This is a genomic window from Enterobacter cloacae complex sp. Mu1197 (genome assembly GCF_040059225.1).
GTDB classification, from domain to species: domain Bacteria; phylum Pseudomonadota; class Gammaproteobacteria; order Enterobacterales; family Enterobacteriaceae; genus Enterobacter; species Enterobacter quasiroggenkampii.
Window position 1 is genome coordinate 1,606,801 of the sequence record NZ_CP157375.1, and the last position, 56,532, is coordinate 1,663,332.

The 56,532-nt window shown below is 55.2% G+C and carries 52 protein-coding genes, 1 tRNA gene and 1 pseudogene (2 of these 54 cut by a window edge); 24 read left to right on the top strand and 30 right to left on the bottom strand.

The window, feature by feature from the left end; all coding sequences use genetic code 11:
• From ldtD to ABFV38_RS07535, 3 genes are all read left to right on the top strand, one after another.
• Nucleotides 1–1,195, top strand: the 3' portion of a protein-coding gene (ldtD, locus tag ABFV38_RS07525) for a L,D-transpeptidase (protein WP_348959006.1). 629 nt of this gene lie to the left of the window's left edge; the window shows 1,195 of its 1,824 coding nt (coding positions 630–1,824); its start codon lies off the left edge, out of view; it ends in the stop codon at nt 1,193–1,195.
• Nucleotides 1,196–1,369: 174 nt separating this feature from the next.
• Nucleotides 1,370–1,921 carry a YcbK family protein gene (locus ABFV38_RS07530; RefSeq protein ID WP_014169403.1) on the top strand — a complete coding sequence of 184 codons (552 nt, stop codon included), beginning with the start codon at nt 1,370–1,372 and terminating at the stop codon, nt 1,919–1,921.
• A gap of 20 nt (nt 1,922–1,941) precedes the next feature.
• Complete coding sequence (locus ABFV38_RS07535) at nt 1,942–2,589, top strand: MBL fold metallo-hydrolase (RefSeq protein ID WP_063621313.1); 648 nt, start codon at nt 1,942–1,944, stop codon at nt 2,587–2,589.
• A gap of 48 nt (nt 2,590–2,637) precedes the next feature.
• Here ABFV38_RS07535 and aspC read toward each other — a convergent pair whose 3' ends face one another.
• The 4 genes and pseudogenes from aspC to pncB all read right to left on the bottom strand — a co-directional run bounded on the left by aspC (nt 2,638) and on the right by pncB (nt 8,520).
• Nucleotides 2,638–3,828: an aspartate transaminase gene (gene aspC, locus ABFV38_RS07540; protein WP_008499949.1), complete on the bottom strand. Its 1,191-nt coding sequence runs from the start codon at nt 3,826–3,828 to the stop codon at nt 2,638–2,640.
• 184 nt (nt 3,829–4,012) lie between these two features.
• Nucleotides 4,013–5,145: pseudogene (locus ABFV38_RS07545) on the bottom strand (porin).
• A gap of 605 nt (nt 5,146–5,750) precedes the next feature.
• Nucleotides 5,751–7,151: an asparagine--tRNA ligase gene (gene asnS, locus ABFV38_RS07550; RefSeq protein ID WP_023615887.1), complete on the bottom strand. Its 1,401-nt coding sequence runs from the start codon at nt 7,149–7,151 to the stop codon at nt 5,751–5,753.
• Between the two features lie 166 nt (nt 7,152–7,317).
• Entirely contained in the window at nt 7,318–8,520 is a 1,203-nt protein-coding gene (gene pncB / locus ABFV38_RS07555) for a nicotinate phosphoribosyltransferase (protein WP_048027215.1), read from the bottom strand.
• A gap of 254 nt (nt 8,521–8,774) precedes the next feature.
• Between pncB and pepN the strand changes: the two genes are divergently transcribed.
• Nucleotides 8,775–11,387, top strand: coding sequence for an aminopeptidase N (gene pepN / locus ABFV38_RS07560; RefSeq protein WP_047651293.1), 2,613 nt, complete (start codon nt 8,775–8,777; stop codon nt 11,385–11,387).
• A gap of 104 nt (nt 11,388–11,491) precedes the next feature.
• Here the strand turns inward: pepN and ssuB are convergent, their stop codons facing one another.
• Genes ssuB through ssuE form a run of 5 tightly spaced genes read right to left on the bottom strand, consistent with a single transcriptional unit; the run spans nt 11,492 to nt 15,732 of the window.
• A complete protein-coding gene (ssuB, locus tag ABFV38_RS07565; RefSeq protein WP_048027219.1) occupies nt 11,492–12,262 on the bottom strand; it encodes an aliphatic sulfonates ABC transporter ATP-binding protein in 771 nt (256 codons plus the stop codon).
• Nucleotides 12,259–13,050: an aliphatic sulfonate ABC transporter permease SsuC gene (gene ssuC, locus ABFV38_RS07570; protein WP_348959010.1), complete on the bottom strand. Its 792-nt coding sequence runs from the start codon at nt 13,048–13,050 to the stop codon at nt 12,259–12,261. Before ssuC ends, ssuB begins: the two co-directional genes overlap by 4 nt.
• Before the next feature lie 9 nt (nt 13,051–13,059).
• The gene (ssuD, locus tag ABFV38_RS07575; protein ID WP_045908372.1) at nt 13,060–14,205 is read right to left on the bottom strand and encodes an FMNH2-dependent alkanesulfonate monooxygenase; all 1,146 of its coding nucleotides are present in this window, start codon (nt 14,203–14,205) and stop codon (nt 13,060–13,062) included.
• On the bottom strand, nt 14,202–15,164 hold the full coding sequence (locus tag ABFV38_RS07580) for a sulfonate ABC transporter substrate-binding protein (protein WP_196346081.1): 963 nt from the start codon (nt 15,162–15,164) through the stop codon (nt 14,202–14,204). The genes ssuD and ABFV38_RS07580 overlap by 4 nt, the downstream gene beginning before the upstream one ends.
• Nucleotides 15,157–15,732 (bottom strand): NADPH-dependent FMN reductase, encoded by a 576-nt coding sequence (gene ssuE, locus ABFV38_RS07585; protein WP_008499940.1) that lies wholly within the window; start codon nt 15,730–15,732, stop codon nt 15,157–15,159. The genes ABFV38_RS07580 and ssuE overlap by 8 nt, the downstream gene beginning before the upstream one ends.
• 248 nt (nt 15,733–15,980) lie before the next feature.
• Here ssuE and pyrD point away from each other — a divergent pair, with 248 nt between their 5' ends.
• Both pyrD and zapC read left to right on the top strand, forming a co-directional pair.
• Nucleotides 15,981–16,991, top strand: a complete 1,011-nt coding sequence (pyrD, locus tag ABFV38_RS07590) for a quinone-dependent dihydroorotate dehydrogenase (RefSeq protein WP_023618346.1) — start codon at nt 15,981–15,983, stop codon at nt 16,989–16,991.
• A 166-nt stretch (nt 16,992–17,157) separates the two neighbouring features.
• Entirely contained in the window at nt 17,158–17,700 is a 543-nt protein-coding gene (zapC, locus tag ABFV38_RS07595) for a cell division protein ZapC (protein ID WP_136194630.1), read from the top strand.
• Here the strand turns inward: zapC and ABFV38_RS07600 are convergent.
• A complete protein-coding gene (locus ABFV38_RS07600; protein WP_045908369.1) occupies nt 17,697–18,806 on the bottom strand; it encodes a YcbX family protein in 1,110 nt (369 codons plus the stop codon). The genes zapC and ABFV38_RS07600 overlap by 4 nt on opposite strands.
• Nucleotides 18,807–18,904: 98 nt before the next feature.
• On the opposite strand from ABFV38_RS07600, the gene rlmKL reads away from it, so the two are divergent.
• The 6 genes from rlmKL (at nt 18,905) to rmf (ending at nt 26,831) form a co-directional block, all read left to right on the top strand.
• Entirely contained in the window at nt 18,905–21,013 is a 2,109-nt protein-coding gene (gene rlmKL / locus ABFV38_RS07605; protein ID WP_021240859.1) for a bifunctional 23S rRNA (guanine(2069)-N(7))-methyltransferase RlmK/23S rRNA (guanine(2445)-N(2))-methyltransferase RlmL, read from the top strand.
• A 12-nt stretch (nt 21,014–21,025) separates the two neighbouring features.
• Nucleotides 21,026–22,933: an ABC transporter ATP-binding protein gene (locus ABFV38_RS07610; RefSeq protein WP_032639317.1), complete on the top strand. Its 1,908-nt coding sequence runs from the start codon at nt 21,026–21,028 to the stop codon at nt 22,931–22,933.
• Nucleotides 22,934–22,946: 13 nt separating this feature from the next.
• Complete coding sequence (pqiA, locus tag ABFV38_RS07615) at nt 22,947–24,200, top strand: membrane integrity-associated transporter subunit PqiA (protein WP_248221091.1); 1,254 nt, start codon at nt 22,947–22,949, stop codon at nt 24,198–24,200.
• A 4-nt stretch (nt 24,201–24,204) separates the two neighbouring features.
• Nucleotides 24,205–25,845 (top strand): intermembrane transport protein PqiB, encoded by a 1,641-nt coding sequence (gene pqiB / locus ABFV38_RS07620; protein ID WP_024907768.1) that lies wholly within the window; start codon nt 24,205–24,207, stop codon nt 25,843–25,845.
• Nucleotides 25,842–26,408 carry a membrane integrity-associated transporter subunit PqiC gene (gene pqiC, locus ABFV38_RS07625; RefSeq protein WP_045908366.1) on the top strand — a complete coding sequence of 189 codons (567 nt, stop codon included), beginning with the start codon at nt 25,842–25,844 and terminating at the stop codon, nt 26,406–26,408. The genes pqiB and pqiC overlap by 4 nt, the downstream gene beginning before the upstream one ends.
• A gap of 255 nt (nt 26,409–26,663) precedes the next feature.
• Nucleotides 26,664–26,831: a ribosome modulation factor gene (gene rmf / locus ABFV38_RS07630; protein WP_013097261.1), complete on the top strand. Its 168-nt coding sequence runs from the start codon at nt 26,664–26,666 to the stop codon at nt 26,829–26,831.
• Between the two features lie 71 nt (nt 26,832–26,902).
• Here the strand turns inward: rmf and fabA are convergent, their stop codons facing one another.
• A complete protein-coding gene (gene fabA / locus ABFV38_RS07635; RefSeq protein ID WP_008499931.1) occupies nt 26,903–27,421 on the bottom strand; it encodes a 3-hydroxyacyl-[acyl-carrier-protein] dehydratase FabA in 519 nt (172 codons plus the stop codon).
• Nucleotides 27,422–27,489: 68 nt separating this feature from the next.
• A complete protein-coding gene (locus tag ABFV38_RS07640) occupies nt 27,490–29,250 on the bottom strand; it encodes a Lon protease family protein (RefSeq protein ID WP_196352640.1) in 1,761 nt (586 codons plus the stop codon).
• A gap of 186 nt (nt 29,251–29,436) precedes the next feature.
• Here ABFV38_RS07640 and matP point away from each other — a divergent pair, with 186 nt between their 5' ends.
• A complete protein-coding gene (matP, locus tag ABFV38_RS07645) occupies nt 29,437–29,889 on the top strand; it encodes a macrodomain Ter protein MatP (RefSeq protein ID WP_008499929.1) in 453 nt (150 codons plus the stop codon).
• 66 nt (nt 29,890–29,955) lie between these two features.
• Here the strand turns inward: matP and ompA are convergent, their stop codons facing one another.
• Complete coding sequence (gene ompA / locus ABFV38_RS07650) at nt 29,956–31,011, bottom strand: porin OmpA (protein WP_008499928.1); 1,056 nt, start codon at nt 31,009–31,011, stop codon at nt 29,956–29,958.
• A 354-nt stretch (nt 31,012–31,365) separates the two neighbouring features.
• The gene (gene sulA, locus ABFV38_RS07655) at nt 31,366–31,875 is read right to left on the bottom strand and encodes an SOS-induced cell division inhibitor SulA (protein WP_032637628.1); all 510 of its coding nucleotides are present in this window, start codon (nt 31,873–31,875) and stop codon (nt 31,366–31,368) included.
• Between the two features lie 217 nt (nt 31,876–32,092).
• Here sulA and ABFV38_RS07660 point away from each other — a divergent pair, with 217 nt between their 5' ends.
• Nucleotides 32,093–32,719, top strand: a complete 627-nt coding sequence (locus ABFV38_RS07660) for a TfoX/Sxy family DNA transformation protein (protein ID WP_023618860.1) — start codon at nt 32,093–32,095, stop codon at nt 32,717–32,719.
• Here ABFV38_RS07660 and yccS read toward each other — a convergent pair.
• Together yccS and ABFV38_RS07670 are read right to left on the bottom strand one after the other, a co-directional pair.
• Nucleotides 32,676–34,838 (bottom strand): YccS family putative transporter, encoded by a 2,163-nt coding sequence (gene yccS / locus ABFV38_RS07665; RefSeq protein ID WP_111966972.1) that lies wholly within the window; start codon nt 34,836–34,838, stop codon nt 32,676–32,678. The genes ABFV38_RS07660 and yccS overlap by 44 nt on opposite strands.
• A 19-nt stretch (nt 34,839–34,857) precedes the next feature.
• Nucleotides 34,858–35,304: a YccF domain-containing protein gene (locus tag ABFV38_RS07670; RefSeq protein WP_196364792.1), complete on the bottom strand. Its 447-nt coding sequence runs from the start codon at nt 35,302–35,304 to the stop codon at nt 34,858–34,860.
• A gap of 123 nt (nt 35,305–35,427) precedes the next feature.
• On the opposite strand from ABFV38_RS07670, the gene helD reads away from it, so the two are divergent.
• Entirely contained in the window at nt 35,428–37,482 is a 2,055-nt protein-coding gene (gene helD / locus ABFV38_RS07675) for a DNA helicase IV (protein ID WP_262790435.1), read from the top strand.
• A gap of 58 nt (nt 37,483–37,540) precedes the next feature.
• On the opposite strand, the gene mgsA is transcribed toward helD, so the two are convergent.
• Together mgsA and ABFV38_RS07685 are read right to left on the bottom strand one after the other, a co-directional pair.
• Nucleotides 37,541–37,999 carry a methylglyoxal synthase gene (gene mgsA, locus ABFV38_RS07680; protein WP_008499922.1) on the bottom strand — a complete coding sequence of 153 codons (459 nt, stop codon included), beginning with the start codon at nt 37,997–37,999 and terminating at the stop codon, nt 37,541–37,543.
• Nucleotides 38,000–38,079: 80 nt separating this feature from the next.
• Nucleotides 38,080–38,742 carry a DUF2057 family protein gene (locus ABFV38_RS07685; protein ID WP_045908361.1) on the bottom strand — a complete coding sequence of 221 codons (663 nt, stop codon included), beginning with the start codon at nt 38,740–38,742 and terminating at the stop codon, nt 38,080–38,082.
• A 173-nt stretch (nt 38,743–38,915) separates the two neighbouring features.
• On the opposite strand from ABFV38_RS07685, the gene ABFV38_RS07690 reads away from it, so the two are divergent.
• Nucleotides 38,916–39,329: a CoA-binding protein gene (locus tag ABFV38_RS07690; RefSeq protein WP_008499920.1), complete on the top strand. Its 414-nt coding sequence runs from the start codon at nt 38,916–38,918 to the stop codon at nt 39,327–39,329.
• A gap of 37 nt (nt 39,330–39,366) precedes the next feature.
• Here ABFV38_RS07690 and hspQ read toward each other — a convergent pair whose 3' ends face one another.
• Together hspQ and rlmI are read right to left on the bottom strand one after the other, a co-directional pair.
• Nucleotides 39,367–39,684 carry a heat shock protein HspQ gene (gene hspQ / locus ABFV38_RS07695; protein ID WP_008499919.1) on the bottom strand — a complete coding sequence of 106 codons (318 nt, stop codon included), beginning with the start codon at nt 39,682–39,684 and terminating at the stop codon, nt 39,367–39,369.
• Nucleotides 39,685–39,744: 60 nt separating this feature from the next.
• Complete coding sequence (gene rlmI, locus ABFV38_RS07700; protein ID WP_045261702.1) at nt 39,745–40,935, bottom strand: 23S rRNA (cytosine(1962)-C(5))-methyltransferase RlmI; 1,191 nt, start codon at nt 40,933–40,935, stop codon at nt 39,745–39,747.
• A gap of 174 nt (nt 40,936–41,109) precedes the next feature.
• Here rlmI and ABFV38_RS07705 point away from each other — a divergent pair, with 174 nt between their 5' ends.
• Genes ABFV38_RS07705 through yccX form a run of 3 tightly spaced genes read left to right on the top strand, consistent with a single transcriptional unit; the run spans nt 41,110 to nt 42,759 of the window.
• On the top strand, nt 41,110–41,667 hold the full coding sequence (locus ABFV38_RS07705) for a kinase inhibitor (protein WP_348959018.1): 558 nt from the start codon (nt 41,110–41,112) through the stop codon (nt 41,665–41,667).
• A gap of 10 nt (nt 41,668–41,677) precedes the next feature.
• Nucleotides 41,678–42,466 carry an AraC family transcriptional regulator gene (locus ABFV38_RS07710; protein ID WP_048222373.1) on the top strand — a complete coding sequence of 263 codons (789 nt, stop codon included), beginning with the start codon at nt 41,678–41,680 and terminating at the stop codon, nt 42,464–42,466.
• Nucleotides 42,467–42,477: 11 nt separating this feature from the next.
• Nucleotides 42,478–42,759 (top strand): acylphosphatase, encoded by a 282-nt coding sequence (gene yccX / locus ABFV38_RS07715; RefSeq protein WP_348959020.1) that lies wholly within the window; start codon nt 42,478–42,480, stop codon nt 42,757–42,759.
• Here yccX and tusE read toward each other — a convergent pair.
• The 6 genes from tusE to ABFV38_RS07745 all read right to left on the bottom strand — a co-directional run bounded on the left by tusE (nt 42,756) and on the right by ABFV38_RS07745 (nt 48,990).
• Entirely contained in the window at nt 42,756–43,085 is a 330-nt protein-coding gene (gene tusE, locus ABFV38_RS07720) for a sulfurtransferase TusE (protein ID WP_008499913.1), read from the bottom strand. The two genes, yccX and tusE, sit on opposite strands and share 4 nt — an antisense overlap.
• Nucleotides 43,086–43,153: 68 nt before the next feature.
• Entirely contained in the window at nt 43,154–43,705 is a 552-nt protein-coding gene (locus ABFV38_RS07725) for a LuxR C-terminal-related transcriptional regulator (RefSeq protein WP_348959021.1), read from the bottom strand.
• Nucleotides 43,706–43,715: 10 nt separating this feature from the next.
• The gene (locus ABFV38_RS07730) at nt 43,716–44,873 is read right to left on the bottom strand and encodes a CfaE/CblD family pilus tip adhesin (protein ID WP_348959023.1); all 1,158 of its coding nucleotides are present in this window, start codon (nt 44,871–44,873) and stop codon (nt 43,716–43,718) included.
• A 1-nt stretch (nt 44,874) separates the two neighbouring features.
• Nucleotides 44,875–47,592, bottom strand: coding sequence for a TcfC E-set like domain-containing protein (locus ABFV38_RS07735; protein ID WP_348959024.1), 2,718 nt, complete (start codon nt 47,590–47,592; stop codon nt 44,875–44,877).
• A 72-nt stretch (nt 47,593–47,664) separates the two neighbouring features.
• Nucleotides 47,665–48,171 carry a CS1 type fimbrial major subunit gene (locus ABFV38_RS07740; protein WP_045908356.1) on the bottom strand — a complete coding sequence of 169 codons (507 nt, stop codon included), beginning with the start codon at nt 48,169–48,171 and terminating at the stop codon, nt 47,665–47,667.
• 75 nt (nt 48,172–48,246) lie between these two features.
• The gene (locus ABFV38_RS07745; protein WP_048027623.1) at nt 48,247–48,990 is read right to left on the bottom strand and encodes a fimbrial protein; all 744 of its coding nucleotides are present in this window, start codon (nt 48,988–48,990) and stop codon (nt 48,247–48,249) included.
• 309 nt (nt 48,991–49,299) lie between these two features.
• On the opposite strand from ABFV38_RS07745, the gene ABFV38_RS07750 reads away from it, so the two are divergent.
• Nucleotides 49,300–50,055 carry a winged helix-turn-helix domain-containing protein gene (locus ABFV38_RS07750; RefSeq protein WP_048222379.1) on the top strand — a complete coding sequence of 252 codons (756 nt, stop codon included), beginning with the start codon at nt 49,300–49,302 and terminating at the stop codon, nt 50,053–50,055.
• Nucleotides 50,052–50,528, top strand: coding sequence for a hypothetical protein (locus tag ABFV38_RS07755; RefSeq protein ID WP_069719488.1), 477 nt, complete (start codon nt 50,052–50,054; stop codon nt 50,526–50,528). Before ABFV38_RS07750 ends, ABFV38_RS07755 begins: the two co-directional genes overlap by 4 nt.
• 54 nt (nt 50,529–50,582) lie before the next feature.
• Here the strand turns inward: ABFV38_RS07755 and yccA are convergent, their stop codons facing one another.
• Nucleotides 50,583–51,242 carry an FtsH protease modulator YccA gene (gene yccA, locus ABFV38_RS07760; RefSeq protein WP_023335168.1) on the bottom strand — a complete coding sequence of 220 codons (660 nt, stop codon included), beginning with the start codon at nt 51,240–51,242 and terminating at the stop codon, nt 50,583–50,585.
• A 270-nt stretch (nt 51,243–51,512) separates the two neighbouring features.
• Between yccA and ABFV38_RS07765 the strand changes: the two genes are divergently transcribed.
• The 3 genes from ABFV38_RS07765 (at nt 51,513) to ABFV38_RS07775 (ending at nt 53,907) form a co-directional block, all read left to right on the top strand.
• Nucleotides 51,513–53,141 carry an ABC transporter substrate-binding protein gene (locus tag ABFV38_RS07765; protein WP_348959027.1) on the top strand — a complete coding sequence of 543 codons (1,629 nt, stop codon included), beginning with the start codon at nt 51,513–51,515 and terminating at the stop codon, nt 53,139–53,141.
• A 130-nt stretch (nt 53,142–53,271) separates the two neighbouring features.
• Nucleotides 53,272–53,359, top strand: a tRNA-Ser gene (locus ABFV38_RS07770).
• Between the two features lie 290 nt (nt 53,360–53,649).
• Nucleotides 53,650–53,907: a YjhX family toxin gene (locus tag ABFV38_RS07775; protein ID WP_008499869.1), complete on the top strand. Its 258-nt coding sequence runs from the start codon at nt 53,650–53,652 to the stop codon at nt 53,905–53,907.
• Nucleotides 53,908–54,013: 106 nt separating this feature from the next.
• Here ABFV38_RS07775 and ABFV38_RS07780 read toward each other — a convergent pair whose 3' ends face one another.
• From ABFV38_RS07780 to ABFV38_RS07790, 3 genes are all read right to left on the bottom strand, one after another.
• A complete protein-coding gene (locus tag ABFV38_RS07780) occupies nt 54,014–54,850 on the bottom strand; it encodes an alpha/beta hydrolase (RefSeq protein ID WP_045908349.1) in 837 nt (278 codons plus the stop codon).
• 155 nt (nt 54,851–55,005) lie between these two features.
• Nucleotides 55,006–55,224 carry an acyl carrier protein gene (locus tag ABFV38_RS07785; RefSeq protein WP_348959029.1) on the bottom strand — a complete coding sequence of 73 codons (219 nt, stop codon included), beginning with the start codon at nt 55,222–55,224 and terminating at the stop codon, nt 55,006–55,008.
• Between the two features lie 17 nt (nt 55,225–55,241).
• Nucleotides 55,242–56,532 carry the 3' portion of an AMP-binding protein gene (locus ABFV38_RS07790; RefSeq protein ID WP_348959030.1) on the bottom strand. 143 nt of this gene lie beyond the right edge of the window, so only the last 1,291 of its 1,434 coding nucleotides appear in the window; the start codon falls outside the window, past its right edge; it ends in the stop codon at nt 55,242–55,244.

Below are 56,532 nucleotides of genomic sequence, written 5' to 3' on the forward strand. Positions count from 1 at the left end.
CTTTATTGCCAGCCTCGCACCGGCACATCCACAATATGCCACTCTGCACGAGTCGCTTCTCGCGCTGGTGGGCGACTCGCGTCCATGGCCGCAGATGCGCGGCACCGCGACGCTGCGTCCGGGGCAGTGGAGCAGCGATGTGCCTGCTCTGCGTGAGATCCTGACGCGCTCCGGTCTTCTTGATGGCGGGCCACATATCGCTCTGCCTGGTGACGATCCACAAAACGCGGCGGTCAGCCCGTCAGCGCCCGTGAAAGAGAAAAAAGCGATTGCCGTCAGCAATAAACCCGCAGCATACGATCGTGAGCTGGTTGCGGCAGTGAAGCAATTCCAGGCCGCTCAGGGACTGGGAGCCGATGGCGTCATTGGCCAGACGACACGAGACTGGTTGAACGTATCGCCTGCGCAGCGGGCTGGGGTGCTGGCGCTCAATATCCAGCGTTTGCGCCTGCTGCCTGGAACCCTCTCTACCGGGATTATGGTTAACATTCCTGCGTATTCACTGGTCTATTACCAGGACGGTAGCGAAAAACTGGCGTCACGCGTGATTGTCGGGCGTCCGGATCGCAAAACGCCGATGATGAGCAGCGCGCTGAATAATGTGGTGGTTAACCCGCCGTGGAACGTGCCACCGACGCTGGCGCGTAAAGACATTCTGCCGAAGGTCTGGAACGATCCGGGTTATCTGGAACGTCATGGTTATACGGTGATGCGTGGCTGGAACAGTAATGAGGCCATCGATCCTTATATGGTCGACTGGTCAACAATCACGGCTTCTAACCTGCCGTTCCGTTTCCAGCAGGCTCCGGGGGCGCATAACTCTTTAGGGCGTTACAAATTCAATATGCCGAGTTCTGACGCTATCTATCTGCACGATACGCCGAACCACAATCTGTTCCAGAAAGATACGCGCGCGCTGAGTTCTGGCTGCGTGCGCGTGAACAAAGCCTCGGAGCTGGCCAATATGCTGCTGCAGGATGCGGGCTGGAACGATACGCGCATTTCGTATGCCCTGAAGCAGGGGGATACGCGTTACGTTAATATTCGACACAATATTCCGGTCAATCTTTACTATCTGACGGCGTTTGTTGGCGAAGACGGGCGTACTCAGTACCGTACAGATATTTACAATTATGATCTCACCGCGCGATCTGGCGCACAAATTTTGCCAAAAGCGGAACAATTAATCAGGTAAATGAAGCAGTTCGGGAAAAATGATTGTCGTAAGTTAGAGTGAATAAGGGGCTATATCGCTGCAAGCCGCGTATTCACTGGGGTTGGGCGCCTTGACGTACCCGGTTTTGCCAGTTATGGTGCCCTTCGTGCGCTAAGCATATTACGATTTCTTTTACCTGTAGACCTGATTATCATGGACAAATTTGACGCTAATCGCCGCAAACTGCTGGCGTTAGGTGGTGTTGCGCTTGGCGCAGCGGCCATCTTGCCGACGCCAGCATTTGCCACCCTCTCGACACCTCGTCCGCGAGTTTTAACGCTCAACAATCTTCATACCGGTGAGTCGTTAAAAGCGGAGTTCTTCGATGGCAGAGGCTATATTCAGGATGAATTAGCAAGACTTAACCATTTTTTCCGTGATTTCCGCGCGAATAAAATTAAAGCCATCGACCCAGGACTGTTTGATCAGCTTTTCCGCCTTCAGGGCCTGCTGGGTACCAGCAAGCCGGTGCAGCTTATTTCTGGTTATCGCTCGGTTGATACCAATAATGAACTGCGCGCCCACAGTCGCGGGGTAGCGAAAAAAAGCTATCACACGAAGGGCCAGGCAATGGATTTCCATATTGAGGGCGTTTCGTTAGCCAATATTCGCAAAGCTGCGTTATCTATGCGCGCAGGTGGTGTAGGATATTACCCCAGCAGCAACTTTGTGCATATTGATACCGGTCCGGTTCGGCACTGGTAATAACGAAACACAGGAGCAGTATGAACTATCGTATTATTCCGGTTACCGCGTTCTCCCAGAATTGTTCACTCATCTGGTGCGAACAAACTAAACTGGCCGCGCTTGTCGATCCCGGCGGTGACGCTGAGAAGATCAAGCAGGAAGTCGCCGACAGCGGCGTGACGCTCATGCAGATTTTACTGACGCATGGTCATCTCGACCATGTGGGCGCAGCGGCTGAACTGGCTGAACACTACGGCGTGCCGATTGTCGGTCCGGAAAAAGAAGATGAGTTCTGGCTGCAGGGGTTACCTGCCCAAAGCCGCATGTTTGGCCTTGATGAGTGTCAGCCTCTGACGCCCGATCGCTGGCTGGATGAAGGAGAGCGCGTTAGCATAGGGAATGTGACTTTACAGGTGTTGCATTGTCCTGGGCATACGCCAGGCCATATCGTCTTCTTTGATGACCAGTCCCGTCTGCTGATCTCCGGCGATGTGATTTTCAAAGGTGGCGTAGGACGCAGCGATTTTCCGCGCGGCGATCACGGACAGCTGATTCAGTCGATTAAACAGAAGTTATTGCCGCTGGGTGATGATGTGACGTTTATCCCTGGGCACGGTCCGATGTCGACGCTGGGCTATGAACGGCTCCATAATCCGTTCCTTCAGGATGAAATGCCTGTCTGGTAACCCGCATAAAAAAAGCCTGCATAATGCAGGCTTTTTTATAGGCGCAAATTACAGTACGGCGACAATCGCTTCGCACAGCGGCGCCATGTTGTCAGGCGTCATGCCTGCAACGTTCACGCGGCCAGACGCCACGGCGTACACGCCGAACTCTTCACGCAGACGCAGAACCTGCTCTTTGGTCAGGCCGCTGAAAGAGAACATGCCGTTCTGTTTGATGATAAAGCTGAAGTCGCGGTCCGCGCCTTTCTCCGCCAGGGTGTTCACAAACAGCAGGCGCATGCGCTGAATACGCTGACGCATATCGTTCAGCTCTTGTTCCCAGATAGCGCGCAGCGCATCGTTGCTCAGGATAGTCGCAACAACAGATGCACCGTGTGCCGGTGGGTTAGAGTAGTTAGCGCGGATAACGGATTTCATCTGACTGAACGCGCGATCGACGGTCTCATCGTTAGCCGCAACCAGCGTACAGGCACCTACACGCTCATTGTACAGACCAAAGTTCTTGGAATAGGAACTGGCAACGATCAGCTCCTGATGCACGGCGGCGAACGCGCGCAGGCCTTCAGCATCTTCTTCCAGACCACGGGCGAAGCCCTGGTAGGCAAAGTCAAACAGCGGCAGCCAGCCTTTCTCTACAGACAGCTTCGCCAGGTGTTCCCACTGCTCAAGCGTTGGATCGATACCGGTTGGGTTATGGCAGCAGCCGTGGAACAGCACCACGTCACCCGCCTGCGCTTCGCTCAGGCTTGCCAGCAGGCCGTCAAAGTCCAGAGAGTGGTTTGCTGCGTCGTAGTAGGCGTATTCACGCACTTCCAGACCCGCAGAGTTAAACACGCTCTTGTGGTTCGGCCAGCTTGGATTGCTTACCCAGACACGCTTCACAGAGGTGTTTTTCGCAAGGAAATCTGCCGCCACGCGCAGCGCGCCGGTACCGCCCGGGGTCTGAGCTGTACGGGCACGTTTGTCACTCACAATTGCGCTGCCTTTACCGAACAGCAGCTCCTGGGTGCAGCGACCAAATTCAGGGATACCATCAATACCGAGGTAGTTTTTGGTGGTTTCGTTTTCCAGCAGATACTGCTCAGCTTTCTTAACGCTGGTCAGTACCGGAGTTTTGCCGGTTTCATCTTTATATACACCAATACCCAGGTTGATTTTGCCAGGGCGGTCGTCGGCACGAAACAGATCGGCCAGGCCCAGAATCGGGTCGGCAGGAGCGGCGGTAATGTTCTCAAACATGACGAAGTTCCATTGTGATTACAGAAGTGAAATCCGCTATCAGGTTAACGGTAGATTTACAAAATGCCAACCGTTTGCGACGAAAAGCGTGCGGCTTTTCAAAAGTCGCCATTATTTTCTGTCAGGCATAAAAAAACAGGGCCGAAGCCCTGTTCATTAAGCATATAACAAAGAGGTGTACTGATTAGAACTGGTAAACAGCTGCCAGGCCAACCTGGTCGTCGGTACCAACCCAGCCGCCGCCAGTGCGCTTGGCCTGATCTTCGTCGATCAGGTTGATACGGTAGTCAGCAGATACGTTGAAGTTTTTGTTGAAGTAGTAAGTAGCACCAACTTCAACGTACTTAGCCAGATCTGCATCGCCGCCAGATACGGTGTTCAGGTTTTTACCTTTACTCTGGACGTAGGAGAGGGATGGACGCAGGCCGAAGTCGAACTGGTACTGAGCAATGACTTCGAAGTTCTGGGTTTTATTCGCTACGTTGAACACGTCACCATCAGCATTCGGAGTATTAGAACCGGTGCTGTTGCCCAGGATGCTCATGTTGCGGGTTTCTGCATACACAGCTGCCAGATACAGGCTGTTGGCATCGTATTTACCGCCAATTGCCCATGCTTCAGCTTTGTCGCCCTTACCATCGGCCTTCTGGTCAACAGTACGGTTCGCATTGCTGTACGCACCAGTCAGAGCAAAGCCACTGCCGAAGTCATAAGCTACAGAGTAACCAACACCGTCGCCATTCGCACGACGCAGGTCAGCGCGTTCGTTTTTAGCCTGGTACGGAGACCGAAGCTCAGACCATCAACCAGACCGAAGAAATCGTTGTTACGGTAGGTCAGCAGGCCAGTAGAACGGCTGGTCATGTAGTTATCAACATAACCACCACCCCAGGTTTCGCCGGACCAGGTTGGCGCCATGTCGGTGTAGGATTCTACATCGTATACGATGCCGTAGTTACGGCCGTAATCGAGGCTACCAGCGTCAGCCATTTTCAGGCCAGCGAAAGCCAGACGAGTACGAGTAGAGTTGTTTGCAGATTGTTCACCTTCCGCAGAGCTTGCCAGTGCACGGTATTCCCACTGACCATAACCGGTCAGTTGGTCGTTGATCTGAGTTTCGCCTTTGAAACCGATCTGCGCGTAAGTTGAATCTGAGTTATTGGTGTTATCACCATTGGTAACGAAGTCACGCTCAGCATTAACTTTCCCGTACAGATCCAGTTTGTTGCCGTTCTTGTTATAGATTTCTGCAGCGTTCGCTGCACCGGCTACCAGCAGGGCAGGGATTACCACTGCCAGAATATTGCGCTTCATCATTATTTATTACCCTCATTGGTTTTTTTATGACACTCGCCACTGCCGTCAATAAATTCTGTCAATAAATATTTCCGGAACTATTGATGAGAGTTTGGTGTCTTTATGTATCTGACAGGCATCTTTCCATTCGCCGAAGCGTTTCGCTAGCCTGAAAGTGCTACAATTCTCAAGATTAGGTAACCAAAAGAAAATATGTGTAACCAAATATGTATTTTTGGGAACTTTGTGAACCACCTCAAACTTCAGAGCGTCCTGGCGAATTAAGCGACAGGGCATATCCTATATATATGAATTCCTTATGATTAATTTGGATAAAGGCATTTCATATAAACAGATGCTAAACGACTCGTTTTTTCTTATGGCGCCGAAAAGCCTTCTGGATGGCTGTAAAACGGGTTGAAATTTGTGCTATCGCTTGAGAATGTAATAATCGCAATAAGAATGGGGTTTATTTTTTGTGGCTGGATATTTCGTGGAAATAAAACGTAACAACCAGGGGTTGTGACGGGGTGATGGTTTAAAGAAGCTGACTTTGCGCTGACGAAAACTGACAATGCAGAATAAAATAATGGCCAGCATAAGCTGGCCATTTTAGTCTTTACTGATTAGAAGCTGGCGTTACGTGGTGTACGTGGGAACGGAATCACGTCACGAACGTTCTGCACACCGGTCACGTAGGCGATCAGACGCTCGAAGCCCAGACCAAAACCAGCGTGCGGTACGGTACCGTAACGACGCAGATCGCGGTACCAGCTGTAGTCCGCAGGGTTGAGACCCATCTCTTCCATACGCGCGTCCAGCACGTCAAGACGCTCTTCACGCTGTGAACCACCGATGATTTCACCGATGCCCGGCGCCAGGACGTCCATCGCTGCCACGGTTTTACCGTCTTCGTTAAGGCGCATATAGAAGGCCTTAATGTCTTTCGGGTAGTTTTTAACGACAACCGGCGCTTTGAAATGCTTCTCGGCCAGATAGCGCTCGTGCTCAGACGCCAGGTCTACGCCCCAGTAAACCGGGTTCTCGAACTTCTCACCGCATTTTTCGAGGATCGCCACCGCGTCGGTGTAGTCCACCTGCGCAAAATCGGCAGAGACGAAGCGCTCCAGACGGGCTACTGCGTCGCTGTCTACGCGCTCGGCGAAGAATTTCATGTCGTCCGGACGCTCTTCCAGCACCGCTTTGAAGACATACTTCAGCATCGCTTCCGCCAGACCCGCAACATCGTCCAGGTTGGCGAACGCCACTTCAGGCTCCAGCATCCAGAATTCCGCCAGGTGACGGCTGGTGTTGGAGTTTTCGGCACGGAAGGTGGGGCCAAAGGTGTAGATTTTAGACAGCGCGCAGGCGTACGTTTCGCCGTTGAGCTGACCGGATACGGTCAGGAAGGCCTCTTTACCAAAGAAGTCTTTGTCATAGTCCACTTTACCTTCCGGGGTGCGCGGCAGGTTTTCGAGATCCAGCGTTGAGACGCGGAACATCTCACCGGCGCCTTCCGTATCGGACGCGGTGATCAGCGGGGTAGACACCCAGAAATAACCCTGCTCATCGAAGAAACGATGCAGCGCCTGCGCCAGCGTATGACGTACGCGAGCAACCGCACCAATCAGGTTGGTACGTGGACGCAGGTGCGCCACTTCACGCAGATACTCAATGCTGTGACGTTTAGCCGCCATCGGATAGGTATCCGGATCTTCAACCCAGCCGGTGACTTCAATGGCAGAAGCCTGAATTTCGAAACTCTGACCCTGACCCGGGGATGCCACGACCACGCCGGTGACAATAACGGAACAGCCCGTCGTCAGGTGCAGAACGTCATCATTGTAATTGGGCAGAGAATTATTAATGACGGCCTGTACAGGATCAAAGCAGGAACCGTCATAGACGGCAAGGAAGGAGATGCCAGCTTTAGAATCTCGGCGGGTACGCACCCATCCGCGCACGGTGACTTCCTGGTCAACGGCGACACGGCCCTGGAGTACGTCGGCTACAGGCACAACGCTCATAATATTCTCTCTGTTAATAGTCGGAAAAAATAAACACTTGTCCACCCTTATGGGGGGATATCTATGTTACCTGCCATCCGCTATCAGACAAGTAAATTTCGCAGTCAAAAGAGAAGAATTGAGAAATAAATAAGAAGAGGGGAGCCATGAAGGCTCCCTTAAGCACTTAACTGGCTTTTTTGATCTGGGGAAGATCGAAGGCTTTGCGCAATGCGCGGACAAACGCCTTGTCATGGCAGATGGTTTTGCCCGGGCTGTCGGAGAGTTTCGCCACCGGCTTGCCGTTACATTCCACCAGCTTTATCACGATATTCAGAGGTTTTACCTGAGGAATGTCGCAGGTTAACCGGGTACCAATCCCGAAGCTCAGGTTCACTCTGGCGTTGAAATGGCGATAGAGTTCGACGGCTTTCGCCAGATCGAGGTTATCGGAGAAGACCAGCACCTTGCTCATCGGGTCAATGCCCAGTTTCTCGTAATGGGCAATAGCCTTCTCGCCCCACTCAATCGGATCCCCTGAATCGTGGCGTAGCCCCTGATAACGCTCCGCAAATTCAGGTCCAAAGTCGCGCAGGAAGGCATCCATCGTAATGCAGTCGGTGAGGGCGATCCCGAGTTGATTCGGGTACTCCTCAAGCCATGCGGCCAGTGCCGCGCGCTGGCTGTTTGCCAGGTCAGGGCTGATCTGCTGATGCGCCTGGAACCACTCGTGTGCCTGGGTACCCATTGGCGTCAGGTTGAGGCGGCGGGCCAGATCGTAGTTACTGGTGCCCACGAACCATGGCTCCTGTTGCAGACGTTTAACGATGGCCTCCTGGACGTCGCGCGAAAAACGGCGACGGGTGCCAAAGTCCATCAGGCGGAAGCGGGACATGTCCAGCCCTGCGGTCAGCGTGGAGAAGTCAGCGAGCTTGTTTTCCAGCGAGGCGACCGCCTGCGCTACGCCCGTTTCCGGTGAGCGATAGCGGTGAGCCAGTTCACTGATCACCGCCAGAAGCGGCACTTCCCACATGATCACTTCCCGCCACGGACCTTCAAGGCGAATATCCAGCTTGCCGTTATCGTTAACCACGGTGACCTGCTCCGGTCTATAGCGGAAATCGCGCAGCCAGTTCAGGTAGTCGGCTTTGAAGAAAGGCAGGCCAGAAAGCCACTGATATTCCTCGTCCTGCAGCGTCAGATGCTGCATAGCATTGACCTGTTCACGAATGGCGTCTGCGTAGATACCGAGCAAGTCGTCGCCACGGCAGCGGAATTCCGCCGCGACATGAACGTCATAGTAATGGTGGAAAACGGCTTGCTGCATATGCAGTTTATACGCGTCGGTATCCAGCAACGTATGCAGAACTGGAGAAGCGAATTGAGTCATAGGTGCGCAGTAGCATCCTCTCACAGGAGCGTTTAGTACAATAAACAACTCCGGAGTATACCTTGTTTAGTGATTTATTGAACCCCGATCACAACATAAGCGCGTTTTATGGTCGAGGGCATTTTGTGCCCCGTGTTATACAAATGTAGCAAAAAAAGGTGTTGACCCTGAAAAGATGAACATTCTGCATAGCGCGTTTTGCGCAACAGGAATATATTGAAACGTTACTCGACAAACGATGCATAAGGTTTTCTATGACACAACAGCCACAAGCCAAATACCGCCACGACTACCGTGCGCCGGATTATCTGATTAGCGAAATCGATCTGACTTTTGATCTGGATGCCACTAAAACCGTTGTCACGGCGGTGAGTCAGGTGACGCGCCACAGCGCAACTGCCGTGCCGCTGCGTCTGGATGGTGAAGACCTGACGCTGGTCTCCCTGCATATTAATGATGAAGCCTGGTCGGACTATAAAGAAGAAAACAACCAGCTGGTCATCGACAACCTGCCGGATCAGTTTACGCTGCGCATCGTGAATGAAATCAGCCCGGCCGCCAATACCGCGCTGGAAGGGCTGTACCAGTCTGGCGTGGCGCTGTGTACCCAGTGTGAAGCGGAAGGGTTCCGCCACATTACCTGGTATCTCGATCGCCCGGATGTCCTGGCGCGCTTCACCACTAAAATCATCGCCGATAAAACCCTGTATCCCTTCCTGCTCTCCAACGGCAACCGCGTAGGTGAAGGCGAGCTGGAGAATGGCCGTCACTGGGTTCAGTGGCAGGATCCCTTCCCGAAACCGTGCTACCTGTTTGCGCTGGTGGCGGGCGATTTCGACGTGCTGCGCGACACCTTCAAAACGCGCTCAGGCCGCGAGGTGGCGCTGGAGCTGTTTGTTGACCGTGGTAACCTGGACCGCGCGCCGTGGGCGATGACCTCGCTCATCAACTCCATGAAGTGGGACGAAGAGCGCTTCGGCCTCGAATATGACCTCGACATCTATATGATCGTCGCCGTTGATTTCTTTAATATGGGCGCAATGGAAAACAAAGGCCTGAACGTCTTTAACTCCAAATACGTGCTGGCGCGCACCGATACCGCCACCGATAAAGATTATCTCGATATCGAACGCGTCATCGGCCACGAATATTTCCACAACTGGACCGGTAACCGCGTCACCTGCCGCGACTGGTTCCAGCTGAGCCTGAAAGAGGGCCTGACCGTCTTCCGTGACCAGGAGTTCAGCTCCGATCTGGGGTCACGCGCAGTGAACCGCATCAACAACGTGCGAACCATGCGCGGCCTGCAGTTTGCGGAAGATGCCAGCCCAATGGCGCATCCGATCCGCCCGGATAAAGTCATCGAAATGAACAACTTCTACACCCTGACGGTGTATGAGAAAGGCGCTGAAATTATCCGCATGATCCACACTCTGCTGGGTGAAGAGAACTTCCAGAAAGGGATGCAGCTCTACTTCGAGCGTCATGACGGCAGCGCGGCCACCTGCGACGATTTTGTGCAGGCAATGGAAGATGCCTCTAATGTCGATCTTTCCCACTTCCGCCGCTGGTACAGCCAGGCCGGTACGCCGATTGTTACCGTCAAAGACGATTACAATCCAGAAACCGAGCAGTACACCCTGACCATCAGCCAGCGCACGCCGCCGACGGCAGAGCAGGAAGAGAAATACCCGCTGCATATTCCGTTCAGCATTGAGCTGTACGATAACGAAGGCAAAGTGATCCCATTGCAGAAGGGCGGTCACCCGGTACACCACGTGCTTAACGTGACCCAGGCCGAGCAGACCTTTATCTTCGATAACGTCTATTTCCAGCCGGTGCCTGCGCTGCTGTGTGAATTCTCCGCGCCGGTGAAGCTGGAGTACAAGTGGAGCGATCAGCAACTGACGTTCCTGATGCGTCACGCGCGTAACGACTTCTCCCGCTGGGATGCCGCACAAAGCCTGCTGGCGACCTACATCAAGCTCAACGTAAACCGCCATCAGCAGGGCCAGCCGCTGTCGCTGCCTGTTCACGTGGCTGATGCGTTCCGCGCGATCCTGCTGGATGAGAAGATTGACCCGGCGCTCGCCGCTGAAATTCTGACCCTGCCGTCAGCAACGGAAATCGCGGAGTTGTTCGAGATTATCGATCCGATCGCGATCGTGGCGGTGCGTGAAGCGCTGACCCGTACGCTGGCTGCTGAGCTGGCAGACGAGTTCCTCGCCATTTATAACGCCAACAAGCTTGACGCTTATCGCGTTGAGCACGCGGACATCGGTAAACGTTCTCTGCGCAACACCTGCCTGCGCTATCTGGCGTTTGGTGAAACCGAGCTGGCGAACACCCTGGTGAGCAAGCAGTATCACGAAGCGGATAACATGACCGACGCGCTGGCCGCGCTGGGCGCAAGCGTTGCCGCCGAACTGCCATGCCGCGATGCGCTGATGCAGGAGTACGACGACAAGTGGCATCAGGATGGCCTGGTGATGGACAAGTGGTTCATCCTGCAGGCGACCAGCCCGGCGGCCGATGCGCTCAGCAACGTGCGCAGCCTGCTGAAGCATCGTTCCTTTACCCTGAGCAACCCAAACCGCGTGCGTTCGCTGATTGGCGCGTTTGCCAGCAGCAACCCGGCCGCGTTCCACGCCGAAGACGGCAGCGGTTATCAGTTCATGGTGGAAATGCTGACCGAGCTGAACAGCCGTAACCCGCAGGTGGCGTCGCGTCTGATTGAGCCGCTGATCCGTCTTAAACGCTACGATGCGAAGCGTCAGGCGAAGATGCGTGCCGCGCTTGAGCAGCTGAAAGGGCTGGAAAACCTGTCTGGCGATCTGTACGAGAAGATTGCTAAAGCCTTAGCGTGATGTAGAAAAAAAAACGGTGGGCAGGTAAAAGCAAAACGGCAACCTCGGTTGCCGTTTTTAGTGTTTTCTCCCTCTCCCCGTGGGAGAGGGACGGAGTGAGGGGATCAGACATTAGCCTTAACTCGCCGCAACTCCGTTTCCCCTCGCTTCATCACCCGATCCAATACCTCAGCCTCCAGCTCCGCCAGTCTTGCCGAACCCACGCGACGAGGCCGCGGAAGATCCACCGTCAGATCCAGACCGATTTTCCCTTCCTCTATTAACAGCACCCGGTCGGCCATTGCGACGGCTTCACTCACGTCATGCGTCACCAGCAGTACCGTAAAGCCGTGCGCTTGCCAGAGGGAACCAATCAAATCCTGCATTTCGATTCGCGTCAGGGCGTCGAGCGCGCCCAGCGGTTCATCGAGCAACAGCAGGCCCGGACGGTGAATTAACGCCCGCGCCAGCGCCACGCGCTGCTTCTGTCCACCCGAAAGGGCAGCAGGCCACTCATCGGCGCGATTTTCCAGCCCAACGGCGGCCAGCGCCTGGCGGGCTTCATCCCGCCAGCTGCCCTTAAGGCCGAGCCCGACATTGTCGATAACCGTTTTCCACGGCAGTAGCCGCGCGTCCTGGAACATCATGCGGGTATCGTCCTGGATATTCGCAAGCGGCGTTGTCCCTGCCAGAATGTCGCCACCGTTGGGGGCTTCCAGTCCGGCCAGCAGCCGTAGCAGCGTACTCTTGCCGCCGCCGCTGCGCCCGACAACGGCCACAAACTGTCCGGCGGGAATATGCAGATCCAGTCCGTTAAGAATGGTGTTTTCGCCGTAGCGTTTGGTGACGCCGTTCAGCAGTAACGGGGTCCCCTGATTCAGTCGTGCCGTATTCATGCTTTCACCTCCTGAAGGGTATAGGCCGGGTTCCAGCGCAGCCAGTTGCGCTCCAGCCACTGGGCGCTGACGTCAGCGAGTTTGCCGAGCAGGGCATAAAGGATAATGGCAACCACCACCACGTCCGTTTGCAGGAATTCACGGGCGTTCATCGCCAGGTAGCCAATCCCGGAGTTAGCTGAGATGGTTTCCGCTACAATCAGCGTCAGCCACATCAGGCCGAGCGCAAAACGCACGCCGACCATAATGGAGGGCAGGGCACCCGGCAGAATCACATGAATAAAGAGGGAAAAACCCGATAAGCCATAGCTGCGCGCCATCTCCACCAGACCGCGATCGATATTGCGGATGCCGTGCCAGGTATTGATGTAAATCGGGAACAGCGTGCCCAGTGCCACGAGGAAGATCTTGGCACTCTCATCAATTCCAAACCACAAAATGACCAGCGGGATCAGCGCCAGATGCGGCACATTACGCAGCATCTGGATGGAGGTATCCAGCAGCCGTTCACCCCAGCGTGAAAGGCCGCTGATCAGGCCCAGGACCAGCCCGATGCTGCCGCCGATGGAAAACCCGATCACGGCGCGCCAGGAGCTGATCGCCAGGTGCTGCCACAGCTCTCCGCTAACGCTCAGCGACCAGAACGCTTCTACAACGCCCTCCGGAGAGGGCAGAATGCGGCTCGACAGCCAGCCGGTAGACGATGCGAGCTGCCAGAGCGCCACAATGCCGACGGGTAAAAACCACGGCGCGGCGCGCAGCAGCCATTTTTGTGAGGTGGCAGACATGGTCACTCCTTAGCTCTGTGCGGCTTTGCGTGGAATGAATTCGTTCGCCACGGCTTCGCCCTGAAGCTGGAGCCGCTGCGGCTGCGGCACCTCCGGAATGGCGACATCCAGGTGCGGGAACAGCAGTTCGCCCACCTTGTACGCCTCTTCCAGATGCGGATAACCGGAGAGAATGAAGCTGTCGATGCCCAGTTCGGCGTATTCATTGATACGCGCGGCCACGGTCGGGCCGTCGCCGACCAGCGCTGTGCCCGCACCGCCGCGCACCAGGCCGACGCCTGCCCACAGATTCGGGCTGATCTCCAGGTTCTCGCGCTTGCCGTTGTGCAGGGACGCCATCCGGTGCTGCCCGACGGAGTCGGTTTTGGCAAACGCGGCCTGGGCTCTGGCGATCGTTTCATCATCCAGATGGGAGATCAGGCGGTCCGCCGCCTGCCAGGCTTCTTCATTGGTCTCGCGCACAATCACATGCAGACGGATACCGAAGCGCACCTTGCGGCCATGGGCGGCCGCTTTCGCGCGAACCTGGGCAATTTTTTCTTTTACCAGTTCTGGCGGTTCGCCCCAGGTCAGATAGAGATCGACCTGCTCTGCGGCCAGATCCTGCGCCACATCCGACGACCCGCCAAAATAGAGCGGCGGGCGCGGCTGCTGCACCGGCGGAAAGTAGAGCTTCGCGTCGCGAACGTGAATATGCTTGCCTTCAAAGGTGACGGTTTCCCCTTCCAGCAGACGTCGCCAGACGCGGGTGAACTCGGCGGAGGCTTCGTAGCGTTCGGTATGGTCGAGGAACACGCCGTCGCCCGCCAGCTCCTGCGGATCGCTACCCGTCACCAGGTTAAACAGGGCGCGGCCGTTGGACAGTCGGTCGAGCGTTGCCGCCTGACGTGCCGCCACGGTAGGAGAGACCACGCTCGGGCGTAACGCCACCAGGAATTTCAGACGCTGAGTGACCGGGATCATCGACGCGGCGACCAGCCACGCATCTTCACAAGACCGTCCGGTCGGGATCAGCACCCCGGTGAAACCGATTCGGTCCGCCGCCTGTGCAATCTGCTGCAGGTAGCCATGGTCAACCGGGCGTGAACCCTCTTCTGTGCCAAGATAGTGTCCATCACCGTGGGTGGGTAAAAACCAGAAAAGATTCAGACTCATGATTTAGCTCCTTCTTTGCCTGCGGGTTGCCAGATGCGTTCGCGAATAGTGACCTGTTTTGGAACCAGGTGGTTTTGATAGAAGAGGTCGGCCGTTTGCTGCTGAAGCGCGGCGACGTGTGCGTCAACGGGCGTAATGGTGGTCGGCGGACGGTGGTTGAGATAGCTCGCGATCACCGGCTCAGGTAAGCCCATGGTTTTCGCCAGCAGGGCAATGCTCTCCTGACGCTGGCTCTGAGTCAGGGCATCGGCCTGGGTAAAGGTATCCAGCACGCCCTGAATAAATGCGCCGTTCTTTTCCGCATAAGGGCGCGCGGCCAGATAGAACGAGCCGGTTTGCTTCAGCGTGGTACCGTCTTTCAGCACGCGAACGCCGCCCTGCAGCAATGCGGCGGAGTAGTACGGATCCCAGATGGCCCAGGCATCAACGTTCTTCTGCTGGAACGCGGCGCGCGCGTCGGCAGGCGTCAGGTAAACAGGCTGAATGTCAGTGAACTTGAGCCCGGCCTCTTGCAGGGCACGCAGCAACAGGTTGTGTGAACTGGAACCTTTCTGGAATGCGACCTTATGGCCTTTGAGATCGGCGACGCTTTTGATATCGCTGTTTTCAGGCACCAGGATCACCTCGGCCTTCGGCTTGGGCGGCTCAACGCCTACATAGACGAGGTCCGCTCCCGCCGCCTGGGCAAATATTGGCGGAATATCGCCCGTGCTGCCGAGATCGATACTGCCCACGTTAAGGGCCTCCAGCATCTGCGGGCCGGCAGGGAACTCCACCCAGGAGAATTTGGTGTCCGGGAAGCGTTTTTCCAGAAGCTGGTGGCTTTTTGCCAGCACCATGCTGACGCTGCCTTTCTGATAGCCGATACGTAAGCTTTCCGGAGCCGTTTCTGCGGCATGGGCCAGCGAGGTAAATGCCATCAAACCGGCCAGTCCGATACGGGTTAAGGTTTTAAACATGGGCGACTCCTTGAGGCTGACCAAACGCCGGGGCCTGGATATCCCGGCGATGCAGGGCATGCCAGAAGGTTTCCAGAGCGTTATCGAGGCGGGTTTGCAGGTTGGGCGTAAAGTGGGGTTTGTGCTGATAGTCGATAACCTGTGAGTCATCGGCGAAAACGCCGTGGAGGATCTCCTGCGCTTTCAGCGCGTTCAGCACCGGCTTCAGGGCATAATCCACGGCCAGTAAATGGGCAACCGTACCGCCCGTTGCCAGCGGCAGCACCACCTTTCCGTCCAGCGCGCGTTCCGGAAGCAGATCGAGCAGGGTTTTCAGCGCCCCGGAAAAAGAGGCTTTATAAATCGGCGTGGCCACGATCAGGCCGTCCGCGCCGTTAAGTTGCTCAATAAGGGTTTTCAGGGCGGGGCTGTCGAAACGGGCGTAGAGCAAATCTTCAGGTTCGAAGTTATGCAGGTTCCAGTGGCACACTTCCACATCCAGAGCATTCAGTTTTTCACGGGCATATTCCAGCAGGGCGCTGGAGCGCGACGGGAATCGTGGACTTCCGGCCAGGGTAATGACGCGCATACTTCCTCCTTATAACTAATTGTTTGCTTTTATCTAACATTCATAACAATTTTAAGGAGTGTGACACCGCGCGTTTATTCCACTAAATGATTTATCTGCAATTAAAATGCGAAAAAGTGCATAAGAAATAGGCGGGGAGGTAAACGATTGCGTTTTGCGCTGATTTTTTGCCGCAGGTCAATTCCCTTTCGCGCCGGGATCGCCCATAATCCCCTCCCGGTTTGCACACCGGGAATCCAGGAGAGTTCATGTACTACCCCTTCGTTCGTAAAGCCCTTTTCCAGCTCGACCCTGAGCGCGCTCATGAATTGACATTCCAGCAATTACGTCGTATTACCGGAACGCCTCTGGCCGCGCTGGTGCGCCAGCATGTGCCGGTAAAACCTGTGCAATGCATGGGGCTGACCTTTAAAAATCCGCTGGGTCTGGCGGCCGGTCTGGACAAAAACGGCGAGTGCATTGATGCCCTGGGCGCGATGGGCTTTGGCTCCATTGAAATCGGCACCGTTACCCCGCGCCCGCAGCCGGGAAATGACAAGCCGCGCCTGTTCCGACTGGTGGAAGCCGAAGGGCTGATCAACCGCATGGGCTTCAATAACCACGGTGTTGATCACCTCGTCGAGAACGTTAAAAAAGCCCACTTTGACGGAATTCTGGGCATCAATATCGGCAAAAATAAAGACACGCCGGTCGAGCAGGGTAAAGATGACTATCTGATTTGTATGGAAAAAGTCTACGCCTATGCCGGTTATATTGCGGTGAATATTTCTTCTCCCAATACCCCGGGACTGCGATCCTTACAATATGGTGAGGCGCTGGACGATCTTCTGAGTGCCATTAAAAATAAACAAAATGAACTCCAGTCGATCCACCATAAATATGTTCCGGTCGCGGTTAAGATCGCGCCGGATCTTTCTGCCGAAGAATTGATCCAGGTTGCCGACAGTTTAGTTCGTCATAATATTGATGGTGTGATTGCGACCAATACCACCCTCGATCGCTCCCTCGTGCAGGGAATGAAAAACTGTGACGAAGCGGGTGGGTTAAGCGGGCGTCCGGTGCAATTAAAAAGCACCGAAATTATTCGTGCTCTGTCTGCGGAATTAAATGGCCGTCTGCCGATTATTGGCGTCGGTGGCATTGACTCGGTGATTGCTGCGCGCGAGAAGATGGCAGCGGGTGCGTCGCTGGTGCAAATCTATTCCGGCTTTATTTTTAAAGGGCCGCCGCTGATTAAAGAAATCGTTACTCATATCTAATCTTTTCTCTTAATCAGACAACCAGGGCTTTATTTCCAGCCCTGGTTGTTTTATATTCCGTCACTGTTGCTTATTTAGACATTATAGTCTTTTATTAATGGTGTTATAAACGAAGCGGCGATCAGGACATTTTTAGTACAGGACGTTTCGGGGACGGGAGAGAAACATGCGAATTAAACCTGACGATAACTGGCGCTGGTATTTTTGCGACGAGCATGACCGAATGATGCTCGACTTAGCCAATGGCATGTTGTTTCGCTCTCGTTTTGCCCGCCGAATGTTAACCCCGGACGCCTTTTCCCCGTCAGGCTTTTGCGTTGATGACGCTGCGCTGTATTTCTCCTTTGAGGAAAAATGTCGCGATCTGGTGCTCTCGAAAGAGCAGCGTGCCGAGCTGGTATTAAATGCGCTGGTGGCTATCCGTTTCCTGAAACCGCAAATGCCAAAGAGCTGGCATTTCCTGCCGCACGGCATGAACTGGACCCCGGCAACGGGTGATGCGGCCAGCGTCAATCTGAGCGATACCACAGAAGAGGTGAGCCTGCTGGTGGTGGAGCCCGGCGAAAATGCCGCGCTCTGTTTGCTGGCCCAGCCCGGCGTGACGATTGCCGGGCGGACAATGCAGCTTGGGGATGCCATTAAGGTTATGAACGACAGGCTGAAGCCCCAGCTTCGCGTGGATGCCTTCAGCCTCGAGCAGGCGGTTTAAGCTTCCAGCTGTACGGACGTTTTCGGGACGCAGCTACAGCACAGAATTGTGCCGTCATTTCCAATTGCCGATTTTTTCAACGCACTCACTTCGCCATCCACCAGCCTGATGCGGCAGCATCCGCAAATTCCTGCGCGACAGGAGTAGGGGATGCGGATCCCTGCTTGTTCCAGCTGCTCAAGCAATACCTGCTGGTTATTACCCCGGATCACGTTGCCCTGCCAGTGAATCTCTACCGCAGCGGCGACGTTTGTCTCAACGTCGACAAACTCCTCTTCCTGACCCGAGCCGTACACCCTTGCTGGCCCACGGGCGAGCACTTCTACCTCATCACCGACGCGGATCGCGCCGCTGGAGCGCGGGATCAGGTTCTGGCCGAAATCGACATCACCGTTATCCTGCGCGGTGCGGAATGACTGCAGCGTCTTCAACGGTTCGCCGGAAGGGTGCTTCTGGCCTTTCTCAGGGCTGACCGTCGTGAAAATGCAGCGGCTGCACGGCTTCACCACGTCAAAAATGACGCTGCCAATGCGGATCACTTTCCAGGTATCTTCGTCCCAGGCCTCTGCACCCGTCACCACCAGATTCGGACGGAACTGTTCCATCTGAACGCTGGCTTTGCAGCGGCCTTGTAAATCACGCAGCGAGGCTTCGTTGGTCAGCAGGAACGGGAAGCCATCGGCGAAGGAGAGAGGAACGGCGTCGTGGCGCTTCACGCGACGCGTCAGTTCAGGCCCAACCCAGCGCAGCTGCACGTCACGGGAAAAGAAGCCGCTCAGCCAGCGGTTAATCTCATCCGGGGCGATGCGCGCGGTAAAATGGTTACCCCACACTTCCGTTGGCGCATCGACGGGCGCAAAATCAGCAAAGCGAATCACCGCGCTGGAACCGTCCGGCGCAGTAAGGTGCAAACCGTCGTGAAGCGGGGAAGGGGTAAAGCGAACCATCTGCGGGAACTGGCGTGCGGTAATGAACGTACCGTCAGGCTCGGTGACCATAAAAATACGATCGAAGGCAAATCCGCTCATGTCGGCCAGCGCGTGAGAGACGCCGATGCCGCGCATGGATTTCACCGGATGAATAAAAAGCCTGGATAACGTCGCCACTGCACACTCCCTCGAATGAAAATAAGCCTTCAACTTTATGACATACACGCCATATTAGCTATAATGCGCGACAATTTTCTAAGAGTAAAAGTGACGATATGAATTCTCTGTTTGCCAGTACGGCCCGTGGGCTGGAAGAGCTGTTAAAAACTGAACTGGAAAGCCTGGGCGCGCAAGAGTGCCAGGTGGTTCAGGGTGGTGTCCATTTTGAGGGCGACACGCGGCTTATTTACCAGAGCCTGATGTGGAGCCGCCTGGCGTCGCGCATCATGCTGCCGATGAAGGAGTGCAAGGTCTATAGCGACCTTGATCTCTATACCGGCGTACAGATGATCGACTGGACAGAGATCTTCACCCCGAATGCCACCTTTGCGGTGCATTTCAACGGCGTGAACGACGAGATCCGCAACAGCCAGTACGGTGCCCTGCGCGTAAAAGACGCCATTGTGGACTGCTTCACGCGTAAAAATAAGGAACGTCCCAACGTCGATCGTGAAAACCCCGATCTGCGTATTAACGTCTGGCTGAACGGCGACACGGCGAGTATCTCCCTCGATCTGAGCGGCGCGGGCCTGCACCTGCGCGGCTACCGCGATCGTACCGGTATGGCACCCATCAAAGAGACCCTGGCGGCCGCGATTGTGATGCGCTCCGGCTGGCAGCCGGGCACGCCGCTGCTCGACCCGATGTGTGGTTCCGGTACCCTGCTGATTGAAGCGGCCATGCTGGCTACCGACCGCGCGCCGGGACTGCACCGCGGCCAGTGGGGCTTCAAGGGCTGGGCGCAGCACGATGAAGCGCTCTGGAAAGAGGTCAAAGACGACGCGCAGACCCGCGCGCGGAAGGGGCTGGCGGAATATACCTCTCATTTCTACGGCTCCGATAGCGACCCTCGCGTCATTGAGCGTGCGCGCAGCAACGCCCGCCGTGCCGGTATCGGCGAGCTGGTCACCTTTGAAGTGAAAGACGTGGCGAACCTGACCAACCCGCTGCCAAAAGGCCCGTACGGTACCGTCATCAGCAACCCGCCATACGGCGAACGTCTCGACAGCGAACCGGCGCTGATTGCCCTGCACAGCCTGCTGGGCCGCAATATGAAGGACCACTTCGGCGGCTGGAACCTGTCTCTGTTCAGCGCCTCGCCGGAACTGCTGAGCTGCCTGCAGCTGCGCGCCGATCGCCAGTTTAAAGCGAAAAACGGCCCGCTGGACTGCGTGCAGAAAAACTACCATCTGGCGGAGAAGGCGGCCGACAGCAAGCCGTCCGGCGTGGCGGAAGATTACGCCAACCGCCTGCGCAAGAACCTGAAGAAATTTGAGAAGTGGGCGAAGCAGGAGGGCATTGAATGCTATCGCCTGTACGATGCCGACCTGCCGGAATATAACGTGGCGGTTGACCGCTACGCGGACTGGGTGGTGATTCAGGAATATGCGCCGCCGAAAACCATTGATGCGCAAAAAGCGCGTCAGCGCATGCTGGACGTCATTGCCGCCACCATCGCCGTGCTGGGTATTGCGCCAAACAAGCTGGTGCTGAAAACGCGTGAACGTCAGAAAGGCAAAAACCAGTACCAGAAGATGGGCGAGAAGGGCGACTTTATCGAAGTGGGCGAATACAACGCGCGCCTGTGGGTCAACCTGACCGACTATCTGGATACCGGTCTGTTCCTCGACCACCGTATCGCCCGACGCATGCTGGGCCAGATGAGTAAAGGCAAGGACTTCCTGAATCTCTTCTCCTATACCGGCAGCGCCAGCGTGCATGCCGGTCTGGGCGGCGCGCGCAGCACCACCACGGTGGATATGTCCCGTACCTATCTGGAGTGGGCGGAGCGCAACCTGCGTCTTAACGGCTTAACCGGACGTCAGCATCGCCTGATGCAGGCTGACGTGCTGGGCTGGCTGCGCGATACCGACGAGCAGTTTGATCTGATCTTTATCGATCCGCCGACCTTCTCCAACTCCAAGCGTATGGAAGATAGCTTTGATGTACAACGCGATCACCTGCGCCTGATGACCGACCTGAAGCGCCTGCTGCGCAAAGGCGGCACCATTATGTTCTCGAACAACAAACGCGGCTTCCGTATGGATCATGACGGCTTAGCAGCCCTGGGACTGAAAGCACAAGAAATCAGCCAAAAAACGCTGTCTCAGGACTTTGCCCGTAACCGTCAAATTCATAACTGCTGGTTGATTACCGCGGTCTGAAAGGAAAAATAAATGTCTTTAATTAGTATGCACGGCGCGTGGCTCTCTTTCAGCGACTCACCGCTTCTCGACAATGCAGAACTGCACATCGAAGATAACGAGCGCGTCTGTCTGGTGGGCCGTAACGGCGCGGGTAAATCCACGCTGATGAAAATCCTTAACCGTGAACAGGGGCTGGATGACGGGCGTATTGTTTACGAGCAGGATCTGATTGTCTCCCGCCTGCAGCAGGACCCACCGCGTCACGTGACCGGCAGCGTTTACGATTTCGTGGCGGAAGGGATCTCCGAGCAGGCTGAATACCTGAAGCGCTATCACGAGATTTCGCATCTGGTGATGACCGATCCGAGCGACAAAAACCTCAACGAACTGGCGAAAGTGCAGGAGATGCTCGATCACCACGGTCTGTGGCAGCTTGAAAACCGCATTAATGAAGTACTGGCGCAGCTCGGCCTGGAACCCGATATGGAGCTGTCGGCGCTCTCCGGCGGCTGGCTGCGTAAAGCGGCCCTGGGTCGCGCGCTGGTCAGCGGGCCGAAGGTGCTGCTGCTGGACGAACCGACCAACCACCTGGATATCGAAGCGATCGACTGGCTGGAAGGTTTCCTGAAAACCTTCAGCGGCACCATCATCTTTATCTCGCATGACCGTTCGTTTATTCGCAATATGGCGACGCGCATTGTCGACCTCGACCGCGGCAAGCTGGTCACCTATCCCGGCGATTACGATACGTATCTGCTGGAAAAAGAAGAAAACCTGCGCGTGGAAGAGTTGCAGAATGCCGAGTTCGACCGCAAGCTGGCGCAGGAAGAGGTCTGGATCCGCCAGGGCATCAAAGCCCGCCGTACCCGTAACGAAGGCCGCGTGCGCGCCCTGAAGGCGATGCGTCGCGAGCGCAGCGAACGCCGTGAAGTGATGGGCAGCGCCAAAATGCAGGTTGAAGAGGCGTCCCGTTCCGGCAAGATTGTCTTTGAAATGGAAAACGTCAACTATCAGGTTGACGGTAAAGTGCTGGTGAACGATTTCTCCGCGCAGGTTCAGCGCGGCGATAAAATTGCGCTCATCGGCCCGAACGGCTGCGGTAAAACCACGCTGCTGAAACTGATGCTGGGCCAGCTGCAGGCCGACAGCGGACGCATTCACTGCGGGACCAAGCTGGAGGTCGCCTACTTCGACCAGCACCGCGCGGAGCTGGATCCGGACCGTACGGTGATGGACAACCTCGCCGAAGGTAAGCAGGAAGTGATGGTGAACGGTAAGCCTCGCCACGTGCTGGGCTACCTGCAGGACTTCCTGTTCCATCCGAAACGCGCCATGACGCCGGTGCGCGCGCTGTCCGGCGGTGAGCGAAACCGTCTTCTGCTTGCGCGCCTGTTCCTGAAGCCAAGCAACCTGCTGATCCTCGATGAACCGACGAACGACCTGGATGTCGAAACGCTGGAATTACTCGAAGAGCTGATTGACGGCTATCAGGGCACCGTGATGCTGGTCAGCCACGATCGTCAGTTCGTTGATAACACCGTGACCGAGTGCTGGATCTTCGAAGGTGAAGGGCGAATTGGTCAATATGTCGGCGGTTATCACGATGCAAAAGGGCAACAGGCACAGTCGCTGGCGACGAAGCAGTCAAAGTCCAAAATAAGTTCTGAACCTGCTGTAACAAAAGCAGAAACTGTCAAGAAAACCTCGGCTAAACTAAGCTATAACCTGCAGCGCGAACTGGAGGGGCTACCGCAGCGTCTTGAAGAGCTGGAGGCCGCGCTTGAGGATCTGCAAACACAGGTTGCTGATGCGTCATTCTTTACTCAATCGCATGACTATACTCAGAAAGTACTGTCAGAACTGTCCGCGGCTGAAAAAGCCCTGGAAGAAGCATTTGAGCGCTGGGAGTACCTTGAGTCTCTGAAAAACGGCGCATAAACAGGGATAACATATGTGTGACCAGCACCATGCCGACAGGCATATTTTATGCTCGCAATGCGATATGCTCGTGGCGTTGCCAGAGCTTGGTCACGGACATAAAGCCCTGTGTCCACGTTGCGGTGCGACGTTGACAACCGAGTGGGACGCGCCGCGGCAGCGTCCCACTGCTTACGCTCTGGCAGCCTTGTTTATGCTGCTGCTCTCCAATCTCTTCCCCTTCATCTATATGAAGGTGGGGGGGATCACCAGCCAGGTGGATTTGCTTGAAATCCCGGGCGTGATGTTCTCGGAAGATTACGCCAGCCTGGGGACCTTTTTTCTCCTGTTTGTCCAGATAGTCCCGGCTTTTTGCCTGGTCGTCATCCTTTTGCTGGTGAACCGCGTCAGGATGCCGGCACCGCTGAAAATCCGACTGGCGCGTATTCTTTTTCAGCTCAAAAGCTGGGGGATGGCCGAGATCTTTCTGGCGGGGATTTTGGTCAGCTTCGTGAAGCTGATGGCGTACGGCGACGTGGGGATTGGCAGCAGCTTTATTCCCTGGTGTCTGTACTGCGTTCTGCAGCTGCGCGCCTTCCAGTGTGTGGACAGGCGCTGGGCGTGGGACGATATCGCGCCAGCGCCGACGCTTTCACAGACGGTGAAGGTTGGGGTGCCCGGCATTCGCCAGGGGCTTCGCTCGTGCCCGTGCTGTACCGCCGTGCTGCCCGCCGATCTCGACGTCTGTCCGCGCTGCGAAACAAAGGGGCACGTACGGCGTAAAAATAGCTTGCAGTGGACGATGGCGCTGCTGGTCACGTCCGTCATGCTGTATCTGCCAGCCAATATTCTGCCAATCATGATCACCGATTTGCTCGGTGACAAAATGCCCTCGACGATCCTCGCCGGGGTGATACTGCTCTGGGGCGAAGGTTCCTATCCGGTCGCTGGCGTCATCTTTATCGCCAGTATTATGGTGCCCACCTTAAAAATGATCGCCATCGCCTGGCTCTGTTGGGATGCGAAAGGGCATGGGAAACGCGATAGCGAACGCATGCACCTGATTTATGAAGTGGTCGAGTTTGTCGGACGCTGGTCAATGATTGACGTGTTTGTCATCGCCGTTCTCTCTGCGCTGGTGCGGATGGGCGGTTTGATGAGTATTTATCCTGCGATGGGGGCTTTAATGTTTGCACTGGTCGTGATCATGACCATGTTTGCGGCCATGACCTTCGACCCTCGTTTATCGTGGGATCGTGAGCCTGAATCAAGCCATGAGGAAGAGTAAGAGCATGGAAAATAAGAGTGGAGAGGCGAAAGTGCAGAAGGTCAAAAACTGGTCTCCGGTGTGGATTTTTCCCATCGTGACTGCGCTGATCGGTGCCTGGATCCTGTTTTATCATTACAGTCATCAGGGACCGGAAGTGACGCTGATAACCACCAATGCCGAGGGGATTGAGGGCGGTAAAACGACCATCAAAAGCCGTAGCGTGGATGTGGGCGTGGTCGAAAGCGCAACCCTGACGGACGATTTAACCCATGTGGAGATTAAGGCGCGCCTTAATGCCGGCATGGAAAAACTGCTGCACGGCGATTCCGTTTTCTGGGTCGTTAAGCCGCAGGTGGGGCGAGAAGGGATCAGCGGCTTAGGGACGCTGCTTTCGGGCGCCTACATTGAGCTGCAGCCCGGTGCTAAGGGTAACCAGCCAGCCAAATACCAGCTCCTGGACTCACCGCCGCTTGCGCCGCCTGATGCCAAGGGTATCCGCGTGATCCTCGACAGTAAAAAAGCAGGTCAGCTCACGGCGGGCGACCCGGTTCTGTTCCGCGGCTACCGGGTCGGGTCGGTTGAGAAAAGCACGTTTGATCCGCAGAAACGTGCGATCAGCTATCAGCTCTTCATTAATGCGCCAAACGATCGCCTGGTCACCAGCAACGTCCGCTTCTGGAAAGACAGCGGGATCGCGGTGGATCTGACTTCGGCAGGTATGCGCGTTGAAATGGGTTCGCTGACCACGCTGTTTGGCGGCGGCGTGAGTTTTGATGTGCCAGAAGGCCTGGATTTGGGCCAGCCGGTTGCAGAGAACACCGCTTTCCGTCTCTTTGACGATCAAAAAAGCATTCAGGATGCGCTCTATACCGATCACGTTGACTTCCTGATGTTCTTTAAAGACTCCGTTCGCGGCCTGCAGCCGGGGGCGCCCGTTGAGTTCCGCGGTATTCGCCTCGGTACGGTTGGGCAAGTGCCGTTCTTCGTCCCGGGTCTGAGCCAGATGCTGGATGATGACTATCGCATTCCGGTGCTGATCCGCATTGAGCCGGAGCGTCTGCTAAACCAGATTGGCGAAAATCAGGATATTGCAGCCCATATCTCTCAGCTGATGGAACGCGGTTTGCGCGGGTCGCTGAAAACCGGCAACCTGGTCACCGGTGCGCTGTATGTGGATATGGACTTCTACCCGAAAGCACCGCCAATTACCGGTATCCGTGAATTCGGTGGCTATAAGATCATCCCAACGGTGAGCAGCGGCCTGGCGCAGATCCAGCAGCGTCTGATGGAGACGCTGGATAAGATCAACAATCTGCCACTGAATCCGATGATTGAAGCGGCGACCGGGTCGTTACATCAGAGCCAGGAGACAATGCAGCGCCTGCAAACCACGCTGGATAACATCAACAAGATCACGGCGAGCCAGAGCATGCAGCAGCTGCCGCAGGACATGCAGAAAACGCTGCGTGAGCTGAACCGCAGTATGCAGGGCTTCCAGCCGGGTTCAGCAGCCTATAACAAGATGGTGGCAGATATGCAGCGTCTTGATCAGGTCCTGCGTGAACTGCAGCCTGTTCTGAAAACGCTCAACGAGAAGAGCAACGCGCTGGTGTTCGAAGCGAAAGATAAAAAGGATCCTGAGCCGAAGAGGGCAAAAGAATGAAAAAGTGGCTATTGATGGTTGGCGCTCTGCTGTTAACGGCGTGCAGTTCAGGGGTAGAGAATAAAAGCTACTATCAGCTGCCTGTGGCGACCCACAGCGGCGGGCAAAGCACGGCGAGTCAGGGAAACCGTCAGCTGTGGGTTGAGCAGGTTGCCGTGCCGGATTATCTGGCAGGAAACGGCGTGGTCTATCAGACCAGTGACGTTAAATACGTGATTGCGACCAACAACCTGTGGGCCAGCCCGCTGGATCAGCAGCTGCGCAACACGCTGGTGGCCAATCTGGGTAGCCAGCTTCCTGGCTGGGTTGTCGCGTCGCAGCCGCTGGGTAACGATCAGGATACGCTGAACGTCACCGTAACGGGCTTCCACGGCCGCTATGACGGTGCAGTGGTGATCAGCGGGGAGTGGTTGCTGAATCATCAGGGGCAGCTGATTAAGCGTCCTTTCCATCTGGAGCTGAAGCAGCAGAAGGATGGCTATGACGAAATGGTGAAAGTCCTGGCTCAGGGTTGGGCGCAGGAGTCGGCCAGTATCGCGAGAGAGATTTCCCGGCTGCCATAAGTAAAATTCATCATCAAAAACCGCAATCGGTCTGTCGCTGATTGCGGTTTTTTTTCGTTTTCACTTCAGGCCGTTACTTGTGCCACGTCACAATTTTTGTACAAATGATCTTCCAGGTAGCTCACAAATATGACACCCGTATGAATTTTGAACATTGACGCTGCGACTAATTCGGGGTATTCGTTATCTGTGCCTGTGCAGATAGTGCAGACACTGTTTTCTTTCCACCAGACAAAAGAATGAGGGAAACGAGGCATGAAGAGACAGAAACGAGATCGCCTGGAACGGGCTCATCAACGTGGTTATCAGGCCGGCATCGCTGGACGTTCTAAAGAAATGTGTCCTTATCAGACGATAAATCAAAGGTCACAATGGCTTGGAGGCTGGCGAGAAGCCATCGGCGACAGGGCACTCATAGCCTGATAACGTCTCTTTTAAAAAAGAAACCTCCGCAATGCGGAGGTTTCGCCTTTCCGGGGGTGCAAAAAGCACGATCAGAACGCGGACGTGTCCTGGAACAGGCCAACCTTCAGGTCGCTTGCGCTATAGATCAGACGACCGTCAACCAGCACTTCGCCATCTGCCAGGCCCATAATCAGGCGGCGGTTAACGATGCGCTTGAAGTGAATACGATAGGTCACTTTCTTCGCTGTAGGCAGAACCTGGCCGGTGAATTTTACTTCGCCTACGCCCAGCGCGCGGCCTTTACCTTCACCACCCAGCCAGCCCAGATAGAAGCCAACCAGCTGCCACATCGCATCCAGACCCAGACAGCCAGGCATTACCGGATCGCCGATAAAGTGGCAACCGAAGAACCACAGGTCCGGGTTGATATCGAGTTCTGCTTCTACGTAACCCTTATCGAAGTTGCCGCCGGTTTCGGTCATTTTCACGACTCGGTCCATCATCAGCATGTTCGGGGCCGGTAACTGTGGGCCTTTCGCGCCAAACAGTTCACCGCGACCAGAGGCAAGAAGATCTTCTTTTGTATAGGATTCGCGTTTATCTACCATGTTCTCAGTAAGCCTTATTTTAGTGAAGGACGCAGGATAGCTAACACGTGTACGCTGAACAAGTCCGATCAGTTAGAACTAAACCAGCCCAGCCAGCGTAACGGCCATGGATAACGATGACGAGCATCCTGCTGTGTCGCCTGAGCAATACGCTCCTGGATAGTCTGCATCAGGGTGGTTTGCCCTTCGCCATCCCATACCAGGTTTGTCAGTAAGGGTAGTGCATCCTCAATCCCTTCGATCGCCCAGATAGCGAACTGCTCTTGTTCAACCGCATCCAGGATCTCCTGACTGAGGCTTAAATGGCGTGCGTTGGGAGCCGGAATAATCACACCCTGCTTGCCGTTTAAACCGCGCTGCTGACAGATAGAGAAGAAGCCTTCAATTTTCTCGTTGAGGCCACCCACAGGCTGCGCACGACCAAATTGATCCACCGAACCGGTGATCGCGATGTTCTGATTGATAGGCACTTCCGCCAGGGCGCTGATTAAGGCGCACAGTTCAGCCATAGAGGCGCTATCGCCATCCACTTCGCTGTAGGACTGCTCAAACGTCAGCGAGGCGGAGAAAGGGATCTGTTGCTCAAGCTGCAGTTCAGACATCAAAAATGCCTGCATGATCATCATGCCTTTGGCGTGAATGTTTCCGCCCAGCTCGGCTTTGCGTTCGATGTCGGTAAACTCACCATCGCCAATATGCACAACGCAGCTGATACGGGACGGCTCCCCAAACGCGCGCGGATGGCCAGGGAATTCAATCACCGACAGGGCGTTAATCTGACCGACGCGTTCGCCTTCAGTTTCCACCAGAATTTGTTCCAGCAGAATTTCATCCTGCATACGGTCAGCAAGATAGCCTTCTCGCCACTCTCGTTGAGCAAGCATCTGGGTGAGTTGTTCTCCGGTGAACGCACCATTACCGCTAATCACACCCACTTCACGCAGCTGCTTGCCGATCCAGAGCGGGCAGAGTGGCAGCGTTTCCTGGTCACCGGTATAGCGCACCGCTTCGCGGATCAGGCCTGGCCACGCGTCAGCCGCAGGCGTTGGCAGCGCAAAACGTTCGGCAACGGCCATCACCCACTGACACCACTGCGCCATATCGTCGGCATCGGCAATCTGGATATTGTCTTCGTATTCGCTATATACCGCCTGCTCAGCCAGTTCCGGCTCCATTTCCTGGAAATCCGCCAGCGATTCACGATCGCCCGTCAGCACGACGGTTAACGACAGCGGCATAGACGGAACAGAGACGGGCAGAGGACGGGACTCATCATAGCCGACCCAGTCGAAACGCTGCTGGTGCACGATGGTTTTCAGACGCATCCACAGCAGCGGCTGGGAGAGCAGGGTACGCAGCGAGATGATCAGGACACCGCCATTTGCGCGATGTACCAGCCCCGGCTGCAGCGAAAGCTCGCCGTTAAACTGGCGCAGACAACCAAAGAGTTGTTCTGCCTCGACCCAGTTCGCGGTAATCACCTCGCCCTTAGCGGCAAAACGGCCGTCGGCCTGTGCCGCCGGTTCGAAAGTGACATCATGTCCCGTAATACGATACTGGCCGCCAAAAACGGCATTCGCTTCCGGCTTTAACTGACGCACGGCATCCCCGAACAACGTCAGGTATTCCGCTTCTTCCGGGGCTTTGAGCAGCATGAAAGGCGCAGTTGCCCATGGGCTTAATACCTGCTCCAGCGCGTAATGCAAACGGGGCTGCGTATCGCTAAGGATGAATTCGTGTTCTTTTGCGAGATCTGGCTGTGCAAACAGTTCCTGATAACTTTCGGTATCCGGAACAAGGTCACGCCATGCAAGTTTCGTAATGGTCAAAGTTGATGTTTTTTAGTCAGATGTAAAAGCGTGGAGTATACCGTAAGCGGGGGGCTGTACCCAAGCAGGATTGGGGATTTCGACAGGGTGATTGGCTGCATTCACTCACAGGATATGATTTCTTTTCAGCAGATTGCTAAAAAACTGATATTCTGAACAGAGTTACGTGGTAACACTGAGATCGCAATGAAATATCAACAACTGGAAAATCTCGAAAGCGGCTGGAAATGGAAGTACCTGGTCAAAAAGCACCGTGAAGGGGAACTGATCACCTGCTACATCGAAGCCAGCGCTGCACAAGAAGCCGTGGATATTTTGCTGACCCTCGAAAATGAACCGGTACAGGTTAACGGCTGGATTGAGAAACACATCAACCCTGCCTTGTTAAACCGGATGAAGCAAACTATCCGTGCGCGACGCAAACGGCATTTTAATGCTGAGCATCAGCACACGCGCAAAAAATCAATCGACCTGGAATTTGTTGTCTGGCAGCGCCTGGCCGGGCTGGCACAACGACGGGGCAAAACGCTGTCGGAAACCATCGTGCAGCTGATTGAGGATGCAGAACATAAAGAGAAATACGCCAACCAGATGTCGACACTGAAGAACGACCTTCAGGCGCTGTTGGGTAAAAAGTAGATTTTTTTACTTTTCTTCAGACAATAAAAAACCCCGCATTGCGGGGTTTTTTTATAAGACGATAACTTATGCCGCTGGCTGAGTTACAACGTCTTTGATGCCTTTAACTTCGATCTCTACGCGACGATCTGGAGCCAGGCAGTCGATCAGTGCAGCGCGAGCTTTCACGTTGTCACAGGTGTTGCCAGTAACTGGGTTAGATTCGCCCATACCACGTGGGGAGATCTTGTTAGCTGGGATACCTTTAGAGATCAGGTAATCAACAACAGACTGAGCACGTTTCTCAGACAGTTTCTGGTTGTAAGCGTCAGAACCGATACGGTCGGTGAAGCCCAGAACCACTACAGAACCGTCTTTAGGATCCAGGTTGCTCAGCTGGGTGTACAGCTGATCCAGTGCCTGCTGGCCTTCTGGTTTCAGAGTCGCTTTGTTGAAGTTGAACAGAACGTCAGACTTCAGAGTGAAGTGCTTGGTCTGTACTTCTGGAGCTGGAGCCGGCGCTGGAGCAACAACTGGTGCTGCTTCTTCCTGCTGGCCGAAACGGTAGGAAACACCTACGCTCAGCATGCCGTTGTCTGGACGAACACCAACGGTGTTGCCGTCGCCGATGTTGTTAACCCACTGGTATTCCAGACGGGTAGCGATGTCACGGGTCATAGCCCACTCAACGCCACCAGCGAATACTGGGGAAACACCGGTGTCATGGTCGTCGCCAGCGATGCTGTTGCTGGAGTCAGCGCGCCATACCATGCCGCCCAGACGGGTGTACACGTCCAGATCGTCAGTTACTGGGTAACCCAGTTTAGCGGTCAGCTGAACGCCCTGTGCTTTGAAAGCGCCGTTTACGGTGTCGCCTTTGTATGGCATACGACCTAACCAGTCGTAACCCATTTCAAAACCAACATACGGGTTAACCTGATAGCCACCGAACGCACCTGCACCAAGCTGGCTCTCGTGAGTTGGGCCATCATTGTTCAGGCTGCTGTTGTACCAGCCAGTGTCGTGGAACTGAGACCAGCCCAGTTTACCACCTGCATACCAGGTATTATCTTTCGGAGCGGCCTGCGCTACGGTAGCGAAGCCAGCCAGTGCCACTGCAATCGCGATAGCTGTCTTTTTCATTTTTTGCGCCTCGTTATCATCCAAAATTCGCCATGAAAGTCTCAAGAGAGAATCACGGTTAAATCCTTCACCGGGGGGCGTGGTCAAATATAAATCTACCGATATCTTCGGCTTAGGCCGAGCACCCCTGGCGATGTAAAGTCTACAACGTAGCTGAAAACTTACAAGTGTGAAGTCCGTCAGGCATATGAAAAAAAAAGTTCCGTATACCGATTATTTAACATTTTTCGAACGAATTTTGTGCAATAAAATTAAGGAGAACCGCACCAGACAAGCCTTGCCGCAATTTTGAGGTCGGGAACTAAAACCTCATCTTGCGGTCAAAAAAAATTCCAGGAAAAATCTTAATTTCACTCAATGATACAAATTTGAGTGAATTTTTAACCCAGAAAGTTGTCCTCTGCGGTAAGAATCCGATCGAACCGGACGCATAATGAACCCGATCGCATTCCCTTCTTCAGCAGCTTCAGTCAGGCGGAAATGTTCCTCTTCCGTCAACTCTTCCGGTAACCAGCCAATCACCACGCTGTAATTCCCTGTGCGTAACGCGCGGATCATCGACTCAACGGTATCGCAAGGCGAAAGCTGATTAATCTGCATGACCTTGGTCAGCGGCAGGCCAGCGGACTGAACCCACTCGCGGCTCAGCTTTTGCTGTGGCGTGAGCCAAAGCTGCCAGCGCGATTGCTGACCGAGCTGTTGTAATAACGGTAGTAACAGAAGTTGCGTTAACAAGGGCTGGTCTTCACGATAAACCACTTCACTGATAAGCCCTGTGGAAACACGCTCGACGGAATTCTGCGCGACATTGCCTGCGGCAGAAGAGAGAGAGATTGCGCGATTTGCATAGCCTGAAGTGTGCATATTCATTCCAGCCCTGTAGTTACTGTATGGATATACAGTAACCCCTGTATGCCCAAAGATCAACCTCATTTTCGGAAAGCGACTCGCAAAATTCATTCAATCTTGATGCCCCTCGAAAAATCATCTTGCTCAACGACGATAAGTTGCCTATTTTCCTGCTAACGGATCCGCTAGTAAGAAATTTTGTTGTTAGTCTATGATTCTGAAGGAAAATATCATGAAAAAGATATCTTATGAACGGATTTATAAATCCCAGGAATACCTGTCCCCGTTGGGCGAGATTCATCATCGCGCGCTGTTTGGAGGCTACACCCTGGCGGTGGATGATGCGGTCTTTGCCATGGTGTCCGATGGCGAACTTTATCTTCGTGCGTGTGAGGAGAGTGCAAAATACTGTGTTAAAAACGCCTCCTCCTTTTTGACGTTGATGAAGCGAGGCCGCCCGGTGCTGCTCAACTATTATCGTGTGGATGACGGATTATGGCAGGACAGGGAGCGGTTGCTTCAGCTCTCCTCGTTTGCGCTCAGTGCGGCAAGGAAAGAGCGCTACCAGCGTCATCAACGAAACCGTCTTAAGGATCTGCCGAACCTGACCTTTCAGCTTGAAGTCTTGCTCTTTGAAGCCGGTATCACCAATGAAGAAACGCTGCGGGCGCTGGGCGCCAGAGCGAGCTGGCTGAAGATGCGGGCAAAGAATAAAGCGCTCAGTATTAAAGTTCTCTTTGCGCTGGAAGGGGCTATCGAAGGGCTTCATGAGGCGGCACTCCCGGCTGGCATCCGCCGGGAGCTGACGGAGTGGTTTAATGCGCTGCCTGAGCCACAGGAGAGTCGTTCCTCCAGGTAGCGATGTGCTGTTGCAGCCGGCAAATTTCAGGCAGCAGAGCGATAAGCAGGCCTATCTGCTGAAGAACCAGCGGCGCTTTGCTGTCGTTTCCCGGATCAAGATGCGCAATGCGTTGAGCCAGTTCATCCAGAGCCTGTTGCACACGCGGTTCATCGGCTGGGCGGTGATGCAGTGCATCATCGACATAGCAGACGGCGTCATCAAGGAGGTTGAGAATTCCCGGGTTGGTGAGCTTCTCACGGTGGGCCCCCAGCGTCGAAATATAGCTGGTGAACGTATGGTTAAGGCAAAGCAGGCGAAACGCGGTCTCACGAATCTCTGCCGTGGCGCGCGGCTCCGTTGACATATTAGAGACAACGGAAGCCAGTTCAGCATCACTGTTATGCGCGTCGCGACGTGCTATCCGGTAAGCCAGACGGTTATCGCGGCCCTGGTGATACTGCTCCAGAATAGCGTCAAGGTAACGACAGTTGGCATTCATCGCCCTGTCTACCACGCGCGGCAAATTGCGAAAACGCCAGTCCGGCCAGATAAAGCTGACCGCGGCCCAGGCGATCGCGCAGCCAATCAGCGTATCAATCACGCGGGGCAGGGCGACTTCAAACCCTTCACCCAGCAGATTAAAGCAGAGCAGCACCAGCAGCGTGATGAACATGGTGGCATGGGCGTACTGCACGTTGCGAAACGCGAAAAACAGTACGCCGGTGATCACGATCAGAATCAGTTGCCCCTCGACGGAAGGCACGAAATAGAGCACCGGTAGGCCGATTGCGACGCCGACCAGCGTGCCGATAATGCGCAGCGCAAGACGGTGTCTGGTGGCGTTATAGTTCGGCTGACAGACGAACAGGCTGGTCAGCAGGATCCAGTAGCCATGATGCAGCCCGGTTATCTGGATAAAGGCATACCCCACGCACAGCACCAGCGACATTCTCACCGCGTGGCGGAAGAGAGCTGACTCCGGGGTAAAGTTGCGGCTCAGGCGAAGCCACATATCGCTAAAACCGTGCACGCTGTCATCAGCAAGCTGATTGTCCACTTCACTGCCCGGAAGCGCCATCGCCTGCTCGGACTCAATGGTCGCCAGCTGTGCGTCAATCGCCCGCAGGTTGTTCAGCAGAAAGCCCAGCGCTTTGATGTGTTCCGGTGACGTTCCGCTGGCCTGAACGCGGTCGAGCGCCGCGTCAAGATGGCTGAAAACGCGTTCAAAACGTGGGTCATGCTGATAGGGCGTGCGCAGCAGAATGGAGCGCGAGAGCTGCTGGCACGCCTGGGACTGCATGGACAGCAGGCGCTGGAAGCGAAACATCACGTCGCTATAGCGGAACTTCTCGCGCAGGGCGGCATATTGAACGTGCGAGGAGCTGGCACGTTCATGAATGTCCTGAGCGGCAAAATAGTAGTGTAAGGTTCTTCGCGTTCCGCGCTGACCGCGATCGCCACGCAGACGGGTCAGCAGAGAGGCTTTTGTCTGGTTAAGTGTGGCGACCAGTTGGCCATTTGCCAGCGCCAGATCGTAGAGCGGCGCCTGGCTTTCTTCCTCGATATCCGGGTCGAACAGCCGGGATTTCAGTTCCAGATAGTGGGCTAGCTGCTCAAAGCTGCGGGCAAGGTTGTCCTGCAGAGGGCGAACCGGGAAGAGCAGATGACCGGTTAAGGTCAGCAGGTTATACCAGATGGCACCGAGCAACAGCAGAACCGGCTGCTGGTACCACTGGTCGTAGAGGGATGCGCCCAGCATGGTGTAGATGGCAATCAGCAGGGCGCCAAACGCGATAGTGGCATAGCGCTGCCCAAGGCCGCCCAGCAAAATAAACCCGCTGGTTGAGAGCGTCAGACCCAGGGCAAACAGCCAGGGCCAGGGGAAAAGTAACTCAACGGACGCTGATGCAATAAAAAAGCAGACGAGCGTGATGACCAGGTTACGTAAACGCCCGGCCAGACGATCGTCCAGGTCCGCCAGCGCCCCGGCCACGACGCCCAGCGTGAGTGGGATGGTGAGCTTGACATCATTCAGCCACCAGGGCAGGGCAACCGTGCCGCAAAGCGCGATAAATATCCTGACGTTATAAAGCCAGGTGCTGTTCCAGGTATAACGGCGAAGCAGTGGGCTTAGCATAAACGCGGCCAGTCCTTAGTTACTGAAAACGACGACGCGCATTGGCTTCACGCGCCGCCTGGGCCACTTCGACCGGAACAACCCTGCGCCCGACGGGCCAAAGGGCGATCGCGGCGATCTTAAAGTTCGCGATCCCCACCGGAATACCAATAATCGTGATGCACTGCGCAATCCCCGCAAAAATATGCATGATGCAGAGCCACCAGCCGAAGAAAACCAGCCACAGAATGTTCAGCAGGGTTCCACCCGTATTCATCAGGGCGTTTTTGTTCTCCGGATTCAGTTCGTCAACGTGGATGGCTTCATTCCCGTAGGGGACGAAGGAGAGTTTTGTGATTTCCCAGCAGGAGCGGGTCAGGGGGAGCGTAAAAATCAGGACGATGCTCACCAGTGTGGCAAAAAGCCAGGAAAGGGTGGTGGCAAAACCGCCCAGCACAAAATTCAACACATTCAGAACGGTACGCATAAACCCTCACTTCCTTTCGATAAAATTAACGCCCAATGATTGTAACGTTTTTTTAGGCTGGAGCACCTTAAAACTGGCAGTTACACTGTCAGGTAAATTATCTCTTCGTGGATTTGGCGGAACATGGAACTGAAAGCAACGTCGTTAGGCAAACGTCTGGCGCAACACCCATACGACCGGGTGGTTCTCCTCAATGCCGGGGTAAAAGTCTCCGGAGAACGCCACGAATACCTTATTCCGTTTAATCAGCTTCTGGCTATCCACTGCAAACGCGGGCTGGTGTGGGGCGAACTGGAGTTCGTACTGCCTGACGATAAAGTCGTGCGTCTTCACGGCACCGAGTGGGCAGAAACCCAACGTTTTCATCATCACCTGAACGCGCTCTGGCAGCGGTGGAGTCAGGATATGAGCGTGATTGCCGCCGGGGTGCTTCAGAAGGTGCTGGACGATATCGCGCAAAGCAACGCGCAGCATTCGTGGCTCACCCGTCAGCAGACCGCCGGGCTACAGCAAAAAATCCGGCAGGCACTCTCGGCGCTGCCGATCTCCGTGACGCGTCTCGAGGAGTTTGACAACTGTCGCGACGCCTGGCGCCAGTGCCAGGCCTGGTTGAATGATAAGGATAAAAGTCGGCTCGCCCATAATCAGGCCTGGACGGACGCCATGCTCACCCAATACGCCGACTTTTTCAGTACGGTGGAGTCTTCTCCGCTCAACCCGGCCCAGGCGCGCGCGGTGGTTAACGGCGAGCAGTCGCTGCTGGTGCTGGCGGGCGCCGGTAGCGGTAAAACGTCGGTGCTGGTAGCCCGTGCCGGCTGGCTGCTGACGACCGGGGAAGCGGTCGCCGATCAAATTCTGCTTCTGGCCTTTGGTCGCAAGGCGGCCCAGGAGATGGACGAACGGATCCAGGAACGTCTGCATACCCGAGATATCACGGCCAGAACCTTCCATGCCCTTGCCCTGCATATTATTCAGCAGGGCAGTAAAAAAGTGCCTGCTATCAGTAAGCTGGAAAACGACGCGCAGGCGCGTCAGGCGTTGTTTATCAAAACGTGGCGCCAGCAGTGCAGTGAGAAAAAGGCGCAGGCGAAAGGATGGCGTCAGTGGCTCGAGGAGGAACTCAACTGGGGCGTACCGGAAGGTAGCTTCTGGCAGGATGACAAACTGGCGCGTCGGCTGGGTTCACGGCTTGACCGCTGGGTTAGCCTGATGCGAATGCACGGCGGAACGCAGGCAGAGATGATTGAAAGCGCGCCGGAGGCGATCCGCGATTTGTTTTCGAAACGGGTCAAGCTGATGGCACCGCTGCTGAAGGCCTGGAAAACCGCGCTGAAAGCGGAAAATGCCGTTGATTTCTCCGGCCTGATCCATCAGGCCATCATCATTCTTGAGAAGGGACGTTTTGTCAGCCCGTGGAAGCATATTCTGGTGGATGAGTTCCAGGACATCTCTCCGCAGCGCGCAGCGTTGCTCTCAGCGCTACGGGCGCAAAATAAGCATACCTCTCTGTTTGCGGTGGGGGATGACTGGCAGGCCATCTATCGCTTCAGCGGGGCACAGCTTTCGCTGACGACCGCATTCCACCACTATTTTGGCGAAGGCGATCGCAGCGATCTGGACACGACCTACCGCTTCAATTCACGGATTGGTGAAATCGCCAACCGCTTTATCCAGCAGAACCCGCATCAGCTGGCAAAACCGCTCAATAGCCTGCGGCAAGGGGATAAAAAAGCCGTGACCCTGCTGGCGGACGATCAGCTGGAACCGCTGCTGGACAAGCTCAGCGGTTACGCCAAGCCCGATGAGCGTATCCTGGTGCTGGCGCGTTACCATCACCTCAAACCCGAGGCGCTGGAAAAAGCGGCCACCCGCTGGCCGAAACTGCAGCTTGAATTTATGACGATTCACGCCAGCAAAGGGCAGCAGGCCGACTATGTGATTGTCATGGGGCTGAAAGAGGGCAGCGACGGTTTCCCGGCTCCGGCCCGCGAGTCGGTCATGGAGCAGGCCTTGCTGCCGGTGCCGGAAGACTTCCCGGATGCCGAAGAGCGGCGTTTGCTGTATGTGGCCATGACCCGCGCGCGCCATCGCGTGTGGCTGCTGTTCAATAAAGAGGAGCCATCCGTGTTTGTCGATATTTTGAAGAGTATTGATGTGCCGGTGGCGCGGAAGCCTTAACGAAGACGGGCAAGGATGGGTAGGCCGGGTAAGGCGTAGCCGCCACCCGGCAAAAAAGCTACTTCAATCTCTCTGAAAGATAACGCTGATAGTCCGGAATAAGGATATCTACCGGTGAGTTAAACTGCGGCGATTCGATGATGAAATCCGCCGTCGAGAGGTTTGTCGCCACCGGAATATTCCACACCGTCGCCAGGCGCAGCAGGGCCTTGACGTCCGGGTCGTGCGGAACCGCGTTCAGCGGATCCCAGAAGAAGATCAGCACATCAATCTTCCCTTCGGAGATCTGCGCGCCGACCTGCTGATCGCCACCCATCGGGCCGCTCAGCATGGCGTTCACCTCCAGACCCGTTTCGCGCTGGATCAGGTTACCGGTGGTGCCGGTTGCCGACAGGGCGTGCTTTTCCAGCAAAGACTGATGGCGGCGAACCCAGTTAAGCAGCATTTGTTTACAGTGATCGTGCGCCACCAGAGCAATGTGTTTGCGTTCCGGGAGCGTGCGTGTTGTCAGTTCCATAATCATATCCATCAGGTTAACTGCCTACACGATGACGGGAACCGTTTGACGCTGCAAGAGAAAGGCGTAAAAAATGTGGCTTATGATGAAGGTTGTTGTTTTGCCCACTGTAAAAATCGGGCCCGCGTGTCGGCATCGGCCTGCTGGAACCAGAATTTAAGGCGTTGTTCCGTCAGGGTCTGGGACTGGGGAGGAATGACGTCCAGTTCTGAGACGCCGGAAAGCAGCGTACTGTCGTCAGCCATCATGGTGGCAAACTGAGGAAGCGACGCGCGTTTACCCGCTTTGTTATAGGTCTGCGTCGCGGCCTCGTAGTCCGGACCTTTCGGTGAGGTCGTCAGCGCCAGAATATCCAGCTTCACCGGAATCGGCATCGCATCCCCGTCCAGCAGTTCAATGCGGGGTGAAGCGTCGAAGGCCGCCGATTCCTTCTCGGTTTCAAGACGAGGCAGGGTAATATTGACCTGACTGATTTGCCGGGTATTAAAGCTGACAATCAGCGGCGGGGAGATATACATCCTTTGCTCGTGATTCGCCAGACCGATCGATTTTTCCACCCGGAATACCAACTGATGCGGCCCGTTATCCAATTCGATGCTGTCCGCACCGCGCAATAAGGAACTGGAGACCTTTTTTCCGTCCAGTACCAGGAGATCAATATCGGTAGAGAGCCGGAGCGTGGTAGCAAAAACGCAGACCGGCATCACTAACGCAATCAGAGCAGTGGCAATACCGGTTTTCATAGAAGGCTCCCGTCAGAAATCCTGTCGCCGCATTAATGTATCTAAATTTTTCGAGAATCATGTTTACTAACATATAGACATATTTCGCCGTTTTGCCCTCATGCGTCGGTATGGGATGGATGGTTGAGATGTGCGGTTTGGCGTACACTTTTAAAAAAGCCAGGAGAAAAACCATGAAAGAGAACGATATTGCCGAGATTCTGACATCCACGCGTACCATTGCGCTGGTGGGCGCGAGCGATAAACCCGATCGTCCAAGCTATCGGGTGATGAAATACCTTCTCGATCAGGGCTACCACGTCATCCCGGTCTCGCCAAAAGTGGCGGGGAAAACCTTACTGGGCCAGCAGGGTTATGCCACGCTCGCTGACGTGCCGGAAAAAATTGATATGGTTGATGTCTTCCGAAACTCCGAGGCGGCGTGGGAAGTGGCGCAGGACGCTATTGCCGTCGGGGCGAAAACGCTGTGGATGCAGCTGGGCGTGATTAATGAGCAGGCTGCGGTGCTGGCGCGGGATGCGGGGTTAAACGTCGTCATGGATCGCTGTCCGGCGATCGACATCCCCCGTCTGGGGCTGGCGAAATAATAAAAAAAAGCCCGTTCATCGGGCTTTTTTTACACGCTTAGTTCCGCAGGCGCGGAGCCTGTAACTGTTTGCGGATAGTCTGAGCAAGTTCATCCATAGTGGGTTGCTCCGGATGCTCTTCCTGCAGCTCGCTGCTTAGCTGCGCTTCAGCAAGATAGGTGTGAACGGGTTGTCCATCATCCCCCTCCATCACCACATGGTACCAGGGTGCGGCGCGAAGCTCTGCGTTCACCGCCAGTTCGTCTGCTGACGGTTCATCAAGGGAATACTCCGGGTCGATATCCACGACCACACCCAAATACCCGAGCAAAGTGTGGCGGACCTGCTGGCCGATACCGAATTTGCTGGCAATCATAGTCACCTCCCGGGAAATACGACTTACACGTTATGTGCGGGCAATATTTCTCTTTTCAAGTTACATGACGCGACAGGCAAACCCTTTCAGATACAGTCCTTCCGGGTAGGTAGCAATCACGGGGTGATCGGCTGCCTGACGGAACTGCTCTATAAATTGTACATCACGGCCAGCATCTATTGCGGCATCGGCGATGATTTTCTGAAATAAATCTGTGGTCATCAGGCCGGAGCAGGAGAACGTGAGCAGAACTCCGCCCGGGTTCAGCAGCTGGATGGCCAACATGTTGATATCTTTATACCCACGGCAGGCGCCCATCAGCTGGCTTTTATTTTCCACAAACTTTGGCGGATCCATCACGATGACGTCGAACTTCTCGCCCTGGTCGCGGTATTTACGCAGCAGCTTGAAGACGTCGTCGCGTATAAATTCGGCTTTGCTCAGATCCAGTTTGTTCAGCTCGACGTTTTGTTTTGCCACGTCCAGCGCTTCCTGCGAGGTATCCACGCTAACCACCTGGGCACAGCCGCCCATCAGCGCCGAAACGGCGAAACCACCGGTGTAGGAGAAGCAGTTGAGCACGCGTTTGTCGGCAACGTACTGACGCGTAGCCAGACGACTGTCGCGCTGGTCGAGGTAATAACCCGTTTTGTGCCCGCCCTGAATATCCACCAGCAGCTTCATGCCGTGTTCTTCAATCGGCAGCAGGGCAGGCGGCAGCTCACCCGTGACCGGGCCCTGCGTCAGCTCCATGCCCTCTTTTTTGCGCACCGCCACGTCGCTGCGGTCGTAAATAGCACATTCCGGGAACAGGGTTTGCAGGGCACTAATCAGCGCGGCACGCTGGTATTCCGCCCCGGCGCTCAGGAGCTGTAGCACCAGGAAGTTACCGAAGCGATCGATGGTCACGCCCGGCAGGCCGTCAGATTCACCGGCAATCAGGCGGTAGCTGTCCAGCCCGTCGCGTTTTGCCAGCCACTCACGCCACTGCTGCGCCTGCTGCAGACGACGCACGAAGAAGTCGATGTCGATGGTTTCGTCTTTATCGAAGGTCCAGACGCGGGCACGGATCTGGGACGCTGGCGAGTAGGCGCCTCGCGCTAACCATTTCCCCTGGTGGTCCACGATATCAATGGTTTCACCGAGGCTGGCTTTGCCTTCCATACGGGCAACCGCGCCGGAAAAGACCCAGGGATGACGGCGCAGTAATGATTTCTCGCGCCCTTTGGCTAACACTAAACGTACACTCATAATTTGCTGTTCTGTCGATTTCAGGGAAATGGCGCGTAGATTACCACATTCAGCAAGGCGCAATCATCTGCGGATGCCGTTGAGCGTTTCGGCACAAAATCAAATCGCTTAGGCACATTGAGGCATTGTTGCGTGCTTTATCTTAGGGCTTCCGGTTCAGCAAAGGAAATACCCATGAAAAAGCGCAGTGTCATCACAATAGCCGCTCTGACGGCAATGAGTTTTCAGGTTTTCGCAGCAACGTCTTTCAGCGTGACCAGCCGGGATATTTCCGGCGATCGGCGGTTAGCGTTACCGCAGGTGTTTGAGGGATTTGGCTGCCACGGTGGGAATACCTCACCGCAGCTGGTGTGGGAACATCCGCCCGCGGGTACGAAAAGTTTTGCCATTACGGTCTATGACCCGGATGCGCCTACCGGCAGCGGCTGGTGGCACTGGACCGTAGCCAACATTCCCGCGAAGACAATGACGCTGCCCGCTGGTGCCGGTAACCCAAATGGCGAAAAATTACCTGCTGGCGCTGTGCAGGGGCGTAATGATTTCGGTTATTCTGGATTCGGCGGCGCATGTCCCCCTGCCGGGGACAAGCCTCACCGCTATCAGATTACCGTCTGGGCGCTGGACGTGGATAAACTGCCCGTCGACAAAAATGCCAGCGGCGCGCTGGTCGGTTTTATGCTCAATAGTCACGTTCTGGCAAAGGCTCAGTTAACAGCAACCTACAGCAGATAAGGATGGCGGGGTGCAGGAGTTCCATTTTCGACATAAACATCTCACGGCGGGTGAAGTGAGTGCCAGCAAAATGCATCGCCTGCACCAGGTTAAGCTCTTTTTTCCGGCGATTTGTCATATCACTCACGGCAGTAAGGTGATTGTGCAGGACGACAACCGCCTGGTGGCCACCCGGGATGAGCTCATCATTATCCCTGCCAATACGGCGATGGAGATCATTAATCAGCCTGCAAACGGTCTGTTTCACTCGGACTTGCTGATGTTATCGCCGGAAATCGTTGCCGAGTTTAAAGCGCATTACCTGAAATCCTGGCCGCGCATGACGTTACATTCGCTCTGTGCTCCGCTGAGCGAAGGGCTGGCATTTATGTGGGATAACCTGCTGCACGCAGTGCGTCAGGATCTACCGGAGGCGTTGCAAAAACATCAGGCCTTCGGTCTGTTGCTGGCATTGCTGCATGACGGCGTGGCAGGTCCGCTGCTTATTGAGCGAAACAATAACCTGACCGAGCAGGTGCGACAGTTCATCATGCTGTCGCCCGCCCGAGCCTGGACCGCGCAGGATGTCGCCAGCCGTCTCGCATTAAGCGTGCCGACGCTGCGCAGACGGTTACGTGAGGAGTCACAGAGTTTTCGCCAGATTGTGGAGGAGGTGAGGATGGGCGTTGCGCTGTCACAGTTACAGTCAACCCGATTACCGATCGGCGAAATCGCATTACAATGTGGGTATCTGTCCAGCTCTCGTTTCACCGCCCGTTTTCGGCAACACTACGGCTGTTTGCCGAAAACGCTACGTTAAGGAGAAGAAGAATGTCTAAAGTCTGTACTATTGCCTGGGTTCACGGCGTTGTTCAGGGCGTCGGGTTCCGCTACAGCACTCAGCGCGAGGCCATTCAGCTTGGGCTAACGGGATACGCGCGCAACATGGATGACGGCAGCGTTGAGGTGGTCGCCTGCGGCGAAGCGGAGCAGGTCGACAAGCTGGTGGCGTGGCTGAAAGCGGGCGGGCCGCGCAGCGCGCGGGTTGATAAGGTGCTAACGGAACCGCATCAACCCGGCCGGGAGTACGTTAACTTCGGTATTCGCTACTAAATGCACTTCACCGGTTTAGGCAGGCCGGCAATTTTGGTGGCCTGTTTTGCCGGGCCTTTCGGGAACAGACGATAGAGATAGCGGCTGTTGCCTTTCTCTTCACCGAACTTATTGGCCATCGCCTTGACCAGCATGCGGATGGCCGGAGAGGTGTTGAATTCAAGGTAGAACTCGCGGACAAAACGCACCACTTCCCAGTGTTCGGGGGAGAGGGTAATCCCTTCGTTTTCCGCAATTTTCTCCGCCAGCGGTTCGCTCCAGAGCGTCGTATCTTTCAGATAGCCTTCGCTATCGGTCTCAATTTCCTGGCCTGCAAAAATGAACATAATCTTCTGTCGTAGGTGAAAAATCGGCGACAGTGTAGCAAAAAAGCGGGCCCAGGATAAACCGTGACCTACAGGAGCAGCTGAAGCAGGTTGTTGGCATTGAGCTTCTTCAGCGCGTTGCATTTATGGGTTGAAACCTGTTTCTCCGACATGTGCGTCACGATGGCAATGTGGCGGACCGGCAACCCGGTCAGCATCAGATCGAGCACGTTGAATTCAGGAACGGTCAGGCAGCAGTCCAGGCTTCGAACGCGACGTGGCTCTTTTGCCAGCAAATACGCCGCATCGGCAACGGCGATCCTGTCGTCGATGATATAAAGCGTTAGCGTACTGAAACGCTTGCGTAAATGCGTCGCCAGCGCCCACCCCTTTTCGTTGCAGACCAGATAAAGGCTGCCTTTCCAGCGGGCGGCTTCCAGCCTGAGCAAAATGTTGATCAGCGCCTGATGCGTACCCGCAACGGAAAAGCGACAGCGGACAACGACCACGCGGCGGGTAAGCAGCGTTGGCTGCCATTGTACGGTATCGCTCTGGACCTCTAACTGAACGCCCCGACGCAGCAGCGCATAGCGCAGTCCTTCGGCGTAAAATCGATTATTGTCGAGAATGGCGTAACTCACGGTGACCTCGTTATAACGTGCTGGGCGTATAGATAACGCGCAGCGTGCCGGTATAGTCGCCCGCGTTTTTGCTGCTGGCGGCAAACGCGGGCGTTTTCAGGATAATCGGCGCAGGAATGCACAGTACGCTCTCGCGTCCGCCCGGCAGCACGACCTGACGCAGATACTGCGGATCGTTCGTGCCCTGCCAGACCACGGTTTTACCGTTCGCGACCGTTTCGGTTGCGCCTGTGACGGGATGGGTGACGGAGACCTGATAGTCGAGACGATCCCGCGCATCGGTCTGGCTTCCACCGCGCCGCCGGATAGAAAACGCCCCTTCGGCACGCCCCTCTGAGGGAAGTCCGTCATCCTCAAAGCGCAGATAGGCGCGGGTGCTGGTGCTGTTTTTGCCGTCGTACAGGCACATATCCAGCGTGTTTTCCCCCCGGATCTCGCTCCCCCCGGGGCGCCCCGGGAAGTTGGTCAGGTTGAGGTTAACGATGGGCGTGGAGTGCGGAAAGGCCGGCAGATAGATCTGCTGATTACCTGGATCGACCACCTCAATGCGAATATTCGCCTGCCATTTGGCGATGGTGAGATAACCAGGACAGCCGACATTCACGTCATTGAAGTTCCCGCCGCAGTCGGCGCTTCCCCACTGGCGCAGGTTCTGCTTCAGCGTGGCGGTCCAGATCCCCGGCAGGGCGAGCTTATCCAGTTCACTTTTTACGATATAGAAATCGAAGTAGGGCTCTCTGTTCCAGGCTGAGACGTCGACCGTTCCTCCTGTCACGAAGCTGGCGAAAGTAAACACTTTATTGTTGATAAACATGTAGTGATCGCCATACACCTTGATATCCACCGTCTTGCTGGTGAGGGCATGCGTAAAACGCAAGTTGATGGCATAAGGCGCGGCCGGGTTCGCCGAGAACCAGACCGGGGCGTTCATGCAGGCGCCGTTCGTGGTGTCAGTCCGGGACTCACAGGTCAGGGTGTTACGTCCCCACTTTTGAGGATCGGCGGGGTCATAACCACCCGATTCATGAAACCAGATGTCAAAACGCGCAGGCGGTGCCATACGATCGAAGCTGATCCCAACGCTGGAGTTTCGTCCCGCGGGGGCGCCCGCCAGCGTCTGGCCAGCCCACAGGCTTAACAGCAGTAAAATAAAGAGGCGTTTAATCACATCATTTCCCTTTAGTGAGGCTATCGGTGTTCATGGCAGTCGGGCCAGCAGGGACCGACCGTCCGGCCAGCATCAGCTGCGCCTGCTGCTGGACGGCATCCGGCAGGGCGGAGAAAGTTAATTCCTTACAGGGAATCGAACCGACGTAACGCACGACGTCGCGCATACTCTTCACGTTCAGCGCACACTGATAAAATTGCTGCTGACGCACCAGGTAGAGGTTATGCAGCAGGGCGTCGCTTTGCGCGCTAAACCCGCCGTTGCCAAGGTCACTCCAGCCGTTCACGTTCAGCGGCACGCCGCCGATAAACGGCGAATGGTGCTCGTCGGTTAACTGGCCAAGCCAGGTGTAGCTTGCGGTCGTTTGCACGTCCCGGCGCAGCAGTTTGCCTGGCACCATAAACAGCGTTCTGCTGCCTGACCCTTGCGTGATTTCACTGCTGGCTCCCCGGGAGACGTCCAGCGATTCGTTAATCGTCAACGTCGTCTGCTGATAGCCCGGTACCGCGAAAAGCGCGCGGCTGTTGCCCGGAATGTCTGCGCTCCCGCTGTTATCCAGCGACACGGCGACGCGCGGATCCTGAGCATCTTCCGGCGTCGCCACGTTCACCGCGACGGCGGAAGCAGGGCGACCGTCGCTCCAGCGGCCCAGCCACAGGCCAGAGCGGGACAGCGCGAGCGTTGAGCTGTAGTTGCCGCTGCTGCTTAGCGTATGGCGACGATCCTGACGATCCCTGGCGTCGCTGACGGTCAGGCTTCCGTTGCCATATCGTCCGCCCTGGCGCGTATAGGCTGAGGTATTCAGCGAGTCGCTATTAATGCCCGACGCGCTGAGGCCATACTCATTTTCACCGCGGGCATCGGCATACCAGTTATGCGCCACGCTGTAGCTAAGCTGGTTTTTTTCACGCTGCTGATGCTGCCATGTCGCGCCCAGAGAGGTGTAGCTTGAGGCATCGCCCTGACGGTTATGCGCCATGGACAGGCTCACGCTCAGGTAGCCGCCTTTATCCCTGCCGTCGCGGGCGTCATCGTTACGCATGAACAGGTTAATGCTGCTGTTAATGTTCAGGCCATGGGTGCTGAAGGCATTGCTCAGGCCACCCTGCCAGGCCCGCGTGCGCGAGCGGGTCATATAGACTGATTCCCACGGCAGACCCGCATCGTGGCGATCGTCACTGTCCGGCAGCTCCCGGCGTGAAACGTACCGGCCTTCGTTGCGGTTATCCGAATACCCCAGGCTTGCATACCAGGCGCCGACCGGGACGGAGAACATCACCGAGAGGGTGCGATAACAGCCGTTCACGGCGTCAAATCCCGCGCTTTGGGTGTTGCAGTTTTCAGCGGACAACGCGTTGCGATAGACGCTCAAAGAAAAACCGTCGTTGTAGCTGATTTGCTGAATATTGCCGCGCTGGCCTTCGCTGCCGTAGAGGTAGCTAAACCGGGTACTCAGCACGCCATCGATCGGGCCCGCGTTGAAGCCCAGGCTCCAGTCGAGCGCGTTCTCCAGGAAACGCTGGTTTTTCTTGAACGTTGCGCCGCTGGTCAGCGCCAGCGTCGGGGTCACGGGCAGACGAACGCCCGCCTGCGCAACCGCGCGGCGTTCTTCGTTTTGATCGCTGTTGTCGGTTTCGCCCGCCTGCAGGAACCACTCGACGCGGTCAAATGGCGTAATGCCGGTTCGGGTAAACGGCACCTGCTCGGTGCGCGTCAGCCGGTTATTTTCATAGATGGAGAGCGTCACGGTGTAGCTCCCGTCCGGGAACGAACGCGTGTCCAGGGTTTGCGCCCCGGCATTCAGATAAAAGCTCGCCAGCAGCTGATTTCCACGGCGGGCATCGATACGCGCGTCATGGGAAAGCAGCACGGTAACAGGGGTTCCCTTCGACTGCTGAACCGGGTTCATCCATGCCCGTGTTGAACCTGTGCGCAGGCCGCGAATTTTGCCCAGCGGCAGCTGGCTGAGGTTGATATTTCCGCCAGCGTTACTGAACAGATCGCGGGTATCCATCTCACCTAACTGGACATAGTACTGACGCAGGATATCCTGGCGGAACCAGGCGTTGTTGACGGTGACCTCCTGCTGCTGCTGGTGCCGTGAACGCTGCCCCAGCCAGGCCCAGTCGAGATTCACATAGCCGTCCTGGGTGAGCGCCAGCGCGCCGTTGCCCTGCACGGTTGCCGACTGATAATCCCTGTCGGCAACGAAGTTAATGTTCTGCTGATGGATCAGCGCATTTTCGGTGCCCTGAGTGGGCTGATACCATTGATTCTCTGCCGTCTGCTTAGGCAGAAATTTCTTGTCCAGGAACAGGTTAATGCGGGCGTTATTCTCGTCATAAATAATGGCCGCGCGGTCGGTATTGATGTAATCACAGCCCGTTGCGGAGCCGTTGCTGCTGCAGGCCAGGTTGCCGTTACGGGCAAGCGGAACGGCCAGCGCGGCAGACACGGTGGCAACGAGGGATGGGTCGTCATTAAACCGGCGTTTGATGGCCGCTACCACGGTTTCAGGTGCGACAAAGCTGACCGTTTCAAGCGTGATATCCGTTTCAAAAAGGCCAAGCGCCTCGCCGTAGAGGTTCACCTCTGTCCACAGGCGCTGCGTCTTCGCCAGGTCTTCAAAACCTGGCGGGACGGCCATCCCTGCGCAGGCGAGTTGGATTGAAGCGGGTAACAAAGCAACAAAGAGGAGGGTATTTCTGTGAAACGCCATGAACGAGCCTCGACATCATCCTGACGTCAGAGGGTGAGCACCCTCTGACGTTATTCCTTAGGTGCTGTGGTGTTACGCACCGCCTTCCGTGGTCGTCGCCTGCGTCAGCATCAGGCTGACAACGCCGCTGTACTGACCGGTTTTCAGAATGCCTTTGGTGGTCTGGGAAATGGTCAGCGGCAGTACCGCAGAACCGTTTTCAATGCTCCCCGGGAACAGTTCGGCGCCTGTATATTCCACATCTGCGGTAGAGAGGGTTTTATCACCCAGAATCACCGTCATTGGGATGGTCTCAGCACCGTCGGCATTCGCCAGCTTCGCGGCGCTTACCAGACGGACTTTTACGTTGCTGGTCGCGGAGTTAGACCACACCTTGGTATTCAGGCGGTAGCTTTCCAGGCCACGGCCAGGCAGGTACTGCATATCGATGCTTGCCGGCAGCGGCGTGTTATCGGCCTGGGTCATATCCAGCTGTGAATCAACGCTGGCGTTGACGGTAATATCTTTTTGAATCGCCAGCGCGTTAACGGACGTGGTCATCGCGGCAACAATCATCAGAGGTTTAAAATACTTACGCATTGATATCTCCATATTTACAAATGAGCACCCTGGCTCTTTAAACAAACCCTTTGGGGTCTTTACGGTAACGTCGTGTTATTGCACGACGGGTAAATCAGCTTCTTCAGCGGTTTTATTCAGCCAGTTGAAGTAGCGGAATTTATATTTCTGGCCTTGTGCCTTCGCGAGCGTCTTTAATTTCCGTTCGGTATCCGGATAAATCGTCGCGTCTTCTTTAATCCATCTGCACGACGAATCCGCATCACAAATACCGATCTCTCTGAGCGGCACGCGCAACGTGCCGTTGTTTTTTAACGTTCCCCTCTGAGGGTCAATCGACAGCGAAACCACGCTTTTTTCCGGTGCGAGATGGATCAGGGCGCCCCAGATTACATTGACGCCCAGTCTTGCCGTCGCAGCAGGGCTTTCTGCCTTGCCCGGAATAATGCTGTCAGGCTGCTTGACCCCTTCAAAATAGACGCGCCAGGTCGTCTCTTTTTCCGGGGGCGTAAGCGATACCAGGCGAACCACGCGCATTGCGCCTGCCGCAAGGGCGAATTTTTCCGGCGTGACAACAACGCCACCCTCTTTCCACGACGCCACATCAATCTCTTTTTCCAGGGCCGTGCCGGGATTAAGAATTTTCTTTTGCCTCACCCGAATGAACTGAATATCATCCGTTTTTGACGCCACCTTAATTTGCGCCGCACCGGACTTATCCACGTTAAGTTCCATGGGATACACGCTCATATTGGCCAGTGCCATTTCCGGGAAAAATGGCAATGACAGCGCGGCGACATAAAAGGCGGTTGTGACGCTCACTCTTTTTTTCTGTTTCACGATCAAGTCTGCCTGCTCTGAGTTTAAAGGCGGCGCGTTAACACCAGGACACCGTCTGCTTTCGTATCGCTTCAGGGCAGGGAAACTTTAACCAGAACAGCGGCTTGTGAAAATTTGTATTAATTAACTCGTTATATACAGTTTTTTATCCTGATTTTCTGGCTTTAAGGTTGTATAGTTAAGCGAAAATACCGCGACCAGGGATGGAGAGAAAATTCCTTCTGATGAAAAAATAAGCAAGTCAGGAGGGGGTTTTCATCTCGATGTACCAGGGATTAAAAAGCATGCGGTAACAGCCGAGAATAAAAGATGTTTTTTATATGCAATAATTCGTTGTTATTTGATCCTGAAGCACATGCAATAAGTCTTGTTGGGCAACCGGAATCTGTATTAACGCTTTCGGCCCCCGCCGTTCGCCTTTTACAGGAATTTATTAAGCACAAAGGGCACGACCTGAGTCGGGAGGAATTGATTACCCGCGTGTGGGAGGAGTTTGGCTTTACGCCATCGGGAAATAATCTCAATAAAGCGGTGAGCGAATTACGTAAAAGCTTCCAGGCACTGGGAGAGGGGTACGAATTTATCGTAACCGTACCCCGTTATGGGTTTCGTTTTGAGGCCGATGTGATTTTTCAGCCCGGAGAGCGTATTCAACCCGCCGAACCGCAGCCTCCGTCTGCAGCGAAAGTGGAAAAGCCACAACGCGCTTCCCTGAAACGGTGGGGGATGACGGCCGTATTGATTATTGCTGCATTGGGGGCGAGCTTCTACTTTAGCCGGCAGCAGGGGATATTCGTTCCGGCGAAACTCATGCCGGTTAAGGAGAAAATCGCGCGTTGTCGTCTCTGGATTATCAACGATCACGGTAGACCGCTGGTGTTATCGAAATTAGCGGCGCAGCTGGCGGCCAATAACGTGGCGTGCGAACGTGAGGAGTACGACATTTATTATTTCAGCGCCCGTTTTTCTATTGCCGCCGCAGATGAGGTGTTCATTGGCGCCTGCCCGGTCAGTCAATCCAGCCTGTGCAAAACCATCCGTTATAAAAGCGGGGCACAAAAATGAAAATAAAACTTCTTTTTGGGCTGGGTGGTGCATTGGTCGGCAGTGCCCTGGCGCTGTTTTACTATTCCGGCTGTGTGTTTAAAAAGGATGTGCTGGCCTGCAGCACCGAATTTAACTTTACGCGCAATGAGGGAAAATCCAGCGAAGTGAAGGTCAATACCGTTGCCCAGTTCTATTTTCATCGGGACGGTACCGGAGTGACCACCTATAAAGGCGCGGCAAGGGCTGACGGGCAAAATCTGATCGTTGACAGGGACGTGGATTTTACCTGGCAGCAGCGGGACGATGATAACGTCATTGTGTTGAGCTACACCGAAACCTGGCGTCGACACAACGACAATACACCCGACGCCCAGTGGGGGAGCTTTGCCAGTCCGACCGCACGCTACTATCTCACCATCTCTGAACTCTCGCCTTCCGTGTGGCTGATTCAGGACCGGCGCTATCCCACCTACATTTGCCGGGGTGAGTAGGGCATAAAAAAAAGGAGAATGCCGGGGCATTCTCCTTTTTCATATCCGTTGTGCTTAATCGCGGCTGGCGAAGCCCAGGATGCTCAGCAGGCTGACGAAGATGTTGTACAGCGACACATACAGGCTCACGGTGGCGCGAATATAGTTCGTTTCACCGCCGCGAATGATGTTGCTGGTTTCAAACAGGATCGCGCCGGAAGAAATTAGAATAAACACGGCGCTGATCGCCAGATGCAGGGCAGGCAGTTGCAGGAAGATGTTGGCCACCATACCCACCAGCACCACCACAACACCCGCCATCAGCATGCCGCCGAGGAAGGACATGTCCTTACGGGTGGTCAGCACGTAGGCCGAGCAGCAGAAGAACACCAGTGCAGTACCGCCCAGCGCCATACCGATAAGGTCACCCATACCGGCAGACAGATACGCGTTCAGCATCGGTCCCAGGATGTAGCCCAGGAAGCCGGTGAAGGCAAACGCGGACAGAATACCGACCGGTTTGTCAGCGGTTTTGTAGGTCAGGAACATCAAACCATACATACCCACCAGGGTCAGGATCAGCCCCGGAGACGGCAGCATCAGCACGGTGCTGGCGGTGGCGGTGATCGCGGAAAACGCCAGCGTCAGGCTTAGCATGAAATAGGTATTGCGCAGCACCTTGTGGGTGCTGAGTAGCGATGTGCGGTCGCGTGAGGAAGTAATTATACGATCCATGAGTCACTCTCTTATGACAGATGTAATTAACGGAAAGAATAGGAAACGGCGCGCCACTCTCAAAGTGGTTTTACCCATCTTTACTCAGCAGGTTAGCGCGGGAGCTGGTTGTTTCTTCTGCATAAATACGTTTCACCAGTATGAACAGCGGTTTGACGCGATTAATCAGATCAACCTCTTATAGGTTACTGAAAATTATTGCGTTATTACCATAAGGCCGCTAAGAGTTATTTCCGGATCGTCACAAAAACAGACAATAAGGCGAAGGAAATGAAACCACAAACACGCACGCGCTTTACGCTCTCTTTACTTACCGCCGGGATCCTGTGCGCCAGCACGGCAGCCTGGGCGGCTAACGTGCCGGCAGGTATGCAGCTGGCCGATAAGCAGGAACTGGTCAGGAACAACGGTAATGAGCCCGCTTCGCTCGACCCGCATAAAGTCGAAAGCGACGTCGAATTCAATATTATCAGTGATTTATTCGACGGGCTGGTCAGCGTTTCCCCGTCGGGTGAAGTTCAGCCACGGCTGGCGGAAAAATGGGAGAACAAGGACAACACCGTCTGGACGTTCCATTTGCGTCCAGGCATTACCTGGAGCGACGGCACTGCGATTACCGCGGAAGATGTGGTCTGGAGCTGGCAGCGTCTGGTTGATCCTAAAACCGCTTCACCGTATGCCAGCTATCCAGGCAACATGCACATTGTAAATGGTGCGGATATCGCCCAGGGGAAAAAAGCGCCCGATACGCTGGGCGTGAAAGCCATTAACGACACCACGCTGGAAGTGACATTGACGCAGCCTAATGCGGCATTCCTCGCGATGCTGGCGCACCCGTCGCTGGTGCCGGTGGATAAAGTGCTGATTGGCCGCTTTGGCGACAAGTGGACCAAGCCTGAACATATCGTCACCAGTGGGGCCTATAAGCTATCCCAGTGGGTGGTCAACGAACGCATCGTGGCGGAGCGTAACCCGCGCTACTGGGATAACGCGCATACCGTGATTAATAAGGTCATCTATCTGCCTATCACCTCCGAGGCCGCGGATGTGAACCGCTATAAAGCGGGCGAAATTGATATTGTCTACACGGTGCCGATCAACCAGTTCGCTCAGCTCAAGAAAACCCTGGGCAGCCAGCTCGATGTCTCTCCGCAGCTGGCGACCTACTACTACGAATTCAATACCACCCGGCCGCCGTTCAACGACGCCCGCGTGCGCAAGGCGCTGAACATGGCGCTCGATAAAGACATCATTGCCGGAAAAGTATTAGGGCAGGGGCAACGCCCGGCGTGGCTCATCAGCCAGCCGGATATCGGCGGCGTTAAGCTTCAGAATCCAGACTACGCCAGTTGGCCGCAGGACAAGCGCATCGCTGAGGCGAAAAAACTGCTCAACGAGGCCGGGTACAACGAAAGCCACCCTCTGAGCTTCAACCTGCTCTATAACACTTCTGAATCGCACCAGCGTATCGCGATTGCGGCCAGCTCTATGTGGAAGAAAAACCTCGGCGTGGAGGCGAAGCTGCAAAATCAGGAGTGGAAAACCATGCTGGATACCATGCACACCCACAACTTTGACGCGGTGCGTTACGCCTGGATTGCCGACTACGACGATGCGGCGACCTTCCTGAACAACTTCCGCACCGGCGACAGCGAAAACACCAGCCAGTACAGCAATCCGGAATATGACCAGGCGCTGGTGAATGCCGCAAAAGCCAAAACAACGGAAGAGCGGGGTAAGTTCTACCAGCAGGCGGAAGATCTGCTGGGACGCGATGTGCCCGCCATTCCGGTTTATCACTACGTTCGTACGCACCTGGTTAAACCGTGGGTGGGCGGATTTACGCCGGATAAGCTGGGGTACTATTACACGAAAGACATGTACATCAAAAAACACTAGGCCTGTGCTGATAAAATCGTCGATGTGTTGTCAGTTCAACCGATTAAACACGTTTTGACTATTTTTACAGCGAACGATTGCTGGCACTCTTTACAGCACGCGGTGAGGTGTTTATAGTTCGCCTCACTCAGGAAGTGTGGCCGAGCGGTTGAAGGCACCGGTCTTGAAAACCGGCGACCCGAAAGGGTTCCAGAGTTCGAATCTCTGCGCTTCCGCCAGATATAAACCCCAGGTTACTTGTTAACCTGGGGGTTTTCTTTTGGATTGAATGATTCAGGTCACACTTTTCAGGTTCCGATATTTCCCCGTAAAAAACAGGCGTTATCATTCACCCCGTAAATATCTTTTCATCGCTTACCGAGGCTTTGATGCTGGAGAATGTTTTCATCAGATAATCAGCTTCCCGCCCTTTTCAGGACGGACTGGTTATCGCTGCGCTTAAACCTTACGCACGCACCTGCGGGTGTGGGCTCGTTTTTACGCATGATGATTACACAGGTTTTCCAGTATGAATTTATCCCGTCAGGAACAACGTACCTTACACGTTCTCGCCAAAGGTGGACGTATTGTGCACGTCCGCGACAGTTCTGGCCGCGTCACGTCCGTTGAGTGCTATACCCGTGAAGGGCTGGTGCTGAGCGACTGCACGCTGAACGTCTTCAAAAAACTCCGCGCCAAAAAGCTGATCCGATCCGTGAACGGGCAGCCTTACCGCATCAACACCACCGGGCTGAACAACGTTCGCGCCCAGCTGGATAATCGCTAAGCAGAATAAACAACGCCACCCTCGGGTGGCGTTCATGCATTGAATGGAATATCGTAGCGGAATGTAGGCCGGGTAAGCGCAGCGCCACCCGGCAAGAAACGCAGCGTTATGAGCGAATAAAAGCCAGAATGTCCGCGTTGATAGTATCCGCATGGGTGGTATGCATCCCGTGCGGGAAGCCCGGATAAATTTTCAGCACGCTGTTCGCCAGCAGCTTGTCCTGGAGAAGGGCGGCATTTTTATACGGTACAACCTGATCGTCATCGCCCTGCAACACCAGAACGGGAACCGTGATGGTTTTCAAATCTTCCGTCTGGTCGGTCTCTGAAAACGCCTTAATCCCCTCATAGTGGGCTTTGGCGCTTCCGATCATACCCTGTCGCCACCAGTTCTGGATCGTACCCTGCGAAACCTCGGCGCCATCGCGATTAAAACCGTAGAAAGGACCGCTGGCAACGTCGAGATAAAACTGGGCGCGGTTAGCCGCCAGCGCTTTGCGGAAGCCGTCGAAGACCTCGATGGGCGTTCCGCCGGGATTCGTCTCCGTTTTGACCATCAGAGGCGGGACGGCGCTCACGAGCACCGCTTTGGCGACGCGCCCCTGTGGTTGTCCATACCGCGCAACATAGCGGGCGACCTGGCCGCCGCCGGTGGAGTGGCCGACGTGCACGGCATTGTGCAGATCCAGGCTTTCAACCACGGCTGACGCATCGGCCGCATAATGATCCATATCGTGGCCTTCACTCACCTGGTCCGATCGTCCATGTCCGCGGCGATCGATAGCGATAACGCGATAGCCTTCTGCAAGGAAGAAGAGCATCTGGTTATCCCAGTCATCGGCACTCAACGGCCAGCCGTGGTGGAAGACAATGGGCTGGGCCTCTTTTGGGCCCCAGTCTTTGTAGTAAATATTGACGCCGTCTTTCGTGGTTACGAATGCCATACCGCAGACTCCTCTGTTAAGAACAACACGACCCCTAAAGTGTAGGAGAAATCACAAAAGCGGTTGGTTTAATTCCGGTGATGGATATTCATTTTGCGTCTGGGCTCTGGCGCGATGCGCCAGAGCCTTCAGGACAGGATTAACAGCAGGGGCGTTTAGCGGTTTTCTTCAATATAGCGGGCCAGGTCCGCCGGGGTTTTCAGCACCGTCGCTACGTCTGTCGGCGGGATCATGCAGCTGTAAACGTCCTGCACTTCCAGAACCATATCGACCGCCAGGATGGAGTCGAGAATGTCGGATTCAATCAGTTCATCGTGAAAGCCCACCTTGCGGGATAACACTTTTTCGAACAGGGCGAGAATTTCTTGTTCCATAATTTTTCCTGGGGTCATTAATTTGTGCGGGCGTAAGCGTCCAGCAGCTTACGGTCAATTTTGCCGTTAGGATTCAGCGGCAAAGCGTCTTTTACGATAATTTGTGATGGCACCATATAGTGGGGAACCACCTTCGACAGCGAGTTTTTGATGGTATCCGGCGCCAGCTCCGTCACGCAGAACGCGGCAATGCGCAGCACGCTGCCGCAGGATTTCATCAGCGGCAGAACCACCGCTTCGTTAATGCCGGACATCGCCAGCAGGCGGTTTTCGATCTCGTTAATTTCAATACGGTAGCCATTCAGTTTGACCTGGCTGTCGTTGCGGCCCTGACAGTAGATGAGCCCCGCTTCATAACCCAGATCGCCGGTCCGGTAGCCGCGAAACGCCTCATTTTCCCGACGAAGTAATTTCGCCGCGTTCTCCTGCGGCAGGCCGAGATAGCCGCGCATGACGTTTTTTCCCCAGATGATCAGCTCGCCTTCAGCGGAAATTTCCATTCTGCTCTCAGGCATCATGACCCCCACCGGCAGCACGGCGCTGTCGCTGTTCAGGATCGCATCCGTGATCTCGACGACGGTTGTTGCGATGGTCGCTTCCGTTGGGCCATAGGAGTTAATAATTTTGGCCTGCGGGAAACGGCGGCGCAGTTGTTTGACCAGCGCTTTATTCAACACTTCACCAATGAAGATGAAGACGCTCAGCGCAGGCAAATACTCGGTGTTGAACTGTGGGGAAAGTAGCTGCTGATACGCGAAAGAGGGGGTGGAAACCCAGGCGGAGACGGCGTTGCTTTTCAGTCGCTCCAGCCAGTTCTCTTTCTGAATATCCTCTTTGGCGTTCAGCACGATGTGTCCACCCATCGCCAGATTCGCCAGCAAAGGGATCAGGGAGAGGTCAAAACTGAACACCGCGTGGTTCATCAGGACCGGTTTTTCCGGCAGCGAAAAGTCCTGGCTGACCCATTTCATGAAGTGCCACACGCTTTCACGCCCAATCTGCACCCCTTTAGGCTTGCCGGTGCTGCCTGAGGTAAACATGATATAGGCCAGATCCTGCTCCTCCAGCACTTTGCCCGGTTCACCCGTGGCGATGAACTGCCGGGTCGCGACGTCATAATAGTAAGGGGCGCTGGCCAGATGGCAGATCTCCCGCAGGCGCTCCTGCGGGTAAATGCAGTCCACCGGAATGTACGGAATGTTGTGCAGCAGGCAGCTATAAATCGCCACGGCGAACTCGGCCTGCTGGTGTCCGTACAAGACGACCGGCGTACCGGCAACAGGCTGGCAACCCTGATAGCGCTGAGCC

What these genes read in the sequence shown, in the direction of transcription:
- ABFV38_RS07530 (WP_014169403.1), top strand. Translation starts at nt 1,370, where the DNA reads ATGGACAAATTTGACGCTAATCGCCGCAAACTGCTGGCGTTAGGTGGT.
- ABFV38_RS07535 (WP_063621313.1), top strand. Translation starts at nt 1,942, where the DNA reads ATGAACTATCGTATTATTCCGGTTACCGCGTTCTCCCAGAATTGTTCA.
- aspC (WP_008499949.1), bottom strand. Translation starts at nt 3,828, where the DNA reads ATGTTTGAGAACATTACCGCCGCTCCTGCCGACCCGATTCTGGGCCTG.
- asnS (WP_023615887.1), bottom strand. Translation starts at nt 7,151, where the DNA reads ATGAGCGTTGTGCCTGTAGCCGACGTACTCCAGGGCCGTGTCGCCGTT.
- pncB (WP_048027215.1), bottom strand. Translation starts at nt 8,520, where the DNA reads ATGACTCAATTCGCTTCTCCAGTTCTGCATACGTTGCTGGATACCGAC.
- pepN (WP_047651293.1), top strand. Translation starts at nt 8,775, where the DNA reads ATGACACAACAGCCACAAGCCAAATACCGCCACGACTACCGTGCGCCG.
- ssuB (WP_048027219.1), bottom strand. Translation starts at nt 12,262, where the DNA reads ATGAATACGGCACGACTGAATCAGGGGACCCCGTTACTGCTGAACGGC.
- ssuC (WP_348959010.1), bottom strand. Translation starts at nt 13,050, where the DNA reads ATGTCTGCCACCTCACAAAAATGGCTGCTGCGCGCCGCGCCGTGGTTT.
- ssuD (WP_045908372.1), bottom strand. Translation starts at nt 14,205, where the DNA reads ATGAGTCTGAATCTTTTCTGGTTTTTACCCACCCACGGTGATGGACAC.
- ABFV38_RS07580 (WP_196346081.1), bottom strand. Translation starts at nt 15,164, where the DNA reads ATGTTTAAAACCTTAACCCGTATCGGACTGGCCGGTTTGATGGCATTT.
- ssuE (WP_008499940.1), bottom strand. Translation starts at nt 15,732, where the DNA reads ATGCGCGTCATTACCCTGGCCGGAAGTCCACGATTCCCGTCGCGCTCC.
- pyrD (WP_023618346.1), top strand. Translation starts at nt 15,981, where the DNA reads ATGTACTACCCCTTCGTTCGTAAAGCCCTTTTCCAGCTCGACCCTGAG.
- zapC (WP_136194630.1), top strand. Translation starts at nt 17,158, where the DNA reads ATGCGAATTAAACCTGACGATAACTGGCGCTGGTATTTTTGCGACGAG.
- rlmKL (WP_021240859.1), top strand. Translation starts at nt 18,905, where the DNA reads ATGAATTCTCTGTTTGCCAGTACGGCCCGTGGGCTGGAAGAGCTGTTA.
- ABFV38_RS07610 (WP_032639317.1), top strand. Translation starts at nt 21,026, where the DNA reads ATGTCTTTAATTAGTATGCACGGCGCGTGGCTCTCTTTCAGCGACTCA.
- pqiA (WP_248221091.1), top strand. Translation starts at nt 22,947, where the DNA reads ATGTGTGACCAGCACCATGCCGACAGGCATATTTTATGCTCGCAATGC.
- pqiB (WP_024907768.1), top strand. Translation starts at nt 24,205, where the DNA reads ATGGAAAATAAGAGTGGAGAGGCGAAAGTGCAGAAGGTCAAAAACTGG.
- pqiC (WP_045908366.1), top strand. Translation starts at nt 25,842, where the DNA reads ATGAAAAAGTGGCTATTGATGGTTGGCGCTCTGCTGTTAACGGCGTGC.
- rmf (WP_013097261.1), top strand. Translation starts at nt 26,664, where the DNA reads ATGAAGAGACAGAAACGAGATCGCCTGGAACGGGCTCATCAACGTGGT.
- fabA (WP_008499931.1), bottom strand. Translation starts at nt 27,421, where the DNA reads ATGGTAGATAAACGCGAATCCTATACAAAAGAAGATCTTCTTGCCTCT.
- matP (WP_008499929.1), top strand. Translation starts at nt 29,437, where the DNA reads ATGAAATATCAACAACTGGAAAATCTCGAAAGCGGCTGGAAATGGAAG.
- ompA (WP_008499928.1), bottom strand. Translation starts at nt 31,011, where the DNA reads ATGAAAAAGACAGCTATCGCGATTGCAGTGGCACTGGCTGGCTTCGCT.
- sulA (WP_032637628.1), bottom strand. Translation starts at nt 31,875, where the DNA reads ATGCACACTTCAGGCTATGCAAATCGCGCAATCTCTCTCTCTTCTGCC.
- ABFV38_RS07660 (WP_023618860.1), top strand. Translation starts at nt 32,093, where the DNA reads ATGAAAAAGATATCTTATGAACGGATTTATAAATCCCAGGAATACCTG.
- yccS (WP_111966972.1), bottom strand. Translation starts at nt 34,838, where the DNA reads ATGCTAAGCCCACTGCTTCGCCGTTATACCTGGAACAGCACCTGGCTT.
- ABFV38_RS07670 (WP_196364792.1), bottom strand. Translation starts at nt 35,304, where the DNA reads ATGCGTACCGTTCTGAATGTGTTGAATTTTGTGCTGGGCGGTTTTGCC.
- helD (WP_262790435.1), top strand. Translation starts at nt 35,428, where the DNA reads ATGGAACTGAAAGCAACGTCGTTAGGCAAACGTCTGGCGCAACACCCA.
- mgsA (WP_008499922.1), bottom strand. Translation starts at nt 37,999, where the DNA reads ATGGAACTGACAACACGCACGCTCCCGGAACGCAAACACATTGCTCTG.
- ABFV38_RS07685 (WP_045908361.1), bottom strand. Translation starts at nt 38,742, where the DNA reads ATGAAAACCGGTATTGCCACTGCTCTGATTGCGTTAGTGATGCCGGTC.
- ABFV38_RS07690 (WP_008499920.1), top strand. Translation starts at nt 38,916, where the DNA reads ATGAAAGAGAACGATATTGCCGAGATTCTGACATCCACGCGTACCATT.
- hspQ (WP_008499919.1), bottom strand. Translation starts at nt 39,684, where the DNA reads ATGATTGCCAGCAAATTCGGTATCGGCCAGCAGGTCCGCCACACTTTG.
- rlmI (WP_045261702.1), bottom strand. Translation starts at nt 40,935, where the DNA reads ATGAGTGTACGTTTAGTGTTAGCCAAAGGGCGCGAGAAATCATTACTG.
- ABFV38_RS07705 (WP_348959018.1), top strand. Translation starts at nt 41,110, where the DNA reads ATGAAAAAGCGCAGTGTCATCACAATAGCCGCTCTGACGGCAATGAGT.
- yccX (WP_348959020.1), top strand. Translation starts at nt 42,478, where the DNA reads ATGTCTAAAGTCTGTACTATTGCCTGGGTTCACGGCGTTGTTCAGGGC.
- tusE (WP_008499913.1), bottom strand. Translation starts at nt 43,085, where the DNA reads ATGTTCATTTTTGCAGGCCAGGAAATTGAGACCGATAGCGAAGGCTAT.
- ABFV38_RS07735 (WP_348959024.1), bottom strand. Translation starts at nt 47,592, where the DNA reads ATGGCGTTTCACAGAAATACCCTCCTCTTTGTTGCTTTGTTACCCGCT.
- ABFV38_RS07740 (WP_045908356.1), bottom strand. Translation starts at nt 48,171, where the DNA reads ATGCGTAAGTATTTTAAACCTCTGATGATTGTTGCCGCGATGACCACG.
- ABFV38_RS07750 (WP_048222379.1), top strand. Translation starts at nt 49,300, where the DNA reads ATGTTTTTTATATGCAATAATTCGTTGTTATTTGATCCTGAAGCACAT.
- ABFV38_RS07755 (WP_069719488.1), top strand. Translation starts at nt 50,052, where the DNA reads ATGAAAATAAAACTTCTTTTTGGGCTGGGTGGTGCATTGGTCGGCAGT.
- yccA (WP_023335168.1), bottom strand. Translation starts at nt 51,242, where the DNA reads ATGGATCGTATAATTACTTCCTCACGCGACCGCACATCGCTACTCAGC.
- ABFV38_RS07765 (WP_348959027.1), top strand. Translation starts at nt 51,513, where the DNA reads ATGAAACCACAAACACGCACGCGCTTTACGCTCTCTTTACTTACCGCC.
- ABFV38_RS07775 (WP_008499869.1), top strand. Translation starts at nt 53,650, where the DNA reads ATGAATTTATCCCGTCAGGAACAACGTACCTTACACGTTCTCGCCAAA.
- ABFV38_RS07780 (WP_045908349.1), bottom strand. Translation starts at nt 54,850, where the DNA reads ATGGCATTCGTAACCACGAAAGACGGCGTCAATATTTACTACAAAGAC.
- ABFV38_RS07785 (WP_348959029.1), bottom strand. Translation starts at nt 55,224, where the DNA reads ATGGAACAAGAAATTCTCGCCCTGTTCGAAAAAGTGTTATCCCGCAAG.